Origin of the sequence: Shewanella sp. SM20, assembly GCF_025654545.1 — a bacterium.
Taxonomy (GTDB): domain Bacteria; phylum Pseudomonadota; class Gammaproteobacteria; order Enterobacterales; family Shewanellaceae; genus Shewanella; species Shewanella oncorhynchi.
On the sequence record NZ_JAKKRK010000001.1, the window covers coordinates 1 to 57,671 of the forward strand.

The 57,671-nt window shown below is 45.9% G+C and carries 53 protein-coding genes and 7 tRNA genes (1 of these 60 running past the window's edge); 34 read left to right on the top strand and 26 right to left on the bottom strand.

Annotated elements, in window-relative coordinates; genetic code table 11:
* The first annotated feature begins 237 nt into the window (after positions 1 to 237).
* The 3 genes from L5M18_RS00005 (at position 238) to L5M18_RS00015 (ending at position 4,766) form a co-directional block, all read left to right on the top strand.
* The gene (locus L5M18_RS00005) at positions 238 to 822 is read left to right on the top strand and encodes a hypothetical protein (protein ID WP_263195647.1); all 585 of its coding nucleotides are present in this window, start codon (positions 238 to 240) and stop codon (positions 820 to 822) included.
* A 1,339-nt stretch (positions 823 to 2,161) separates the two neighbouring features.
* Positions 2,162 to 3,373, top strand: coding sequence for an NnrS family protein (locus L5M18_RS00010; RefSeq protein WP_263195648.1), 1,212 nt, complete (start codon positions 2,162 to 2,164; stop codon positions 3,371 to 3,373).
* Entirely contained in the window at positions 3,357 to 4,766 is a 1,410-nt protein-coding gene (locus L5M18_RS00015) for an ammonia-forming cytochrome c nitrite reductase subunit c552 (RefSeq protein ID WP_263195726.1), read from the top strand. The genes L5M18_RS00010 and L5M18_RS00015 overlap by 17 nt, the downstream gene beginning before the upstream one ends.
* A 284-nt stretch (positions 4,767 to 5,050) precedes the next feature.
* On the opposite strand, the gene L5M18_RS00020 is transcribed toward L5M18_RS00015, so the two are convergent.
* Both L5M18_RS00020 and L5M18_RS00025 read right to left on the bottom strand, forming a co-directional pair.
* Positions 5,051 to 6,628 carry an ATP-binding cassette domain-containing protein gene (locus L5M18_RS00020; protein WP_263195649.1) on the bottom strand — a complete coding sequence of 526 codons (1,578 nt, stop codon included), beginning with the start codon at positions 6,626 to 6,628 and terminating at the stop codon, positions 5,051 to 5,053.
* Positions 6,625 to 8,226, bottom strand: a complete 1,602-nt coding sequence (locus L5M18_RS00025; protein ID WP_263195650.1) for an ATP-binding cassette domain-containing protein — start codon at positions 8,224 to 8,226, stop codon at positions 6,625 to 6,627. Before L5M18_RS00025 ends, L5M18_RS00020 begins: the two co-directional genes overlap by 4 nt.
* 319 nt (positions 8,227 to 8,545) lie before the next feature.
* Between L5M18_RS00025 and L5M18_RS00030 the strand changes: the two genes are divergently transcribed.
* The 9 genes from L5M18_RS00030 (at position 8,546) to L5M18_RS00070 (ending at position 19,152) form a co-directional block, all read left to right on the top strand.
* Positions 8,546 to 10,663, top strand: coding sequence for a TonB-dependent receptor (locus L5M18_RS00030; RefSeq protein ID WP_263195651.1), 2,118 nt, complete (start codon positions 8,546 to 8,548; stop codon positions 10,661 to 10,663).
* Between the two features lie 92 nt (positions 10,664 to 10,755).
* Positions 10,756 to 11,466, top strand: coding sequence for a TetR/AcrR family transcriptional regulator (locus L5M18_RS00035; protein ID WP_263195652.1), 711 nt, complete (start codon positions 10,756 to 10,758; stop codon positions 11,464 to 11,466).
* Positions 11,467 to 11,538: 72 nt separating this feature from the next.
* The gene (locus L5M18_RS00040) at positions 11,539 to 12,480 is read left to right on the top strand and encodes an ABC transporter permease (protein ID WP_286992131.1); all 942 of its coding nucleotides are present in this window, start codon (positions 11,539 to 11,541) and stop codon (positions 12,478 to 12,480) included.
* A complete protein-coding gene (locus L5M18_RS00045) occupies positions 12,477 to 13,427 on the top strand; it encodes an iron chelate uptake ABC transporter family permease subunit (protein WP_263195653.1) in 951 nt (316 codons plus the stop codon). The genes L5M18_RS00040 and L5M18_RS00045 overlap by 4 nt, the downstream gene beginning before the upstream one ends.
* A complete protein-coding gene (locus L5M18_RS00050; RefSeq protein ID WP_263195654.1) occupies positions 13,424 to 14,206 on the top strand; it encodes an ABC transporter ATP-binding protein in 783 nt (260 codons plus the stop codon). Before L5M18_RS00045 ends, L5M18_RS00050 begins: the two co-directional genes overlap by 4 nt.
* Positions 14,203 to 15,204, top strand: coding sequence for a siderophore ABC transporter substrate-binding protein (locus L5M18_RS00055; RefSeq protein WP_317629888.1), 1,002 nt, complete (start codon positions 14,203 to 14,205; stop codon positions 15,202 to 15,204). Before L5M18_RS00050 ends, L5M18_RS00055 begins: the two co-directional genes overlap by 4 nt.
* 154 nt (positions 15,205 to 15,358) lie before the next feature.
* Positions 15,359 to 15,649 carry a DUF2607 family protein gene (locus tag L5M18_RS00060; protein WP_028761491.1) on the top strand — a complete coding sequence of 97 codons (291 nt, stop codon included), beginning with the start codon at positions 15,359 to 15,361 and terminating at the stop codon, positions 15,647 to 15,649.
* 85 nt (positions 15,650 to 15,734) lie between these two features.
* Positions 15,735 to 17,906 carry a TonB-dependent siderophore receptor gene (locus L5M18_RS00065; protein WP_263195655.1) on the top strand — a complete coding sequence of 724 codons (2,172 nt, stop codon included), beginning with the start codon at positions 15,735 to 15,737 and terminating at the stop codon, positions 17,904 to 17,906.
* Positions 17,896 to 19,152 (top strand): DUF1624 domain-containing protein, encoded by a 1,257-nt coding sequence (locus L5M18_RS00070; protein ID WP_263195656.1) that lies wholly within the window; start codon positions 17,896 to 17,898, stop codon positions 19,150 to 19,152. The genes L5M18_RS00065 and L5M18_RS00070 overlap by 11 nt, the downstream gene beginning before the upstream one ends.
* Positions 19,153 to 19,245: 93 nt before the next feature.
* Here the strand turns inward: L5M18_RS00070 and dpsA are convergent, their stop codons facing one another.
* A complete protein-coding gene (gene dpsA / locus L5M18_RS00075; protein WP_028761488.1) occupies positions 19,246 to 19,713 on the bottom strand; it encodes a DNA starvation/stationary phase protection protein DpsA in 468 nt (155 codons plus the stop codon).
* Between the two features lie 243 nt (positions 19,714 to 19,956).
* Between dpsA and L5M18_RS00080 the strand changes: the two genes are divergently transcribed.
* Positions 19,957 to 20,322 (top strand): hypothetical protein, encoded by a 366-nt coding sequence (locus L5M18_RS00080; protein WP_263161870.1) that lies wholly within the window; start codon positions 19,957 to 19,959, stop codon positions 20,320 to 20,322.
* Positions 20,323 to 20,369: 47 nt separating this feature from the next.
* Complete coding sequence (gene rimI, locus L5M18_RS00085) at positions 20,370 to 20,957, top strand: ribosomal protein S18-alanine N-acetyltransferase (RefSeq protein WP_411569261.1); 588 nt, start codon at positions 20,370 to 20,372, stop codon at positions 20,955 to 20,957.
* 164 nt (positions 20,958 to 21,121) lie between these two features.
* On the opposite strand, the gene lipA is transcribed toward rimI, so the two are convergent.
* From lipA to leuS, 14 genes are all read right to left on the bottom strand, one after another.
* A complete protein-coding gene (lipA, locus tag L5M18_RS00090) occupies positions 21,122 to 22,087 on the bottom strand; it encodes a lipoyl synthase (RefSeq protein WP_263195657.1) in 966 nt (321 codons plus the stop codon).
* Positions 22,084 to 22,737 carry a lipoyl(octanoyl) transferase LipB gene (gene lipB / locus L5M18_RS00095; protein ID WP_028761484.1) on the bottom strand — a complete coding sequence of 218 codons (654 nt, stop codon included), beginning with the start codon at positions 22,735 to 22,737 and terminating at the stop codon, positions 22,084 to 22,086. Before lipB ends, lipA begins: the two co-directional genes overlap by 4 nt.
* 93 nt (positions 22,738 to 22,830) lie before the next feature.
* Positions 22,831 to 23,097, bottom strand: coding sequence for a DUF493 family protein YbeD (gene ybeD, locus L5M18_RS00100; protein WP_006082758.1), 267 nt, complete (start codon positions 23,095 to 23,097; stop codon positions 22,831 to 22,833).
* A 121-nt stretch (positions 23,098 to 23,218) separates the two neighbouring features.
* A complete protein-coding gene (locus tag L5M18_RS00105; protein ID WP_028761483.1) occupies positions 23,219 to 24,394 on the bottom strand; it encodes a serine hydrolase in 1,176 nt (391 codons plus the stop codon).
* 141 nt (positions 24,395 to 24,535) lie between these two features.
* Positions 24,536 to 25,381: a septal ring lytic transglycosylase RlpA family protein gene (locus tag L5M18_RS00110; RefSeq protein WP_028761482.1), complete on the bottom strand. Its 846-nt coding sequence runs from the start codon at positions 25,379 to 25,381 to the stop codon at positions 24,536 to 24,538.
* A complete protein-coding gene (gene mltB / locus L5M18_RS00115; protein ID WP_263195658.1) occupies positions 25,365 to 26,441 on the bottom strand; it encodes a lytic murein transglycosylase B in 1,077 nt (358 codons plus the stop codon). Before mltB ends, L5M18_RS00110 begins: the two co-directional genes overlap by 17 nt.
* 16 nt (positions 26,442 to 26,457) lie before the next feature.
* Complete coding sequence (rodA, locus tag L5M18_RS00120; RefSeq protein WP_028761480.1) at positions 26,458 to 27,564, bottom strand: rod shape-determining protein RodA; 1,107 nt, start codon at positions 27,562 to 27,564, stop codon at positions 26,458 to 26,460.
* Positions 27,561 to 29,417, bottom strand: coding sequence for a penicillin-binding protein 2 (gene mrdA / locus L5M18_RS00125; RefSeq protein ID WP_131523225.1), 1,857 nt, complete (start codon positions 29,415 to 29,417; stop codon positions 27,561 to 27,563). The genes rodA and mrdA overlap by 4 nt, the downstream gene beginning before the upstream one ends.
* A gap of 61 nt (positions 29,418 to 29,478) precedes the next feature.
* Positions 29,479 to 29,949: a 23S rRNA (pseudouridine(1915)-N(3))-methyltransferase RlmH gene (gene rlmH / locus L5M18_RS00130; protein WP_006082752.1), complete on the bottom strand. Its 471-nt coding sequence runs from the start codon at positions 29,947 to 29,949 to the stop codon at positions 29,479 to 29,481.
* Complete coding sequence (gene rsfS / locus L5M18_RS00135; RefSeq protein ID WP_006082751.1) at positions 29,949 to 30,278, bottom strand: ribosome silencing factor; 330 nt, start codon at positions 30,276 to 30,278, stop codon at positions 29,949 to 29,951. The genes rlmH and rsfS overlap by 1 nt, the downstream gene beginning before the upstream one ends.
* Positions 30,279 to 30,385: 107 nt before the next feature.
* Positions 30,386 to 31,036, bottom strand: a complete 651-nt coding sequence (gene nadD / locus L5M18_RS00140) for a nicotinate-nucleotide adenylyltransferase (RefSeq protein ID WP_263195659.1) — start codon at positions 31,034 to 31,036, stop codon at positions 30,386 to 30,388.
* Positions 31,037 to 31,060: 24 nt separating this feature from the next.
* A complete protein-coding gene (gene holA, locus L5M18_RS00145) occupies positions 31,061 to 32,092 on the bottom strand; it encodes a DNA polymerase III subunit delta (RefSeq protein ID WP_028761477.1) in 1,032 nt (343 codons plus the stop codon).
* A 17-nt stretch (positions 32,093 to 32,109) separates the two neighbouring features.
* On the bottom strand, positions 32,110 to 32,604 hold the full coding sequence (gene lptE / locus L5M18_RS00150) for an LPS assembly lipoprotein LptE (RefSeq protein WP_012089938.1): 495 nt from the start codon (positions 32,602 to 32,604) through the stop codon (positions 32,110 to 32,112).
* A 100-nt stretch (positions 32,605 to 32,704) separates the two neighbouring features.
* On the bottom strand, positions 32,705 to 35,284 hold the full coding sequence (gene leuS, locus L5M18_RS00155) for a leucine--tRNA ligase (protein ID WP_263195660.1): 2,580 nt from the start codon (positions 35,282 to 35,284) through the stop codon (positions 32,705 to 32,707).
* A 121-nt stretch (positions 35,285 to 35,405) separates the two neighbouring features.
* Here leuS and L5M18_RS00160 point away from each other — a divergent pair, with 121 nt between their 5' ends.
* The gene (locus L5M18_RS00160; protein ID WP_219251193.1) at positions 35,406 to 35,906 is read left to right on the top strand and encodes a zinc ribbon-containing protein; all 501 of its coding nucleotides are present in this window, start codon (positions 35,406 to 35,408) and stop codon (positions 35,904 to 35,906) included.
* 100 nt (positions 35,907 to 36,006) lie between these two features.
* Here L5M18_RS00160 and L5M18_RS00165 read toward each other — a convergent pair whose 3' ends face one another.
* The 7 genes from L5M18_RS00165 to miaB all read right to left on the bottom strand — a co-directional run bounded on the left by L5M18_RS00165 (position 36,007) and on the right by miaB (position 43,005).
* Positions 36,007 to 36,666: a class I SAM-dependent methyltransferase gene (locus L5M18_RS00165; RefSeq protein ID WP_263195661.1), complete on the bottom strand. Its 660-nt coding sequence runs from the start codon at positions 36,664 to 36,666 to the stop codon at positions 36,007 to 36,009.
* 188 nt (positions 36,667 to 36,854) lie between these two features.
* The gene (locus tag L5M18_RS00170) at positions 36,855 to 37,358 is read right to left on the bottom strand and encodes a Tfp pilus assembly protein FimT/FimU (protein WP_263195662.1); all 504 of its coding nucleotides are present in this window, start codon (positions 37,356 to 37,358) and stop codon (positions 36,855 to 36,857) included.
* Between the two features lie 10 nt (positions 37,359 to 37,368).
* Positions 37,369 to 38,943: an apolipoprotein N-acyltransferase gene (gene lnt / locus L5M18_RS00175; protein ID WP_263195663.1), complete on the bottom strand. Its 1,575-nt coding sequence runs from the start codon at positions 38,941 to 38,943 to the stop codon at positions 37,369 to 37,371.
* Positions 38,944 to 38,949: 6 nt separating this feature from the next.
* Positions 38,950 to 39,825, bottom strand: coding sequence for a CNNM family magnesium/cobalt transport protein CorC (gene corC / locus L5M18_RS00180; protein WP_006082742.1), 876 nt, complete (start codon positions 39,823 to 39,825; stop codon positions 38,950 to 38,952).
* Positions 39,826 to 39,865: 40 nt separating this feature from the next.
* Entirely contained in the window at positions 39,866 to 40,327 is a 462-nt protein-coding gene (gene ybeY, locus L5M18_RS00185) for an rRNA maturation RNase YbeY (RefSeq protein WP_105251690.1), read from the bottom strand.
* The gene (locus L5M18_RS00190) at positions 40,317 to 41,366 is read right to left on the bottom strand and encodes a PhoH family protein (RefSeq protein ID WP_028761469.1); all 1,050 of its coding nucleotides are present in this window, start codon (positions 41,364 to 41,366) and stop codon (positions 40,317 to 40,319) included. The genes ybeY and L5M18_RS00190 overlap by 11 nt, the downstream gene beginning before the upstream one ends.
* Positions 41,367 to 41,580: 214 nt before the next feature.
* A complete protein-coding gene (gene miaB / locus L5M18_RS00195; protein ID WP_173243250.1) occupies positions 41,581 to 43,005 on the bottom strand; it encodes a tRNA (N6-isopentenyl adenosine(37)-C2)-methylthiotransferase MiaB in 1,425 nt (474 codons plus the stop codon).
* A 377-nt stretch (positions 43,006 to 43,382) separates the two neighbouring features.
* On the opposite strand from miaB, the gene L5M18_RS00200 reads away from it, so the two are divergent.
* The 10 genes from L5M18_RS00200 (at position 43,383) to L5M18_RS00245 (ending at position 47,681) form a co-directional block, all read left to right on the top strand.
* Positions 43,383 to 44,645, top strand: coding sequence for an FAD-dependent monooxygenase (locus L5M18_RS00200; protein WP_263195664.1), 1,263 nt, complete (start codon positions 43,383 to 43,385; stop codon positions 44,643 to 44,645).
* Positions 44,646 to 44,810: 165 nt separating this feature from the next.
* Positions 44,811 to 45,398 (top strand): aminoacyl-tRNA hydrolase, encoded by a 588-nt coding sequence (gene pth, locus L5M18_RS00205; RefSeq protein ID WP_028761467.1) that lies wholly within the window; start codon positions 44,811 to 44,813, stop codon positions 45,396 to 45,398.
* Between the two features lie 139 nt (positions 45,399 to 45,537).
* Positions 45,538 to 46,629 carry a redox-regulated ATPase YchF gene (gene ychF / locus L5M18_RS00210; protein WP_028761466.1) on the top strand — a complete coding sequence of 364 codons (1,092 nt, stop codon included), beginning with the start codon at positions 45,538 to 45,540 and terminating at the stop codon, positions 46,627 to 46,629.
* 208 nt (positions 46,630 to 46,837) lie between these two features.
* A tRNA-Met gene (locus L5M18_RS00215) sits at positions 46,838 to 46,914 on the top strand.
* A 94-nt stretch (positions 46,915 to 47,008) separates the two neighbouring features.
* Positions 47,009 to 47,093, top strand: a tRNA-Leu gene (locus L5M18_RS00220).
* Between the two features lie 60 nt (positions 47,094 to 47,153).
* Positions 47,154 to 47,228: transfer RNA gene (locus L5M18_RS00225), tRNA-Gln, on the top strand.
* 24 nt (positions 47,229 to 47,252) lie between these two features.
* Positions 47,253 to 47,327, top strand: a tRNA-Gln gene (locus L5M18_RS00230).
* A gap of 2 nt (positions 47,328 to 47,329) precedes the next feature.
* Positions 47,330 to 47,406 (top strand) — tRNA-Met (locus L5M18_RS00235).
* A 75-nt stretch (positions 47,407 to 47,481) separates the two neighbouring features.
* Positions 47,482 to 47,566 (top strand) — tRNA-Leu (locus tag L5M18_RS00240).
* Between the two features lie 40 nt (positions 47,567 to 47,606).
* Positions 47,607 to 47,681 (top strand) — tRNA-Gln (locus L5M18_RS00245).
* A gap of 201 nt (positions 47,682 to 47,882) precedes the next feature.
* Here the strand turns inward: L5M18_RS00245 and L5M18_RS00250 are convergent.
* Complete coding sequence (locus L5M18_RS00250; RefSeq protein ID WP_263195730.1) at positions 47,883 to 48,599, bottom strand: hypothetical protein; 717 nt, start codon at positions 48,597 to 48,599, stop codon at positions 47,883 to 47,885.
* Positions 48,600 to 49,069: 470 nt separating this feature from the next.
* Here L5M18_RS00250 and L5M18_RS00255 point away from each other — a divergent pair, with 470 nt between their 5' ends.
* From L5M18_RS00255 to secF, 7 genes are all read left to right on the top strand, one after another.
* Positions 49,070 to 49,666 (top strand): PepSY-associated TM helix domain-containing protein, encoded by a 597-nt coding sequence (locus L5M18_RS00255; RefSeq protein ID WP_212599331.1) that lies wholly within the window; start codon positions 49,070 to 49,072, stop codon positions 49,664 to 49,666.
* A 16-nt stretch (positions 49,667 to 49,682) separates the two neighbouring features.
* Positions 49,683 to 50,195: a DUF2271 domain-containing protein gene (locus tag L5M18_RS00260; RefSeq protein WP_263195665.1), complete on the top strand. Its 513-nt coding sequence runs from the start codon at positions 49,683 to 49,685 to the stop codon at positions 50,193 to 50,195.
* A gap of 55 nt (positions 50,196 to 50,250) precedes the next feature.
* A complete protein-coding gene (locus L5M18_RS00265) occupies positions 50,251 to 51,069 on the top strand; it encodes a DUF4198 domain-containing protein (RefSeq protein ID WP_263195666.1) in 819 nt (272 codons plus the stop codon).
* Positions 51,070 to 51,368: 299 nt separating this feature from the next.
* Positions 51,369 to 51,845, top strand: a complete 477-nt coding sequence (gene greA, locus L5M18_RS00270; protein WP_028761461.1) for a transcription elongation factor GreA — start codon at positions 51,369 to 51,371, stop codon at positions 51,843 to 51,845.
* 385 nt (positions 51,846 to 52,230) lie between these two features.
* Positions 52,231 to 52,845 carry a hypothetical protein gene (locus L5M18_RS00275; RefSeq protein WP_263195667.1) on the top strand — a complete coding sequence of 205 codons (615 nt, stop codon included), beginning with the start codon at positions 52,231 to 52,233 and terminating at the stop codon, positions 52,843 to 52,845.
* A 226-nt stretch (positions 52,846 to 53,071) separates the two neighbouring features.
* The gene (gene secD, locus L5M18_RS00280) at positions 53,072 to 54,886 is read left to right on the top strand and encodes a protein translocase subunit SecD (protein WP_105251696.1); all 1,815 of its coding nucleotides are present in this window, start codon (positions 53,072 to 53,074) and stop codon (positions 54,884 to 54,886) included.
* A gap of 2 nt (positions 54,887 to 54,888) precedes the next feature.
* On the top strand, positions 54,889 to 55,791 hold the full coding sequence (secF, locus tag L5M18_RS00285) for a protein translocase subunit SecF (RefSeq protein WP_028761458.1): 903 nt from the start codon (positions 54,889 to 54,891) through the stop codon (positions 55,789 to 55,791).
* A gap of 89 nt (positions 55,792 to 55,880) precedes the next feature.
* Here the strand turns inward: secF and yhbY are convergent, their stop codons facing one another.
* Positions 55,881 to 56,180: a ribosome assembly RNA-binding protein YhbY gene (yhbY, locus tag L5M18_RS00290; protein ID WP_006082725.1), complete on the bottom strand. Its 300-nt coding sequence runs from the start codon at positions 56,178 to 56,180 to the stop codon at positions 55,881 to 55,883.
* A gap of 90 nt (positions 56,181 to 56,270) precedes the next feature.
* Between yhbY and rlmE the strand changes: the two genes are divergently transcribed.
* Both rlmE and ftsH read left to right on the top strand, forming a co-directional pair.
* On the top strand, positions 56,271 to 56,900 hold the full coding sequence (rlmE, locus tag L5M18_RS00295; protein ID WP_006082724.1) for a 23S rRNA (uridine(2552)-2'-O)-methyltransferase RlmE: 630 nt from the start codon (positions 56,271 to 56,273) through the stop codon (positions 56,898 to 56,900).
* A gap of 29 nt (positions 56,901 to 56,929) precedes the next feature.
* A protein-coding gene (gene ftsH / locus L5M18_RS00300) for an ATP-dependent zinc metalloprotease FtsH (protein WP_168822810.1) crosses the window boundary here: on the top strand, positions 56,930 to 57,671 show its 5' end (the start). It continues 1,229 nt past the right edge of the window; 742 of the gene's 1,971 nt are visible here — the first part of the coding sequence; it begins with the start codon at positions 56,930 to 56,932; the stop codon falls past the right edge of the window.

Genomic DNA, 57,671 nt, shown 5'->3' on the forward strand with positions numbered 1-57,671 from the left:
CAGAATTTCTTTCAGTTTTCTCACAGTACAGTAATAGGCCTCGCAGACATGCACTTTCCTCAGATTAAATGAGCAGAAAGTGCGGGTTTAACGAAGCGAGGAGAAAAAGTCACGCAATAACATGCATGTCGATCAGGGTTTACCATAAAGAAGCAAAAGTGATCGGTTTGCGATGTTATTGAGCGATCGACATGAATGTTATTGGATGATCGGCATGAATGTTATTAGGCGATCGCCATGCATGGTAATACGCACCACAGGACGTCGATAAAGGACGGTTTGGGGCGTCATATCGGGAGCTGCGGACCACTTAATCGCAGCTTCCCTAACATCCAAACCGTCTTTGACGCGATAGAAAAAGAGTTGATTGCTACCGCAGAGCAGAAGCGCGACCTCAAATTCATCGAAAAGACCTTTAAAGATGACTACACCAGACTCAGTTTCAAAGGCCAAGCCTGTATTGCTCAGGCGCAAATAATGGGTTACACCCCGAAGGAAACCTGTAACTTCATCCATTATTACAGTCCGAAACTGTTGCGTTATTCCGATGTCACCCCCAATGGCGACAAAGGACATTTTGCAGTTATAAGCTATGAACGATTCTTCACCGGCGGCGCTTTGTCTCTCGATTTAGATGAAAAATACTATGTTTTTACGCCAGTATTACGCAAACGAACAAAATTCCCTTTTGTCTCAAATGCCCAAAAAATTTATCCTTTCGTTAAGCCGAATGAATCAGGCGAAAATACCTCTTTATCTATTGAGCAGTTGATTGATATCGACCCTTGGATGAGCCGCTTTTACAACGGTGACAATAAATAAGCTTTTCCCTAAAGGGGACGTGACTTTAGTCCCCTTACCCCCCGTTCAGTTCGCAAATCATTGGCCTTGGATATACAGAGCAATCAATTTGGTCTGGCTCACCCATCACCGAGCTAGCAAAGTCTACTACTGCCGCTGCTCCTGCATTCCACTCATTAACTAACATGGTGGTAAAGTCACTATACAACCCCGTAACTTGGTCAGTTACTCCACCTGAAAGAGTTGAACAGTTAATCAATATAGATCCTTGGGTAAAAACATTACTACACAGTTCAATAATCATTCTCTATTGGAGGTTTGCTTAAGGGCAAATCTCAAGTTCGACAATGCTCAGTTCTATAGGTGTTTAGCAAAGGCATGATTTTTCGTGCCCCCCAACTCTAGAATATGGTCTAACAAAGCTCCTTTTTCGGTATCTCTTTGTGAAAATAAATAGAATTTTTACACCAAAATTGGTGACCAAAATAATCGCAGCGGGCACAAAATCGCTGAAAAATGACTTAAATCTGTTGAAAATGAGTTTTTAAAGGTAATGATTTAACTGTCTGTAATTAATATGATTATTTAATGAAATCCTCTGATTTCAACTAGCGTAGAATAGCATCATTTGGTCTTGTGGCGGTCTCCAAAACCGATGGTTGCGGGTTCGAGTCCTGCCACCCCTGCCAAATAAAACAACGGCTTGCATAGAAATATGCGAGCCGTTTTATTTTGTGTTGAATAAAACGAAAAAAATGATTTTGCTTGGATTGAATAACTCGCCATTTTTTAACGCTACCCATTGCCGGTACTATTTCCATTTTTTTGTCGTAACCCTCCACATAACTGCGACTTGTAGGTTATTTCCTGTCAATGCTTGTTCATCAAATAGGTTGTTGGCGAAGTCACTAATCCGCCAGTTTCTAGCCTGATAATCGATGCTAAAGCGAGTTACCACATAATCATCTGCAACTGTTATCGCCGTTATAAATTGAGCTGCCTGTGCTATCAAAGTCTTGGCTGTGTTCGAAATAAGATAGGCCAATCAAAGCCACGGTTATTTAAATCAAAACGGTATTTCTCCCATCTAAAATTTACCAACGTGTGACTGTTTGTGCCGTTACCTGTGTAAAAGTCTGCATTGAACCTTTGTCCGTCATGAGCCCGTAGTACATTGATCAAGCCTATTAGCCGTCAGAAATGAGTATTCCACGACACTTTATTTTTTGTTCATCTTTGGGATCTTAGTTCCAAAATCTAAGATTTAGTTTGAATTGAAGGTCATAACAGTACAATATAAGGTCCATATTGAATGCATCTTAAGTGTGTTCATCATCGTTCTGCTACTCGGCTAACAACTATGCTAAATATTGATGATCCTACACAAACCGAACGTACTCACGCGTTATGGCGCTTAGGCTTTAGACCTTTTTTCCTTGGGGGAGCAATATTAGCTGCGCTATATATCCCTTTGTGGCTATTAACTTGGTTTACTCCCCAATATAGCTTTTTCCCTACATCCTTTTGGAGTCAAATATTGCCGCTATGGTGGCATCCACATGAAATGTTGTTCGGTTTCGCTATGGCAATTGTGTGTGGATTTTTGCTGACAGCCGTTCAAAATTGGACGAACCAACCTACATTAAAGGGATGGCCACTCGCATTGACCTTTAGCTGTTGGTTACTGGCACGATTATTACTCTTACTCCCAATGCAAGTTCCGCTCATTTTGCCCGCCTTGTTTGATTCATTGTTCCTTGGTATGGCAAGCCTTACCCTATGGCGCTGCATTTATAAGGTGAAGCAATGGCGCAATATTGGTTTTCCGATCATGTTGTTTGCCGCACTCGTGATTAACAATGTCAGCTATTACGCTTTATTTGAACGCGATTTTATCCTTGCCAACCAGATCTGGCAGGCGATGTTATGGTGGTTAGCCTTACTTATCACCATAGTCGGTGGGCGTGTGATTCCATTCTTTACCGCGATGCGCATTAAGGCCACTAAAGCAGATCCCTTAACTTGGATTGAATACCCGCTGATCCTGACGATGAGCTTGCTCGTCATTCAATCACTCATCCACCTTATACCTCTGGAAGTCGAGCGAGGCTTACTGCTCATTGCGGGGCTCTTGCAGCTGGTCCGATTTGCACGCTGGTTACCCCATAAAACACTGAAGGAACCTATGTTGTGGTCCTTGCATCTTGCCTATTTAATGTTGCCTCTTTGCCTGTTAGCCATGACTTGGTATCTCGATAATGAATATGCCTATCGCAGTTTGCTTCACCTATTTGCTATTGGTTGTATGGCTACCCTTTGTCTTTCGATGATCTCCAGAGTGTCACTCGGGCACACAAGTCGAAATATTTATGAGGGCCCGAAAATGATCTTGGCATTTATCTGCCTACCATTAGCGGCACTGCTCAGGGCATTAATGCCCATCTGGTTTCCGGCCCACACCCAAGTCTGGTTATGGTTGGCTGGCAGTTGCTGGTTTATCGCATTTGCACTGTTTGTATGGCATTACTTGCCGATACTTTCTCGCCCCCGTATTGATGGGCGCCCAGGTTAATATTGATGTTAGGACAAAAGGATACAAAGTGAAAATTTATTTAAAAACAGTTACATTGCTAAAAATGATTTGCTTGCTCGTCATAACTACATGTACATCTGTAGCGGCTTCCGATACTAGCAATCAACAAAAATATCCTAACCAATATCAATCTTGGCAAGCCACCTCTGAACAAGTTGAACGCGAGGATATGCTCGCCAATTATCCCGCCAGCATTATACTCTGGGCAGGATCTTCCTATGCCAAAGAGTACCATAGCCCACGTGGGCACCATTTTGCCGTTGCTGATGTGACGCATACTTTACGTACAGGTGTCCCCCCTAAAGCAGGAGAGAAAGGATTATCCGCCAGTTGTTGGACCTGCAAGACACCGGATGCCCCTAGATTGATTGAACAACTGGGATTTGAAGGATACTCCGCTAAAAACTTTACCGATCTGGGCAAAGAGATCCAAAGCGTAGTGTATTGCAGTGATTGCCATGAATCTGGCACTAATAAGTTAACTTTACCTCGCCCCCATGCCCAAGAGGCTATGGCTAAAATTCACCTGCCATTCGATAAACAAGATACCGATATGCAAGGTGCGCAGGTATGTGGTCAGTGTCATGTCACTTACTATTTCCGTCCGGAAAAAAGTAATGTTGTTAATATTCCCTGGATTTTTGGCAGCACAGCCGACGATATTGAAAAATATTATGACACTCGCCGCTTCTTCGAATGGATCCATCCTCTTTCGAAAACGCCCATACTCAAAGCACGTCATCCTGAGTTTGAACACTGGAGTCGCAGTAAACATGCCGAAGTCGGTGTCACTTGCATTACCTGCCATATGCCAACACAGCAGGATGCAAAAGGTGTTGAATTTACTAGCCATAAAGTTGATAAAGCCTTACCGCATTTTGATAACAGTTGCAGTGGCTGCCATAGCAGTAAAACCAAAATTGAAACCAAGCTCGCGGCCAATAAATTAACGATTGAGATCAAAGCCCGCGAAGTTGAAGCTCTGCTCGTCAAGGCCCACTATGAAGCCAAAGCGGCATGGGATGCAGGTGCTAAATGGGAGAATATGAATGAGCCCATTATGGCGATACGACACAGTCAGTGGCGCTGGGACTTTGCCATGTCTTCACATGGTTTATATGCACATAATCCACAAGAAGGTAAGCAGCTTTTAGATAAAGCCATCGAACAAGCGAACGAAGCACGTCATCTGCTCGCTGGAATATTGAAGCAACTTAACGTGACTCAAGTTAGTTATCCAGATATCAGTACTAAGGAAAAGGCCCATCAAGCGATAGGGTTAGTTGAATCAGATTTAATCAAAGAAAAACAAAAGTTTATTGAAGAGGATGTTAATAAAAACTGGCACCCTGTCGCAAAATATGGTTACTAGTTTATTAACGGGTAGCTGATAATTTGAGGGATTTTATAGCTCAAAAGCGAGAGGAAGCTCGAGTATTTATGCTTTGATTCAGTGAGCGTTATGCCAACAAGGCTTGGTCGGTTCTACAGTAATGCTCATCTTCTTTGCACGAGCAATAACTGCAGTCGAAATGATTCATGTCATTTCGGCTGCAGTACATAACTCATTGAGATGTGGTCAATAACGACAAATTAATCACTGTAATCTGTGTCTGACATCTGTAATTCAGTTTTCTAATGTGTAGAAAGCCGATCCTACTTTGAGGCAACTGATTGATGAAATTCTATTATCTTGGTTGGCTGCCAAAGTGATTGGTTTCGGTGCGAAACTAAAACCAATGTACAACTCTGTTCGCAAATAGCCTTGGCTACACGCTTTTCTGTCTCTTCATCCAATGCCGAGGTGGCCTCATCCATTATCAGAATCGGTGCATTTTTGATAAGCGCGCGTGCTAAGGCAAGCCTTTGGCGTTCCCCTCCCGATAACCCTGCGCCTTGCAAGCCGACTTCTTGATAAATGCCCAGTTTTGATCTGTCTAATACTTCATCCAGCGCCACTTGGCGTGCCGCTTTATCTACGGCTTGATCGTCGGCATCAGGGTTACCAATACGAATGTTACTGGCAATGGTGCCTGTAAAGATGAGTGGATCCTGCGGCACATAGGCGAAAAAGCGGGCAAGTTCAGTTGCGGGAACTGACGTGAGCGGCACCTTGCCCAAAGTGATCAGGCCTAGGGTGGGATCATCAAAGCGCATCAATAGCTTAAGTAAGCTGGTTTTACCTGAACCGCTCGGGCCACAAATCAGTACGCGTTCACCTGATTCGATAGTGGCATTGATATTTTGCACCGCAGGGGGAAATGTTACGTTATTCAATTCTATTGTATGATTGTTCGGTGTCTTTTGTAGCGCTTGGCTTGGCTCTTTGAGCATTGGCGCATGAGTCGCTTGTCGATAGTGTTTAATAGCCGCTAGCTGATCATTAATGCTTATTGCCGCCACGGCGAGAGTCTTAAGTGGCGCCGCCGCGCGCATGGTCAACATCAAAACAGCGAGCTGCATTGTCGTATTGTTTATACCGGATAGCACCAGATAGAGTGCCATACCTGCAATAGGTAAAAAGCTGGCGATAGCCGACAGTAATGTTGCTATAGCAGCGGCGCGATTAGTTCGTTCCAGTGCGATTTCTTGTGTTTGCCAGTTTTGCTCCAATCGTGTTGTTGCGCCGCTATATCCTGCTGCTGTGCGCAGTAACTCAGAGTGGTCGATCAGTTCAAGGGTTGACTGATCTGCTGCCAATTCAGTGTTGTTTCTGTCCATATCTGCGCGGGCAAGGGCTCGTTGCGCCATACTCTGAATCACAAATGACACGAGCAACAAGCTAGCCAACATCAGTACCAGTGGCATGCCACCGATCAATCCTATGCCAAAGGTAATGCAGAGTGGAATAAGCGGTGCATGAATAAATACCTGAAATTGATGTGCCGGAATACTCATAAAGCCAGGAATACTCCGAGAGACAGTTTCTATGAGTAGTGTCCTGACACTCGGTGTAAACCAAGATAGTTTAGCTTGTTGCATGGTCGTGCCCAATGCACTGTAGAGCGCATTGGCCAGCCTTGCGCCAGCCCAAAAACCTGAACGCGAAGCCAGTATTGTGGTGAGTATGGTTATTGTGGCAATCGATAGTAGTTTTTGCGGTGATTGCTGCTCAATAATGGCTAAAGCCAGTTGAATGTAGCATGCCGCTTCCAATATGGCCGCCACAGCCCAACCGCAGGCAACAGGTATTAAGTGCTTTATGGCTGCGTAATCTTGGGGACGATTTATCATTGGCCTTCTCCTTCCCTGTGATGATGCTTGAGTGCGAGCTTGTCATCCGCCAGCTCGGCAAGCGTTAAGTCATGGGTGACCATCACAATGGTTTTGTGGTTTGTTTTTGCGTGATGGCGTAGTGCTGTGAACACGTTAAACGCCGTTTCGCTGTCTAGGGCCGATGTGGGTTCATCAAGCAATATCACCCTAGCGGGTGAAAGAAACACACGGGCAAGATTAACGCGTTGTATTTCACCGCCAGACAGTGTGCTTGCATGAGTATTTAAGGGTTTATCCAATTGCGCGCAGTGTAATGCTGCTAAGTAATCGTCATCCGTGGCACAAGGTGCGGTGAGCGCGAGATTGTCGGCGATGGAGGTTGCCAACACCCCCGCACTTTGCGGTAATAGCATGATCGCGCGATTAATCGAGGCTTCATCCATCTCATTGAGTGCAATACCAGCGAGTCGAATATCTCCGGCATGTAGCAGCTCCATGCCAGCTAATAAGCGCAGTAATGTGGATTTGCCAACACCACTGATCCCTGTAACTGCCGTCACTCTGCCAGATCTAAATTGATAGTTAATGGGCACAGATTGATTGCTTGTAGACAGTGAAGGCACAACATTCGTGAGGGTGAGCGCCATATTTTCTTTAAGCTCAATATTGCCGTTACCAACAGGAACTCTCGATTGCTCAAGAAAATCCGTTAGCCGCTGAGCGGCGGCGCGGCCCGTTGCGAGATAATCAAGCCCATGCCCGAGCTTTAGGGCTGGCGTGACTATGGCCAGACTGAAGAACAAGGCTGCAGCAAGGTTTTCTGGCGGCCATTCATACCCGATGGCATAGACAATGGCAAAAGTACAGACAGCCTGCAGTAGTGATGTGGCCACGGCGACTGAAGTGGATACCTTGCTTACCCGCTCAATGATCTCCTCAATAAAATGCTTAGTTGCCTTTTGGTAATCGGCCATAGCACCCGTTTGTGCGCCATAAATGCGAAATACAGGCGCACCACGGGCGTAGTCATCTACTGCTGCAGTGATATTTCCCATCACATTGACTCGTGTTTCCCCCTGTTTTACAGCAAGCTTTGGGATCACAACCAAATAGAAAAGTGCGGCGACTAGGCCTGGGATAAGGGCAAGTAATGCCACTAAGCCCGCACTTAAGATCAGCAAACCGATAGTAATGGCAGGGACAATGATAAAGGTCGCTAATTCTGAGGGTAAATGCGCGATCATATGATGCAATGACGCTATGTCATCGACCATTAATCGCTTTAACTTTTCGCCCTTATATTTTGCCAAGGTGCTTGGTGGCAACCTGACAAGATGCGCTGCAACATGACGCCTTAATCTTCCAGAAAATTGCGCCTCAGCATTGTGGTTAACCCAAGATGCGCCAGCTGATAGTAGCGCTGACACGACCCCAAATATGAGCGCCCCCGCTAACCATAGCGAGTGATGACCAGCAATAAGTTGAATCAAGCACCAGAGTGCACCTAGTGTCGTCACGCCAGCACCTGCCGCTAGCAGCATTCCGAAAGTGAGTGCGGGAATCGCCGGACGTAGGGCGAAGGCTAATGTTGAAGTGGGACTGAAAAGTCGCTGCATTTTAATGTTCACCTAAAAAATCGAAGTGGAACAGGCTGGGCTTCGGTCTGGAAAGTGTGATTAACACAAGGCCAATGAAGCGATGAAGTCTTGATATTGCAGAGTAAAAAATAGTCTGAGTGCCAGAGTCTATGGGCAAATGAACATCCACGAGCCAAATTCCTTGTTTCATAAAAATTGAACCGCCATGAGATGGCGACCATATTAAGCGGTCATTTTTATTTATCAACACGGTGTTGATAAATTTTTTGAACGGCGATAATATAATTGATAACTATTCTCATTGGCAACAAATCTTTCGTATAAGGAGTTATTAAACATGCCCCGATTTGGTAAGTTTTACCCACAATCAAAGTGGGTTATCGGTTCTCTTGCGCTGGGGCTTAGCGCTATTTCAGGCTCAACTATTGCTGACAGTGGAACTGCTCCAGATAAGCAATCCAAGCAACAAGATGCAGCGGGAAATATTGAAGTCATCACAGTTTACGGTCAGAAAATCGAGCGCACGCTGAAGGAAACGGCGAGTTCAGTGACGGTCATCACTGAAGAACAGTTGAGGAAAAATGCCGACCAATCAACGATTTCTGAAATTCTCGGCGGTACGCCAAACTTAATTTATGCCGGAAATACCGATGCGCCCATTATCCGCGGTACGGATACTAAAGGGCCTGTTGCAGCGGGTAATGCCTACTTATCTAAGCCTGTGCCGGGTGCAACTATCAGTGTGGATGGTAAATATCTGAGCCCCGCAGAACTGGATTTAGGCGCCGCAGGCGTGTGGGATGTGTCGTCTATTGAAGTCTACCGTGGTCCGCAAACGACCAGTCAAGGAGCCAACAGTATTGCTGGCGCTGTAGTTATCCATACCCATAACCCCACTTATACGCCAGAATTTGCAGCGCAAGCACTTTATGGCAGTCGGAATAAGCAGCGCTTTTCGGTCATGGCGTCCGGTGCGCTAAGTAATGACTTTGCCGCAAGAATTAGCGCAGATTACAGCGCTAGAGATACCTTTGTTGATTACGTTAACCCCGATTTTACTGCCCATGATTTAGATTTTGAGTTTAAAAACCAAAATCTACGGGCGAAGTTGCTATGGGAACCCGAAAAATACAGCAACTTTTCCGCCATGCTGACTTATTCCTCCACTGAGGCTAAACGTCCCAGAAACGAGGTGGTATCAGAACCCTATGATGACTTAGAAAATCGTTCAATTTTTCAGGATAATCAAGAAGTCAGTAATCATGTCGGGATTTTTGATCTTGAATATGTGTTCGACAATGGGATGAAGTTGCATAACCAACTGCAGTATTCAGAAGGGCAGTTTGATTATCGCTTCGCAGCACCTTATCAAGGGATCGCAAAACGAGATAATGAAAACTTTTCGAATGATATAAGGCTGAACTTTGGTGACAAAAGTTCAGAGTTTAGTGGGGTTGCCGGTGTCTTCTACTGGGATGATAAAACCAACAACAAGCTGAACAACGTATTTGGTAATGCCGACGCCGACTTGAGACATACCAGTTTTGCCCCCTACGGTGAAGTCATATGGCGCTTCTCACCTAAGTGGGCATTCACCAGCGCACTCCGTTATCAGTCTGATGAAATTAGCCACGATGGTATTGCCAGCTACATCCCAGGTGTGCGCCATCAATATGAAGAAACGTTTACGGCGTTATTACCTAAGGTTGCCCTGTCCTATGATCTGACAGATAACGTCTTAGTCGGCGCTATGATCAGTGAAGGTAACATTCCTGGGGGCACAGGCATTAACTTCCGCGGCGGCGAATATTATACATTCGATGCCGAATCGGCATGGAACTATGAACTTTTTACCCGTATCGATCTGCTTGAACAGCGCTTAATCATAAATAGCAATCTCTTTTACACCCGCTTTAAGGATTCACAACGTTCTGTTACTGATTACCTCGATGGACGTCCCTTTGGTTCTGTCATTATTAATGCCGATGAAGCGCAAAGCTATGGGATTGAATTAGATTGGAACTTTAAAGTGGTCGATAGTTTTAGCCTATATGGTGGGCTGGGTTTACTTGAAACTGAGATAAGTGAATTTAATGACTACCGTGGCGAGGAGTTTGTCGGCAACGAGTTTAGTAAAGCGCCGGGATATATGTTCAATATAGGGTTTGACTATTCAATCACAGACACTATCAAACTGAGCGGTGATGTGCGCCATACGGATGGATACTTTTCAACGGATACCAATGAGCCAGAGTTAAGAGTGGGATCTTACACTACGGTAAACCTGAATTCTTCCTATCAAATCAACCAATATTTTGAAGCCTTTGTTTATGCACGTAATTTGCTGGATGAACGTGCACCTGTGGCAAAAATGGCTGACAGAAGTACCGGAGGCGTGGATGCATATTTACTTGAACCTCGAGAAATAGGTGTAGGCGTCAGGGCGAAGTTTTAGCGGCTAGCTTCTACCCGCGGTATTGGCTATTGCCATGCAGCGGGTAGCAAGAGCGGTTAGAATGGCTTTTTTGCCTTGGAAACCTTATCGATATGACACAAGTACCGGATCAACCCACTCAAAAACGCCAGCGTGGTAGACCAAGCCGTATTTCCCGTGAGGCTATCGCCAGAGCTGCGTTGGAGATTGGGGTTGATCAAGCGACCATCCCTGCTATAGCCGCGCATTTAAAGGTCGATCATTCTTCCCTCTACCATCACGTAGCAGGTCGGAATGATGTTATCTCCATTGCTGCTGAGCTTGCAATTAATGAGCTGGACTGGCGAGCGCCAGCAGCCACCGATTGGCGGAGCGAATTGATCATATTGACCGATGCCATTTGGGCACTGTATGAGCGTCATCCTGGCCTCGCTGAGTCTATCCATCAGGCCTGTGTTACGCCGTCATCGGGTATACGTTCTTTTGCTGAGTCGGTCGAAAAGCTGCAACAAAAAGGCTTCTCCCTTGATGAAGCAGTGCTTGCCGTTGATATCTTAGTTGACATGGTGGGGGAGTGCTTTTTGGGATGGTGGTCAACCACTAAACCAGAAGCCGATGGTCGGACACGTAAAGAGCGAATTATCGCAATTTGGGAAGATGAAGCCACCAAGCTCCCTGATAAAGCTGAGCAGATAAATGCGATGGTAGACATCATGAAGGTGGGCGCCCGCAAATGGTGGGAGCGAAAACGTGACTTAGTGTTAGCGGGGATTGCCGTTACCCATGCCCAAAAGGCTGGGGGATCCGATAAGGCTCAAACATAGCGCGTCGATATGAAAACCTCATAGCGGCTACAGATTAGTACAAGATTTATTGCGTATAGGAAGTAACAGCTTGTGAAGGTGGTTTATGCACTGACGTGCTTTTTTGTGCTTTGTTTTGCCTCATTGCTGCTAGGTGCAAAGTATGCCTCTGTGACGCAGATGCTGACGTTATCGGATGATGTCTGGTTGGTGTTATCTGCGAGTCGCTTGCCGCGGCTCTTTGCCTTGATTTGCTCAGGTGTCGGGCTCGCAGTCTGTGGCGTGATATTGCAGCAGATTGTGCAAAACAAGTTTGTTGAACCTGCTACTTGTGGCGGGCTTGATGCCGCCAAACTAGGCATATTAATTTCAATCATTCATGCTCCAAGTATGGGTGTCACCGCCAGAATGTTGGGGGCTTTGGTTTTTTGCCTGCTTGCGAGCTTAGCTTTTATTCTGATTATTCGTGGTATTCGGTATAAGAGTCCAGTACTCATTCCAATTATTGGGATTATGTTTGGCAGTGTACTCAGTGCGATAGCGGAACTTTATGCTTATCAAAACAATATGATGCAAAGTATGCAGGGATGGATGCTGGGTGATTTTTCAAAAATCGTGCAGGGTAACTACGAAATCATCTATCTGATCCTTCCCGTAGTCATACTGACCTACCTTTATGCACAGCGCTTTACCATTGTAGGAATGGGCGAAGGCTTAGCTACCACACTAGGCCTGAGTTATTTCAACCTAGTTATCTTAGGGTTAGTGCTGGTTTCCCTGACCATAGCGACCACAGTTATCACAGTCGGGAGCATTCCATTTATTGGTTTGATTATTCCTAATCTTGTCGCTATGCGTTACGGCGATAATTTAAAACGTACCTTGCCTATTATCGCCTTTGCTGGCGCAACACTACTGATTATCTGTGACTTGCTTGGTCGGCTTGTTTTGTATCCCTTTGAAATTCCTATAGGTCTAACGGCAAGCTGTTTAGGTGGACTCATATTTTTAGTTATCGTTTGGAAAATCAAATGAAAGACAGTGCATGGCGTTTTTTGAGCTGGGGGCTGCCTATTATGTTGGCAGTCACATTTTTATTGATGGGCTCAGGCTTTGATTTTGACTATGTCATACCGAATCGATTGGTGCGTTTGGGCACTATTTGCCTTGGTGGTGTCTGTATTGCGTTTTCTTCGATACTGTTTCAGACCTTAGCCGGAAATCGCATTTTAACGCCATCTATCATGGGGTATGAAGGGGTTTACTTGATTTTGCAGGCACTGTTGATCCTTATCTTAGGGACGGGCAGCAGTATTCTGATCACCGCTAACAGCAATTTCTTTGTCTCAGTCGTGGTGATGTTGCTTTACTCTATGGCGATTCACCGCTGGCTATTTAGTGGAGATCGACATGATGTGTTCTTCCTACTGCTTGTTGGCTTAGTGCTTACGGTGGTGTTAGGCAGTTTTACTCAGTTAATCCAATATTCTATCAGTCCCGGTGAATTTTCTATTTTCCAGAGCTATAGCTTAGCGTCGTTCAACCGCGCTCAACCAGAGCAATTGTTTATCTCTCTAGTACTTGTCAGTGCCGTGTGTATTGCCGCTTGGAGAGTGCGTGCTGTACTTGATGTATTACTGATGGGGCGGGAGCAAGCTATCTCTCTTGGTATTGATTATCAAAAAGTGGTGCGCCTGCTATTGGGTCTTATCGCGGTATTGGTCGCAATATCAACCAGTTTAGTGGGGCCGACTGCTTTTATGGGGATATTTGTCGCGAACATGGCCTATGCACTGGCAAGGCATCCGTCGCACTCATTTACTTTGATAACAGGATGCGCCGTTGCTATCTCGGTTTTTCTGATCGCGCAAATGCTCGTTGAGCATCTGTTTAATTATCAAACCAGTGTTGGGCTGTTAATTAATCTATTTTGTGGCGCCTATTTCTTTGTCTTAATTCTTAAACCTCGGAGCGCAGTGTGATAACCGTCAATAACTTATATCAGTCTTATGGCGCGAAACCTGTGCTAAAAAATGTCACTGCACAATTTCCCGAACATCAAATGACTTCTCTCATCGGCCCCAACGGTGCCGGCAAAAGTACCTTACTGATGTCGATTGGTCGGTTACTGAATATCCAGCAGGGCGAGGTATTACTCAAAGGTACTGCTATCCACAATATTCCCTTGAAGGATTATGCCAAGCAAGTGGCAACCATGCGTCAGTTTAACAGCCTCAATTTACGCCTGACGGTCAGGGAGTTAGTGGCATTTGGTCGTTTTCCCTATAGCCAAGGGGCACTCACAAAGGAAGATCATCGCGCCATTGATGAAGCGCTGTCGTTTTTAGCTTTACAGTCATTAGCCAATGTATTTATTGATGAACTTAGCGGCGGACAACGCCAAATGGCTTTTCTGGCAATGGCGATTGCGCAGCAAACGGATTATTTATTGTTAGATGAACCGCTCAACAATCTGGATATGAAACATGCCGTTAGCATCATGCGGGCACTTCGCCATCTGTGTGACGATTACAAACGAACGGTAGTGTTAGTGGTTCACGATATCAATTTTTCGGCTAACTACTCCGACTATATTGTCGGTATGAAGCAAGGCGTTGTGCACTGCGCTGGACCCGTTGAAGAGGTCGTCACAGCACAAAGGTTAAAAGCACTGTACGAACTGGATCTTGAAGTGCTGAAAACGAGCCAAGGAACAGTTTGTAACTATTTCAACTTCAACTTACAAGGAGAATACAAGTGACGTCGAAATGTAAAAGCGGTACTAAAGTGATGGCGATTCTGTTATTTAGCTCGGCTTTTTTGCTGGCCTGCGACAATAAAACCGAATCAGTACAACTTGCATCATTGGATACGAGTGCTTCAACGGCTGAGTTGGATTTTGCCCCGATAGAGGTAGAGCATAAGCTGGGCACTACTGTTATTACAAAACGGCCAGTACGCGTTGCCGCCTTAGATATGAATGAAGTCGACTATCTCGAACAGTTGGGTGTTCCGATTGTCGGCATGCCAAAGGATTTTGTTCCTTACTACCTGAAAGACTACAGCAACAATAGTGATATCGTTGATTTAGGTGCTATCGTTCAACCCAATATGGAACGTATTTATGCACTTAAACCCGATTTAGTGCTGATGTCATCCGTTCAAGCTAGTCATTATCAAGCGCTTTTCAATTTGGCACCAACCATTCATTTGGATATTGATTACCAAGACAGCAACAGCGATTACTTTGATATAGTCACAAAACACTTATTGATGCTGGGTAAATTATTCGATAAGCAAACATTGGCAAAACATAAAGTGGATGAACTGGAAACTAAGATCCAAGCCGCCAGAATGGTCATTAAGGACAGGCCAGAAAAAGCCTTGGTGGTGCTACATAATAATGGCGCTTTTCGATTTTTAGGTATTCGTTCTCGCTATGGTTTCATTTACAGTGCACTAGGGGTTAAACCCGCTAGCTTATCAGAGCAGATGGGATTGCACGGTCAACCTGTATCAAGCGAGTTTATTCTTGAAAACAATCCCGACATTATTTATGTCGTCGACAGAACCGCAGTGATGGAGCGAAGCCCTGTATTGGATAAACAGTCTATAGATAACCCTATATTGCGCGAGACTAATGCTTGGAAGACGGGGAATGTCATCTTTGTAGATCCAGAGGCTTGGTATATAACAGGGGCCGGAATAACATCCCTTAATATCATGATTGATGATGTGTTAAAGGGTTATGTAAAGTAGCAGGTTGCAAATCGTCTATGGACGGCATAGCTAATGACTCATGAGATAAGTTACCTCTTGTAACATTTAAGCCCTACGGCTTAGGTAAATCGGTTTGCAACTTTAGTAGTGCTTAACATACAATCGCCTGCCAAATTATCTGAGGAAGTAGGGTTTGAATAGTGTGATACAAACAAGACGCACCCTAGCAATATGGCTTGCTGCCATATTGGTGCTATTGTCTGTTGCCATTGCTGTTCACAGTGTTTCCCATGCTAGTGAAGACTCCAAGGCCAATTGTTCGCTGTGCTTACATCAGCACCAGTTGCAACATGCGCTAACCAGTACACCCTTTCATTTCCAACTCGCTCAACAGGGTTATATTTCGGTTGAGTTTCAGGCCGTTTCCTTTAAGCGACCTTTTAGTCGTTTCTTCAATAGTCGTGCTCCGCCCATAACAGCATAAGTTACTGTTTATTTAATTTATCTTAATTAACTTTGAGCGCCTTGGCTTAGCTAAGGCGCCGATGCTGTTTATTTTCGGAGTGAAAATGACTTCTTTTTATGTCCCTAAGCGCACTGCGCTGTTGCTGGGCGCCTTGTTTGTGCTCAATCCTATTTCAATGCTGTTGGCCGCAGAAAGCAGTCAATCGAGTTCACAAGCTATTGATACTGTAAGTGACGCAGTGCTTGACACTGACATTGAACGTTTAAGTATCCACTATCGCCAAGCCTATCGTGGCAATGTGTCCTCAACTGAACTTCCCCAAGCGATCAGTGTGTTAGACGAGCAATTGATAAAAGATGCGGGGCTGACGCGGTTTCAAGATGTACTGGACTATTCCGCGAGTGTGGCGCGGCAAAATAATGGCGGCGGCTTATGGGATAGTTTTTCCCTACGCGGCTTTCCGGGCAACGAAAACATGCCATCGGGGTATTTAATTAATGGATTTAATGGTGGCCGAGGTTTTAGTGGTCATAGAGATTTATCAAACGTTGCCTATGTCGAGATTTTAAAAGGCCCAGGTTCGGCACTTTATGGCCGCTCGGAGCCCGGTGGCACAGTTAATATCGTCACTAAGAAACCCCAATATGAAACCAGTGGTTACTTAAAGGCGTCGGCAGGAAGTTTCGATCAATATCGATTAGAAGGAGATGTAACCTCAGGTTTAACCGACAACTTGGCATTTCGGATTAATGGCGCGTGGCAGGAATACGATAGTTTTCGTGATTATGTGTTCAGCGATAAAAAAATCGTCACGCCGTCAGTGCGTTGGCAGATTTCCGATAAAGCCTCGTTACTTTATGAAATGGAATACCTCAAGCAAGAACAGTTATTCGATCGCGGCATTATTGTGCTCAACAACGATATAAATACTGTGCCACGCTCGCGTTATTTAGGTGAGCCTAATGATGGCGCAACTGTGGTCAATGCCACTGGACACCAGCTGACCTATGACTATGAATTAAATGATGATTGGTCATTAACCGCGGGCTATAACTATCGCGATTCTAGCTTGAAGGGCTATTCGTCCGATGCCGAGTTGGCAAAGGGTCGGCAATCGCTATTTAATGATGGTCGCACGCTTACCCGGCAGCACAGATACCGAGATTATGCCTCCGAGGATAATTCACTGCGTCTAGAGTTAAGTGGTCATGTGGATACGGGTTTTATCCGTCATAATTTGCTGCTTGGTGCCGATGCCTATCACTACAATTTGAAGACGGGACTGTATCGTTATCGGGGCAAAAAAGGTGAATACGCCATCGATATCTATACCCCTCAATACGGTGGGCCTCAGCCAGAGGTGAGTTTGTTGTATGAGAATAACGAGACTCAAAAAGCGTGGGGGACCTATCTGCAAGATCAAATGGATTTAACAGAAAAGTGGAAGTTGCACCTTGGGCTAAGGTTCGATAGTTATCAGCAAGATATCAGTGAAGTCGCGAAAGATACTCTGTCAGAACAAACCGATAGTCGAGTCAGCCCCAAGGTGGGTCTGGTGTATTTATGGTCCGATGCCTTAAGTTTCTATAGCTCTTATTCTGAAGGCTTTTTACCGCTTTCTGGAACTGACTTTGCGGGTCAGCCCTTCGAAGCGGAAGAGAGTCAGTCGGTTGAACTGGGGATGAAGTTTAATGGTACTTGGTTAAACGATCTTCCTATAAACGGTAGTTTAGCCGTGTTCGATGCCCAAAAGAGCAATATCTTGACCTCAGATCCTATCAATGTTGGTTTTTCTGCCACCTTAGGTAAAGCTAAAAGTAGCGGGGTTGAACTCGATTTAGCCGCTGAACTGACAGAGGATTTACAAGCAAAATTATCCTATGCCTATCTTAATACCCGTACCGCCAATGACAGCTTGAATCCTGATTGGGGCGTGCTCATTCCTGCAGGCAGTCCACTGGTGAATGTGCCAAAGCATACCGCGAGTGTGATTCTGAAACAGGATTTGAATAGGCTTTCTATTGATGGTCATCTAGGGCTTAGCTGGCGTTATGTGGATTCGCGCCTCGGCGATTCTGCCGATCCTAGCTTTCAATTGCCTTCTTATCAGTTAGTTGGGTTGTTTATGAACACCCACTTAAGCGATAACTTAAGCCTTGGAGTGAATCTGGATAACTTACTGGATGAGCATTACATCGCGAGTAGCTATTCCGCTCTTTGGGCCGTGCCGGGTGAGCCACGTAGCATTAAAGTGAGTGTCAGCTATGAATTCTAATATCAGTGCTAATCCAGCGTTATCTTCAGGTTTTGCCGAGCAAGAATTGGGTCGTTCTATTGGCCGCACCCGGATTAATAGTATCGATATGATGCGCGGCGCCGTGATGCTTATCATGTTACTCGACCATGTGCGGGAGCGGTTTTTCTTTCACATGCAGGTGAGCGATCCTATGGATTTGAGTTCGACCTCTTGGGGGCTTTTTGTTAGTCGCTTTGCCGCCCATTTTTGTGCGCCGGTCTTTGTGTTCTTAACCGGGGTTTCTGCATGGCTTTATGCCAATCGTAGCCATGGCGAGCCACGTTCAGCACGTATGTTTTTGATTAAACGCGGGCTGTTTTTAATCGCACTGGAAATTTTAGTGATTAACTTCTCTAACCTCTCTTGGATGGTCAGCTATTACACCCTTTGGTTACAGGTGATTTGGGTGATTGGTCTGAGTATGTTAGCGCTCGCTGCGCTGATAAACCTGCCTAGACCTTGGATGGCCCTTTTAGGATTTGCGATTGTTTTTGGCCATAATCTGTTGACGCCAATTGGTTTTCAGCCCAATGAGGGGGCTTACGGTCTGTGGACTATATTGCACGACCGCGGTTATCTCGTCAGCGAAGGTGCGCTTAGGGTTAAGGTGAGTTATCCCGTGCTGCCTTGGATTGGGGTGATTTTACTGGGTTATGTTGCAGGGCCACTTTTTAGTAATAAACCGAACGGAAGCCATCTTGATGCATCGGCTCGCCAGCAAAAGCTGCTGTTTTTAGGGATCAGCTGTTGGGTACTTTTTGCGGTGCTACGTGGGTTTAACCTTTATGGCGAAACCTTGCCTTGGCAGTCGGGAGCACATTTAGGTGAAACCTTGATGTCGGTATTCAATTTAACGAAATACCCGCCATCATTAAGCTTTTTACTGGTGACCTTAGGCGGCATGTTCTTTTGCTTAGTGGCCTTTGAGCGGTATTTTGCATCAAGTGGGAAAGTGGGAGGGGGATTAGCGCGAGTGGGCCATGGGTTGTCTGTGTTTGGATCAGTCCCTATGTTCTTCTATATCTTACATTTGTATGTGCTGTTACTGCTTTATACTTTAGCGAAATTCATCTTTGGCGCAAACCATGGTGAGTACTTTGGCGTGAGCAATATAGGATGGGTTTGGTTTATCGCGGGCGTGTTAGCCATCGCATTATATTATCCCGTTAAGCGATTTAGCGAGTATAAAAAGCACAGCACTCAGGCTTGGATTAAGTACCTCTAATCTGTTTTGCGTGATCAAGCTTTAAAGGCAAAAGTCGCCAAGTGTTTACTTGGCGACTTTTTGCTTTGGTCAGAGCAATAATCTATTTAGCGATTATTCTGCGAGTAAGCTGCGTAACATCCAAGCGTTTTTCTCATGCAGTTGGATGCGTTGGGTGAGCAAGTCCGCAGTCGCCTCATCATTCGCTTGATTCACCAGCGGATACAAGGCTCTGGCATTGCGGATCACTAGCTCCTGATCGCTTAATAGTTCGCGGATCATGGTTTCGGCTTGAGTGACACCTTGATCTTCTTTTATCTCGGTCAGCGCGGCATAGGCTGAATATGAGCCGAGTGCTCTGGCGCCTAATGCACGTACACGCTCTGCGATAAGGTCGACCGCAAGGGCAAGTTCGGTATACTGCTGTTCAAATAGCAAGTGTAAGCTAGTGAACATTGGGCCAGTAACGTTCCAGTGAAAGCTATGGGTCTTAAGGTAAAGACTGTAGCTGTCAGCCAATAGTTGGTTTAGCCCTGCGGCGATTTCTTCTCTGTGAGCTTGATTGATACCTATGTTAATCATGGCGTTTTCCTTCTATTGTCTTACTGAGTGTGTTTAGTCTAATCTTCTGATATTAAATGTAAAATGAGTAAATTAGATTTTGTAAATCTATAAATTCGATTGAACTTCCGAGTGTTAAATCTCGTAAGCGATAAAGCCAGATATCATCTCCTTTCGCCGTGCTGCAGTAACAATGCCATGGCAGAACTGCTATCCTAGCGGCATATTGTGAGTCGATACTTTAATTGAATAAAACTGACCCTAATGAATAAATCAGCCTATTTAACCGCCATGAATGTGACAACTTGGCGAGTGCGCGACACTAAGGTGAAACCTTATTTAGTGATTTGGGATGAAAACGGTGAGTTACCAGAAGCAGAGCCGCTTATTGACGCAGTGCTAACGCTTATCGACATAAAGCGTGACGAATGTGATTTTGACTGTGAGCCCCATACGGGTAAACAGATCGTTTGGGATCTGCGACGTCAAAAAGTTAGGCCACGTACCGCATGGTTAGTGTCTGAGCCGTTGGCCGATTTATTGGTGGGTTGGCAGGCTAAAAGCGCGCTCTGGCAGCAGATTTACCAATGGCGAGATCAAGTTAGCGGCCAAGCGCCAAGCAAGTCTTAAGCTCTACTCGTAAATACATTAATAACCAATACATTGGAATACCAGCGTTGAACATCCCACCAGTAGATAGTCTATTCACAACACAATTTGTAGCACAATTGACCGCAGGTTTGCCTGTTGAGCTTGTGGCTCTCACGCTTGAAGATGTTCCCCAAATGGCGCAGCTTGAATCCTTGGCCCATAGCCATCCCATGAGTGAGGGGAATCTTGCCGATTGTTTTGGTCACTTGTACCGTGTCCTAGGTTTAAAGTTGAGTGCTCACTTAGAGGTAGATGCAAATACTGAGGCAAATATTGACGTCGCTTCGGATTCAGATACTTATCACGTCGAAGGACTCTTAGGGTTTGCGATAGTGCAGCAAATTATCGATGAAGTGACTTTATTGGATATTTGCCTATTACCGAGTCAGCAGGGCAAAGGTTATGGTAAGTTATTACTCAAGGCTGTGATGGCATCGGCCAAGGTATCGGGCGCTGTGGTGCTTATGTTAGAAGTGCGAGAGTCTAATCTTGCCGCCCGTGCTTTATATCAACAGGCTGGCTTTATTGAGTCGGGACGACGTAAAGGTTACTACCCGATAGACGGCGGTAAAGAAGATGCTATCTTGATGGATTTAGCGATAACCCAAGAATAAGCTGAGCATTAGCATTCATGTCGTAAAACGACAGCTATACGAACCACTCTTCATAAACAACAGTCATAAAAAACAGCCAATAAAAAACAGCGCCTAAGGCGCTGTTTTTCTATTTTAATAACCCTGAACTCTACATCACCTAAGCTCTGCATCTAAGCAAGAGGTTATTTCACTTCTTTACCTTGGGCTTGCAGGTCCGCATGGTAGCTTGAGCGCACTAATGGGCCACAGGCTGCATGGGTAAAACCTAACTCATCGGCTAAGGTTTTAAGCTCATCAAACTCGGCTGGTGGCACATAACGTTCAACCGGCAAATGGAACTTAGACGGCTGTAGGTATTGGCCTAAGGTCAGCATTTCAACTTTATGTTCACGCAGATCACGCAGTACTTGAGCGATCTCTTCGTTGGTTTCACCCAGTCCCATCATCAGGCCTGATTTAGTGGGCACATTTGGATGACGTTCTTTAAAGCGTTTTAGCAGATCGAGCGACCATTGGTAATTCGCACCTGGGCGCGCTTTACGATAATGCATGGGCGCCGTTTCTAAGTTGTGGTTAAACACATCAGGCGGCTCAGTCGATAAAATATCTAAGGCAGCATCGATACGACCACGGAAATCAGGCACTAAGGTTTCGATCTTGATGTCCGGATTAAGTTTGCGGATCTCACGGATACAATCAGCAAAATGCTGGGCGCCACCATCACGTAAATCGTCACGATCTACAGAGGTAATCACCACATATTTTAGCTTCATATCGCGGATAGTTTGCGCCAATTTAACTGGCTCTTCAGCATCAGGCTTAAGCGGACGACCATGGGCCACGTCGCAGAATGGGCAACGACGAGTACAAATCGCACCCAAAATCATAAAGGTTGCTGTACCGTGGTTGAAGCATTCCGCGAGGTTAGGGCAAGAGGCTTCTTCACAGACAGAGTGCAGGCCATTTTTACGCAGCGCTTGCTTGATGTCTAAAATGCGTTGATTCGATGCCGGCAGTTTAACCCGTAACCAATCGGGTTTACGCAACATAGTGTCGCGCTCTGATGGGACGATTTTGACCGGAATACGAGACACTTTATCGGCATCTCTTAGTTTTACTCCGGGTTGTAAACGTTCAGGCCTATTCATGACGCTGCTAATCCTTGATGATGAACTAGGTGTTGATAGCCCAGTAATTGGCTAAAAGTAATAGTAAGTTGCTCGCCCGCTTCAATCACGGTTTGTGGTCCGCCAAGTGCTTTGCATTGCACCATTTCAAGACCGGCATAACCACAAGGGTTGATGCGGCGAAATGGTGCTAAATCCATATCGACATTAAGGGCTAATCCATGGAATGAACAGCCTTTACGAATGCGTAATCCGAGGGAGGCAATTTTACGTTCATCCACATATACGCCCGGCGCATCGGCCTTGGCATAAGCGTTAATGTCGTACTTGGCGAGCATATCGACAATGCTTTGCTCTATATGAGTAACGAGTTGACGCACGCCGACTTTACTACGTTTTATGTCGAGAAGAGGATATACCACTAGTTGTCCAGGGCCGTGGTAAGTGACTTGGCCACCACGGTCCACTTGGATCACAGGAATATCGCCAGCATTCAAAATATGCTCGCTTTTACCAGCTTGGCCTTGGGTAAACACGGGGGGGTGTTCTACTATCCACAGCTCATCTGGGCTCTCACTATTACGCGTGTCAGTGTAGTGCTGCATGGCATGCCACACTGATTCGTAATCTTGTTTTCCAAGATGCCGAATGTGCAAAGTCGTGTCTTGCAAGGGCAACCTCTCCCCTTAGAATTGAGTGGCGCTATTATACGCCTCTTGACCATAAATGTAAGACAGATCACATTTCATGGCCTTGAGGAATATTTATAGTACGCGGCGTACGCCTTCGATGGCGGCAAGTTCAGTGTACAAAATTTCGATATGGTCTTTGCTGGTCACTGTCACGCGGATAGTAATGGAGTGATAGCTACCTTTGCTCGACGTTTTTGTCGAAGGTGAATAATCACCCGGTGCATGTTTTTGTACCACAGCCACGACTTTGTCAGTTAGCGTTTCGTGGGCTTCACCGACGACCTTAAAAGGAAATGCGCAAGGGAAATCCATCAGTTCATCAAATTTAGTGTCTAACATACTCAGTACTCTTAGCGGCTATATTGGGATATATATGGTGGCGATTATACCCGATTCAAGGGCGATGCACTCCCCAAAAAAATAAAGCCACCCTAAGGTGGCTTTATTTATGGGACTTAGCTTAGCTAAACCATCCAGAAAACATCTGCTTAAAGTAATCGACTAATTTACTAAACCAGCTACCTTCGTTGACTTCTTGCAACGTCACCAGTGGGAACTGGGCAATGTCTTTACCATCTAGTTGGAAGAATAGACGGCCTACAGTTTCACCTTTTTTCAACGGTGCATCTAATGGCTTAGTCAATTCGAAGTTTGCTTTCAAGTCTTTACCGCGGCCACGGCTGATCGTAATAGGTGTATCAGTTGCGACGCCTAAATCAACAGTGCTCTTGTCACCGTACCATATTTGTTGGGTTGTGAAGCTATCACCCGCTTTGTAAGGCGTGACAGTTTCAAAGAAACGGAAGCCATAGGTCAGTAACTTTTTACTTTCAGCTTTACGGGCTGATTCACTTTGAGTACCCAGAACCACAGAAATCAAACGCATGCCGTCTTTGGTTGCAGATGCGACTAAGTTGTAACCTGCACCAGAGGTGTGGCCTGTCTTGATACCGTCCACGCTCATGCTGTTATCCCACAACAAACCATTACGGTTATATTGTTTGATACCGTTGAAGGTATAAAATTTTTCGCTATAGATGCGGTATTCTTCTGGAACGTCGCGGATTAAGGCTGCACCTAACAATGCCATATCATAGGCAGTTGTTTTGTGGTTTTCTGAGTCTAATCCATGGGAGTTTTCGAAGTAGCTATCACGCATACCCAGCTGTTTTGTCCATGAGTTCATCATGTCAACGAAGGCGCCTTCGGTGCCAGCGATATGCTCTGCCATAGCTACACACGCATCGTTACCCGATTGGATGATGATACCGCGGTTTAAATCCCCGACTTTAACGGTAGTTCCAACTTCAATGAACATCTTCGATGAGTCAGAGAAGTTTTTAGACCAGGCATTTTTACTGATAGTCACATCATCATCGACCGAGACATTGCCCGCTTTGATTTCTTGACCTATGACATAGCTGGTCATCATTTTAGTTAGGCTGGCTGGGTTAAGGCTTTCATAAGCGTTACTCTCAGCGATAATCTGGCCCGAATTATAATCCATCAAGACGAAAGCCTTGGCGGCCACTGCTGGTGCATCAGGTGTAATAATAGGCTGCGCAGCATAAACGGGGAGAGACACACTGGAAATTAGCAGCAATGTTTTAATGGGACTTTTTACAAAATTCATCATTAACTTGGCACGTCTTTTGGTTGTATTAAATGGAAAGGATTCGAGAAGATCTCCAACAGTGTACCACTTTCTGACTGTGGGTTTTAGTGAAGGTTCCTTCATCTCTATTTTTAAATCAATTCTGGTCCGAGCAAACAGTCATTACTCATGGACTATATAGCCCTCAGGAAACCCATTTTGCTGGACGTTATTGAGCAGTTTTTCTGCTAACTCAGGTTGGCCTATGGGGCCGAGCTGTAGTCTAAACATATTGTTTGCGGCTTGTACACGGGTCTTTACCTGATATTTTCGCTCCAGATTTTTCGCCATGGTATTGAGTTTGGCTTTATCTTTCGATGCGACTAACTGAATGTAATGATTACCTGTATCTTGCGCGCTGGCAATAGCCGAATTAGTGGCCGCGACACTGCCGACATACACCACATCGAGTTTGATCCGCGCGGTTCCTTTGCCGAGCATGCCGAGTTTATAGGCGGCGGCGTAGGAGACGTCGAGAATACGGTCTGAGTGGAATGGCCCGCGATCGTTGATGCGAATGATCACTTGCTTATTGTTATCTAAGTTAGTGATCCGAGCATAACTTGGCAGTGGCAGCGTTTTATGGGCACCTGACATGGAATACATGTCATAGGGTTCGCCATTGGATGTCTCATAGCCATGAAATTTTTCACCGTACCATGAGGCACGGCCCGTTTCACTAAAACCTTGGCCTGTGTTCATCACAGTGTAAGACTCGCCGTAAACCGTATAGGGCTTGTTACCGCGGCGACTATAGGGTTCGTATTTAGGCGTGGCATTTGGCACATGGTCCACATTGGGTGGATTGAGTGGCAACTTGTCATTCTTTAGCGAATAGCGCCCCTTGTTGGGGTCCATATTTTTTTTGTTTGTGCTGGAGCTAGCTTGGTTTGGACTCGAAGAACACGCAACAAGTGTGAAGCACGCAACCAAAGCGACAAGCTGTAAAAGATTATTTTTTAGCGGCATGCTGTTCCTTTAATTGTTGGCTAAATTGATAAACGGCCATTGAATACAAAGGACTGCGATTATAGCGAGTGATTACATAAAAATTGCTTAAGCCAAGCCAATAATCATCGTGATCGGCTTGTTCCAGTTTAATGAGTAAGGCTTTTTGCGAGACATCCAAGTCCCTCGCATCAGCCAAGGACAAGGTTGGCGTTAGAATATTGGCGACTTTATAATTGAGCTTTTCGCCTGCCCATACTTTCGCTTTTGGCGCTGTTTGGCTGCTATTGACTAGCGGCAAAGCAACGGGTGCATTGGCTTGCCAACCGTGTTCATGGAAATAATTGGCGACACTGCCAATCGCATCCTCTGGGCTTTGCAATAAATCGCGGTTACCACTGTTATCGAAATCGACGGCGTAATGGCGGTAACTTGAGGGAATAAACTGTCCATAACCCATGGCACCCGCATAGGAGCCTTTGAGGGTATTGATATCTAAGTGTTCTTCTTTGACTAATTTCATCAACTCACCAAATTCCTTGCGGAAAAAGGTGGCGCGAGGCGGATAGTGAAAACCTAAGGTATAGAGGGAATCAATCACAGGGTAATTACCAGTGAACTGCCCGTAGAAGGTTTCAATCCCAATAATGGCGACGATAATCTGTGGGTCGACTTGGTACTTAGCCGCCGCTTTAGCAATGGTTTTCTCGTGTTTTTTCCAAAAAGCGAGCCCAGCATCAAGACGTTTTTCTGTTAAAAAAATCGGGTAATACACATGCCAAGGTTTTGCTTCCCATGGACGGGTCATCGCATCGATAACCCCTTGGTTGTATTTTGCTTTGTCTAGAAAAGCGAGCACTTCTGTCCGAGTAACACCTTGTTTTACTTGAGCTTGGATAAACTCTTCTTTGAGCTCAGCGGGAGTTGCGGGTACTAGTACTTTATCCACTGCGGGAGCCACTGGGGTGCTTGAAGCGGGTGCCTGCGCGGGTGTCGGTTCATTTGCCGTAGTGCATGCGACTAAGCATGAACTTAAACACAGTAAACCGAGTGGAGCCAAATAAGCTCGGAGAGTAGGCATAAAAAAGTCCCTAAAATTATCTATCTACGAAACGTCTATGGGTATGAATGCTCATAAGAATGCCAAACCCTGTCATCAATGTCAGCATGGAGGTTCCACCATAACTGACAAGGGGCAGTGGTACACCTACCACGGGCAGGATACCTGAAACCATGCCAATATTCACAAAAACATAAACGAAAAACGTCAGCGTGATACTGCCAGCCAGTAGACGAGCGAAACTGGTTTGTGCGCGGGAGGCGATGACTAACCCACGGCCTATGATGTAAAGGTACATAATTAACAGTAAGATACTGCCAATTAAACCAAATTCTTCACCGATCACCGCAAAGATAAAATCGGTATGGCGCTCGGGAATAAACTCAAGCTGTGATTGAGTGCCTTCGAGCCAACCTTTGCCCCAAAGCCCACCTGAGCCGATGGCGATTTTCGACTGGATAATGTGATAACCCGCGCCGAGGGGATCTTGCTCTGGATCGAGCAAGGTTAATACCCGCGTTCTTTGGTAATCGTGCATCAAGAAATACCAAAGGATAGGCAGGAAGGCGAGTACTGCTGCGATAAAGCTGCCAACAATAATCCAGCTCATGCCCGATAAAAACAGCACGAAAATCCCCGATGCAGCCACCAAAATTGAGGTGCCTAAGTCGGGTTGTTTAGCGATCAATAGGGTTGGTACGAGTAAAATCACTCCTGCGCCAGCGAGGTAACGTTTCTTGGGGGGAAGAGGGAACTTACTGATATACCAAGCCATAGTGATGGGGAAGGCGAGTTTAATAAGCTCTGAGGGTTGGAACTCCATAAAGCCTAAGTTCAACCAGCGCTGCGCGCCTTTATTGATTTCACCGAAAAAGTGTACCCCAAGCAGCAAGACAACCCCCGCAAGATAAATGGGTAATGCCCAACGTTTAAGCGCTTCAGGATTGATTTGTGCCATGGTAAACATGATGCCTAGCGACAACACCATACGGAATAGTTGTCGTTCCATCATCTCTAAATCTGCACCGCTGGCAGAATAGATGACAAACAGGCCAAAGCCCATCACAGCTAATAGTCCGAGCAATAATGGCAAGTCTATGTGCAAGCGTTGCCAGATGTTTTGATATTGGCTATGGGTACTCATGGTATGGGTTTCCAAGTATCTCTAAGCATATATTCATCGAGCATAGCTCGAGCGACTGGGCCAGCATTTGCGCCGCCCCAACCTGCGTTTTCCATCACGACGGCGAGGACGATTTTAGGATCCTCGAAGGGCGCATAGGCCACAACTAAAGCATTATCGCGGAAATGTTCGGCAATTTTACTGGCATCGTATTTCGTATTTTCCGCCACGCCGATGACCTGTGCAGTACCGGTTTTCATTGCGGCAGTGTAGGTGGCATCGGTAAAGCGTGACTTATTTGCGGTTTGGCGCATAGCTTCGTTGATGATGTTCCAGTTACGGGGATTTTTAAGTTCAATTGGTGGTAACTCATTAATCGGTGAGTCAATTTTGGCGGTATTGTCTTTAATGGATCTCAGCAGATGTGGCGGGAGACGGCGGCCTTTGTTGGCCATAATCCCAACGGCATTAGCGAGTTGTAATGGCGTTGCCGTCCAATAACCTTGTCCAATACCGACGGAAATGGTGTCGCCTATATACCAAGCTTGATTGTACTTTAAGCGTTTCCATTCCTTGGATGGCATGTTGCCAGCCGATTCTTCAAAGATATCAATCCCTGTATTTTGACCAAAGCCAAATTGCTCCATAAAGCGGGCGATATGATCGACACCGACCTTATAGGCTAACTCATAGAAAAAGGTATCGCAGGATTCTACAATCGCGCTATAAACGTTGACCCAGCCATGCCCCCAGCGTTTCCAGTCGCGGTATTTACGTTCAACACCGGGAATTTGCCAAAAACCGGGATCCCACACTCGGGTACTCTCGCTAATGGCTTTCTCATCAAGGCCTAACAGTGCGAGGTGAGGCTTGATGGTAGACGCAGGTGCATATTGACCTTGAGTCGCGCGGTTGATCAAGGGGCGGGATTTATCATTGAGTAACGCACTGTAATCTTTACTATTAATGCCTTGTACAAACTGGTTTGGATCATAGCTTGGGCTCGATACCATAGCTAATACTCCACCGTCACGGGGATCGATGGCAACAATAGAACCACGCAGACCTGTGAGTAGTTCCACCGCTTTTTGTTGCAGCTTGAGATCTAAGGTGAGGTAAATATCTTGCCCCGGCTCTGGCGGCACAATTTTTAAGGTGCGAATGGCGCGGCCGCGGTTGTTCACTTCTTCTTCTAAGTGTCCGGGTTTACCATGCAGCAAAGATTCATAAAATTTTTCAATGCCTTGCTTACCAATGTCTTTGGTTGCCGCATAGTTTTTCCACAGATCGCTGCGTTCAAGTTGGGCGCGATCTCGGGTGTTAATTTTACCTACATAGCCCAGCACATGGGTGATTTGCGCGCCGTAGGGATAGTTACGTTTAAGACCCGCTTCGACCGAAATCCCCGGAAATCTGTGTTGGTTAACACTGAAAATGGCCACTTGCTCTTCGGTGAGCTGGTTTTTGAGTGTTAGCGGTTTGAAACGGCGATGAAATTTCAGGGCGTCAGTAAAGGTTTCGCGCTCGTCATCGCTGATCTCAATTAACTTGCCGAGTTCATCTAAGGTCTCTGACATGTTACTGATTTTTTCGGGCACGAGATCGAGGGAATAAAAGGGTAAATTTTCAGCTAAAAGTATACCGTTGCGATCGTAAATGAGACCACGACTAGGGGCAATTGGAACAACACGGATGCGATTATCATTTGAGCGAGTTGCATAATCTTTATAGGATTCAACCTGTAAATGATAAAGGTTGGTGACTAATACGCAAAATAGAGCGAAAACGCAAAAAAAAGTGAAAAGCGCCCTGCGCTTAAAAAGAGACGCCTCGGCGGCGTGATCATGCATTGTTATCCGCTTTTTTGGCGACACTTATGCTATCTCCGGCTGATCCCATGACGGGTGGTTGACACTCGTTAACATCAAGATCCCGCTATTCTCTATGGTAGGGGTGATTCGTGTTCACGCTCCACGCGCGGTACAAACTTTCGGCAACCACCACCCGTACGAGTGGGTGAGGTAAGGTTAATGCCGAAAGACACCAACTTTGGTTTGCCGCTTCTTTGCAAGCTGGCGCTAATCCTTCAGGTCCACCAATCAGTAAACTGACGTCGCGACCATCGAGTTGCCATTTAGTCAGCGCGGTTGCTAGCTCGGGGGTCGTCCAGTTTTTGCCGGGGAGATCTAAGCTAACAATATGATTGCCTTTGGGAATGGCCGCCAACATTTGTTCGCCTTCTTTTTGAAGTATCCGGACAATGTCGGCATTTTTCCCCCGCTTTCCAGCGGGTATTTCGATAAGCTCCAGCGCCATATCACGGGGAAAACGGCGCTGGTATTCTTCGAAACCACGGGTAACCCAATCGGGCATCCGTGTTCCTACTGCGATGAGCTGTAACTTCATCAGTCTTGCTTTTCTGACCAGAGCTTTTCAAGCTGGTAGAAATCACGGGTTTGATCTTGCATAACGTGCAGGATCACATCGCCCATGTCCACAAGAACCCATTCGCTGCTTTCGCGGCCTTCAACACCTAAAGGTGGAATACCGGCTTTTTTCGCTTCAACCACAAGGTTTTCGGCGATAGCTTTAACGTGAGTCTTTGATGTACCTGAACATATGACCATGTAGTCAGTGATGTTAGATTGCTTGCTGACATCCAGAACAACAACGTCTCTGGCTTTCAAGTCGTCGATCTTGTCGACAACAAACTGTTTTAATTCCGCGCTCTGCACGCTGGCGTACCTCATTAATTTTAAATAGCGCGGTAGTATACCAGTGTTGCTGCTGGGAATACATTGTCATTGGCAGTTGAGTTGGCGATATCTGCTTACGGTTCGAGCTAAGGTAAGTAAAGTCGTTGATTTTTGATGTAATCTAGCGTGACGGGCATAAGTAAATCGGTGGGCATTTCGCCTTTTGCCAGTTGTTCGCGGATTTGAGTTGAGGAAATATCCTGTGGCGTAATTGTCACAGGGAAAATCTGCCCATAGTTTTTATGGAGACTGCTAGTACGACCTTCCACTGTCCCTTGTGGCGCTTGACTGCGGGCCGTCAATATCTGCTGCATAGGATGCTCTGTATCGAGCTGCCAACCCGGGCGCTGACAGACAACGAGATGGGCAAAGTCGAATAGGCGTTGCCACTCATACCAGCTTTTTAATTGGAGGAAAGAGTCCATCCCCATGATAAAAAACAGCTCGTCTTCAGGATGTAAGGCTTTCAGTTGCTCAAGGGTGACCACTGTGTAGGAAGGCGTGTCGCGTTTGGCTTCGATGTCGCACAGTGCAAAGCCGTCAAGCTGCGAGCAGACATCGGCAACCATGTTAAGCCGCTGCGCCGTGGTTAAGTTGGGCTGCTGTTTATGGGGCGGAATATGGTTCGGCATTAGCAGGATTTTATCCAAGGCTAATGCGTGTTTCACTTCAATCGCCGGACGGATATGACCATAGTGTATCGGGTCGAAGGTGCCGCCTAAAATACCAATACGCATATCAAGCCTTTGGTTAACCTATGATTAGTCTATGGCTATATGTGCCAGATGCCGATGGGCTCTAGGATCAAATAACAGACACAGGTGGCTCAGACCAGTCCAATCCTCTTTCCCCTGTTGCTTTAAGTTGAGCTCAAGTTTCGAGGCGAGGGCGAGCATATGTTCGAGTTGTTCAAGGCTGAGTCGTTGCAGCGCCGCTTGATACAGTGGTTTACGTTTATCCCAAATTCGATGTTTACCCCAGAGTGCACTGAGCGCAACGCCTTGGGCTTGCTCGCATTTCAAATTGAATAACAAACCGAGTTCTTTAAACAAGGCCCACAGCAGGATAGGTAAGGCAGTGCCTTCGCCATTGAGTTGGGCCAGCATGTGCTGCGCGCTATCCTGTTTATTATTCAATAATGCATCCGTGAGTTGGAATACGGTGAAGCGCGACTGATCTTCAAAATAGTGGCCCAGTTCGTCGGCACTGACGGGTTTTGCTGGGCTCAGGAGTTGCAGCAACTGCATGGCTTGATCGGCAGCCAGTAAATTCCCTTCATACAGAGAATGCAACATAGCACGGGCATCAGGCTGTAGATTGAGCTTAAAGTGCTTGATGCGGCCATCGAGCCAGCGCATAAACTGCTCGCCCTCTGGCGTGGCGCAGGGCAGATACATGCCATGGGCATCTAAGGTCTTAAACCATTTACTGTTGGTTTGCTCTGTGGCGAGCTTTGGCCCTTCGATAATTAACAGCATATCGGGATTGGGCGTCTGCAATAGGGCTTGCAGTGTGCTTGAGCCTTCGGCACCGGGCTTAGCTTGGGGAAGGGTTAGCTCAATCAAGCGTTTACTGGAAAACAGGCTCATGGCCTGCCATTCCTGAGTCAGATCGTTCCAATTAAAGCCCGTCTCTTGAATGAGTTGGACTTTTTCATCGAATCCCTGACGCTTGGCGAATTGGCGGATCTGATCTTTGGTGGTTTCAATCAACCAAGGATCATCCCCAAAAATCAGATAACAAGGAAATAACTGGTTAAGGTGGCGGGAGAGTTGGTCTGGATAGACTCTCATTTAATGATAGCCCCGCATTAATTCACCTCAGTACTGGCCATTGCCTGCAGAATACGATCGGCAGCTTGGATACGCATTTCCTTCGTCAGCAATTCCATTTCACGGCTCTTTGCCAATGCGGTACGTGGATCGTCTAAGTAGTCGCGGCGAATTTCAACCTTGAAAGGCTGCGCTTCTTTGCCCGGCAATGCCACAGCAAATTCAACTAAATAAATTAGCTCATACTCGGCGACGTTACCTGTGGGGTACAAAGATAAGGTCGAGCGTTCAAGGGAGTCGGTGATTAATCTTAATACTGGAACATTATCTGCGGCGTCGACAACTTGGATATTGTTCAAGCGCAGGCGTTCACGCACCAAACGAGTGAGTTCACTGTATTCATCCACACTGCTCAAACTCAAATGATTGAGGGCATCAGGGATCTGATAACTGCGTTGAAGCTTAAAACCGCAACCAGCGCTGGTCATAATGACCAGTGCCATGATTGCGAAGCATATGCGTTTGATTAGCATAGATTTCGCGGTTTCCTATTCGTGGTATACCCTGCTGACTTGAAGTTGCAGCTATGCTGCAACTTCATTGGCTTTGAGTATAGCGAGTTATTAGCAGCCGTTAATTGGCCACTATGCTGAGCAGTTTGCCCGGCACATAGATCACTTTACGTACTGTCAGGCCGTCTAGGTATTTGATCACGTGTTCATCACTCATGCCTAAGGCTTCTACTGATTCTTTATCAGCGTCGGCTGCTACTGTGATTTTTGCGCGAACTTTACCGTTAACTTGCACAACGATGAGCTTGCTGTCTTCAACTAGCGCAGCTTCATCAACGACTGGCCATTGGCTGTCTTCGATGTTGCTCGCATTACCTAGCTCGTTCCACAGGTTAAAGCTCACATGTGGAATGATAGGGTACAGCAAACGCACTATGGCGGATAAGGCTTCGCCGATAATGGCGTTGTCTTGGCCTGTCATTTGTGGCGCTTTTTGCAGATGGTTCATCAGTTCCATCACGGCGGCAACCGCAGTGTTGAACATCTGACGGCGGCCGATATCGTCGGTCACTTTCGCGATCGTCTTGTGGACCTCACGGCGCAGCGCTTTTTGCTCGCTTGTTAACTTGCTGACATCTAAGGCTTCGCTGTTGTCTTGGGCGATATACTCGCTTGCAAGCTTCCACAGACGTTTAATGAAGCGGTGTGCGCCTTCAACGCCAGACTCTTGCCATTCCAGAGTTAATTCTGGTGGTGAGGCGAACATCATAAATAGGCGAACCGTATCGGCGCCGTATTTTTCGACCATGACTTGAGGATCGATACCATTGTTTTTCGACTTAGACATCTTGCACATGCCGGTATAAACCAGCTCGTTGCCGTCTTTGTCGATAGCCTTAGTAATACGGCCCTTGTCGTCTTTTTCTGTAGTCGCTACATCTAAAGGCGAAACCCATACACGGGCGCCTTTTTCGTTGATGTAGTAGAAAGCATCGGCCAACACCATGCCTTGGGTCAGCAATTGTTTGGCTGGCTCGTTAGAGTTAACCAGACCTGCATCACGCAGCAACTTGTGGAAGAAGCGGAAATATAACAAATGCATACAAGCGTGTTCGATACCGCCAATGTATTGATCCACAGGTAGCCAGTAGTTGGCTTTAGCGGGATCTAACATTTCGTCTGCATGCGGGCTGCAGTAACGGGCGTAATACCAAGAGGATTCCATAAAGGTATCGAAGGTATCGGTTTCGCGCAGCGCATCTTGGCCATTAACTTGGGTTTTCGCCCATTCTTTATCGGCCTTGATTGGGCTTTGAATACCGTCCATCACGACATCTTCTGGCAGCAATACTGGCAGTTGATCTGCTGGCGTTGGGATCACAGTGCCGTCGGCTAAGGTCACCATAGGAATTGGCGCGCCCCAGTAACGCTGACGTGAAACACCCCAATCGCGCAGACGATAGTTGACTTGGCGCTTGCCTTTACCTTCGGCGACTAACTTATTAGCGATGGCATTAAAGCCCGCTTCAAAGTCTAAACCGTCAAACTCACCCGAGTTAAACAGTACGCCTTTTTCGGTATAAGCGGCTTCGCTAATGTCGACGTCGCCATCAACTGGCTTGATCACAGCCTCAATTGCTAGACCATATTTTTTTGCAAATTCAAAGTCACGTTGGTCGTGGCCTGGAACTGACATCACAGCGCCTGTGCCATAGTTCATCAACACAAAGTTAGCTGCCCAAATCGGGACTTGCTTACCAGTGATAGGATGAATGGCGAAAAGCCCTGTAGCGACACCGCGTTTTTCCATTGTCGCGAGTTCGGCTTCTGATGTTGTGCTGTTTTTGCACTCATCGATAAAGGCGGCAAGCTCAGGATTCGTTTGCGCGGCGATTTCAGCTAATGGATGACCTGCGGCAATCGCCACATAGGTCACGCCCATTAAGGTATCTGGACGCGTGGTATAGATATCGAAGGTTTTATCGTGACCTGCGACGCCGAAGGTCATTTCCACACCTTCGCTGCGACCAATCCAGTTGCGCTGCATGGTCTTAACCTGTTCAGGCCAGCCATCTAAGGTATCGATATCGTTTAACAATTCTTCTGCATAGGCAGTGATCTTAATAAACCACTGTGGAATTTCTTTTTGTTCTACAGGGGTATCACAGCGCCAGCAGCAACCGTCTTGAACTTGCTCGTTCGCCAGTACGGTTTCATCGTTTGGACACCAGTTGACTGAAGCTGTCTTTTTATAGACTAGGCCCTTCTCGTACAACTTAGTGAAGAACCATTGTTCCCAGCGATAATATTCAGGGGTACAAGTGGCGATTTCACGGCTCCAATCGTAACCAAAACCCAGCAATTTCAGCTGGTTCTTCATGTATTCTATGTTTTCATAGGTCCATGGTGCAGGCGCAGTCTTGTTGTTAATTGCGGCATTTTCTGCGGGCAGGCCAAATGAGTCCCAACCAATAGGCTGGAGCACGTTTTTGCCTTGAAGACGTTGAAAGCGTGCAACTACGTCACCTATGGTATAGTTGCGTACGTGTCCCATGTGGAGTCTGCCAGAAGGATACGGAAACATCGAAAGGCAATAAAACTTTTCTTTGTTTGCGTCTTCAGTGACTTCGAAGGTTTTGTTGTCATGCCAGTGCTTTTGCACTAAGGCTTCAATTTCTGAGGGATTATATTGCTCTTGCATCACTCTATTTCCGGCAGTGCCGCCTATTATTGGATCTAACGCCATATCAGCGCGAGTAAGATCTGCATAGAATAAACTAGAAGCGATGCATTAAAAAGGTTCGTATGAAGGAGTATTGGTTATGAATGATAGAAGTAACGCGTTACTAGGACTGTATCAAGCCTTAATTACCGAAGTGAAATCTCAATTTGAAGAAGATAACACTATGACTGTAAAGAACTTATTCAATTCTGTCACTCAAGGTAAGGAGTATTTACGTCTTAAAGAACAGGCTGGGGAAGATGAACTCGCTTTAGTCGAACAATTCTTAAAGCGTGATATTACGAGTTTTCTCCGTGAGCAGAACGCGGATAGTTTGAGTCATAGCCCAACCGTGATTACTTTAGAGAATACGCTTTGGCATTGGCTCAGTGAAATTACCGACCGCAGCCAAGTCGAATGGCATGAGTTAACGCAAGATTTTAAGCACCAAGGCTACTACAAGAGTGGTGACATAGTGAATCAGGGCATCATGGTGTGCACTAACTGTGGTAATGAAATGAGTATTGAATTTCCAAGTCCCATCCCAGATTGTCCAGAGTGTGATCATGAAGAATTTACCCGCGAGCCGCTAACGCCTTAATCAAGGTGATGATGTTATGCAGCTAAAACGACGCCTCAGCGTCGTTTTTTTAGAGTTCTATTAGACCTAAATGGCTCATATTTGCATTAATTAGGCTGTATCAACTGTTGGTACGAGAGTAGTTGAGGATTTGACCGCCAAAGGGCGCCAATAAAAATTCAGTGTGAATGGGTTTATGTTGCGTGTGTTCGTAACCTAAGGTGACCATACGTTTACTGAATTTTGCATGATTACCACGGCCTGGATCGACTAAGACTACATCACAAATTGGTTTAGCATGCTGCTCAATAAATTGTGATAAGAGATCGGCATGTTCTTGTTCGTACAAGAGATCGCTGCCGATAATGAGATCAAATAAACCTAAATTAGTTTGTGCATCTGCCCATCCTGTTCGAACAAACGGAATCGCACGACCATGATTTAAATCGACATTCTGCTTAAGGAAATTTTCCGACTCGGGGTGATAGTCGGTTGCTGTGATGTCGGCATGTCTGTGGTTTAGCACTAGACTTGCCAGCCCTATACCGCAGCCAACTTCAAGAATGCGTTTATTGCCAATCTTGTAGTCTGCCATGTGGTGCGAGAGCACTTGGCTAGACGGCCAAACTATGCCAAATAATGGCCAAGTTGCGGAGGAAATACCGAGCTTTTCAGCTTTGCCATCTAGGTCTTCAAATTCTTGGTTATTTCTTAGGGTTCTGACATGAATGTCGAGATCCCCAAATTCGTGGGTTTGGTAGCGCACGCGAAGCTGTGCCATAGAGTTGCCTTGACTGTGTACCTTGGTTAAGGAACGAGGTGATGGTACCAATCATATTGGCTATGCAGACACAGTTACTGTGATTGGTATAAGGCCACGTCTAATCGTTCACCTTAACGTGGAACGCGCAATCAGCCTAATGTATTCGCAGACAATTGCGTGATAACACAGGTTAACTGAGTGTCAGCCTAACAACCTTGGGTGTTGATATCATATTGCGGCGCAGTGCTGGCATCGCTGGCTTGGGTGTAGCGGAAATAGCATTGGTCATCATTCACTAAGGAATTGTTGTTAAGATCGTAGCCTATATAAGTGATATCAATGCCTTGATATTGGATGATAAGTTTATCATCTGATGTGATCCATTTTTCCACATCAGTATTATCGAGGTAACCCCATTTTAATCGCGTATCTGGAGTGCCATCACCATTGAGGTCGATATCAATAATATCATCGCGCCCAGCTACCGCTTGGCTCAGTAGGCTAGGCATTTGGGTTTTTGAGTAAGCTAGCATATTGGCTGTTTTAACGCTGGCCTGTACTTGGTTTAAGGTTTGTACCCGCGCTTCATTACTTAAACCGATAAATCTAGGCGCGGCGATCACAGCCAAGATCCCAAGCACAATAATCACCACGACAAGTTCAATTAAGGTAAAACCTGCCACATCTTGTTTATTGACTTGGTAATGCATGGCCTCAATCCTATTGCGCTTTAAAACGTCGGGCAAGACCGAATAGAACGATTAAACCACAGAGTATCAGTAGGGGCATTTGGCCTAATTTTGCAAACCAAGTTTGTCCTGTGACTAATGGAATAGTTGCACTTAGCACGCCTATTTCAAACTGTGGTAATGACGCTGTGATATTGCCATGCTCATCGACTATGGCTGTCACGCCATTGTTGGTTGAGCGTAATAGAGGCCGACCCAATTCAACCGCGCGCATTTGAGCGATTTCCATATGCTGTAATGGCCCATTTGAGCTACCAAACCATGCATCGTTAGAGACAGTTAATAGTATATCTGTCCCTTGATTAACGTTGTCGCGCAACTGTTCCGGAAAGGCTATTTCATAACAAATCGCGGGCGCGATTTTATGGCCTAGGGCGCTGAGGTTCGGCTGTTGATATTCGCCTCGTGTAAAGGACGACATGGGCAAATTAAAGAAAGGTGCTATCGGGCGCAGCAGCGTTTCAAAGGGGACAAACTCGCCAATTGGCAACAGATGGTGTTTCTTAAATTGATTGCTACCATCGCCCTCATAGTCAGGGCCTGCTTGTTGTTTCTGATTATGATTACCGAGCACAATCAATGAATTATAGAACTCATTGTTTTGATGGCTGATAATACCAGTGATAATTGAGGTATGGTTTAGATTGGCGACTTTATTGGCGTTATCTAAAAAGTCCTGCACCATAGATTCTGGCGCTGGAATTGCCGCTTCTGGCCAAATAATGATATCGGCATCCAGATGTTCGCGGGATAAATCCATGTATTTTAACAGTGTCGGCCACAGGGCATCGGGTTCCCACTTCATGCTTTGGGGAATATTGCCTTGCACCAGTGCCACTTTAACATTTTCACCCGTAGGATGAATCTCCCAAAGTTTAGGCGCAGTCCACACGGCCAGAATACTGAGCGGCAGTAAAAGCAGTAAGCTCTTATAACGCTTAGTAAAACAAAGTGCTAATGCACCAGCGAGCATGGCCAATACAAAACTTATTCCCAGTGTGCCTATGATGCTGGCAAGGGGTTTTAGCGGCCCTTGAGTTTGCGAGTAACCCGCCCATAACCAAGGGAAGCCTGTCATTACCCAGCCACGAGCCCATTCGGTCAAGGTCCATAATGCGGGGAATAAGGCGATATTACGCCAAAGACCAAATCGAGTTTCACCATCATGGCTCAGCGTTTTAGTTAACCAAACCAGCGCCAAACCAGTTAGCGCGGGATACAAGGCTAAATACAAGGCTAACAAGGCCATTAACCCAACGGAGGCAATGAGCGGCATACCACCAAAGGTATCCATGCTCACGTGAACCCAGCTGATCCCTACGGCAAAACAGCCAAATCCAAAGCTTAACCAATAGTAAAAGCTTGCCTTAGCGCTCAGCGTTCGGCTGTGCCAGAGGGCAATAGCCATGGCAAACGGATAGATTATCCAAATGGAATAGGGCGCAAATGAAAGCGCCGTACTGGCGCCAAGGGCAAATGCCAGTACGAGTCTCACAGCACTAGGTTGGGACTGTTGTTGGGCAAAAGCCCGGATTTTTTTTAGCACGAGTGATTATTCTACGTCTTCGCCAGTATTAGGATCGGGGAGTTTAACTCTGAGTTGGATTAAACGCCTAGTGTCAGCATTGATAACTTTAAATTCTATGCCTTCAATGATGATGCTCTCGTTACGTTCTGGCAGGTGGCCAAAGGCGTGTGAGACTAAGCCACCGACGGTATCAAACTCTTCATCGCTGAATTCAGTGTTGAATTCTTCGTTGAAATCTTCGATTGGCGTCAAAGCTTTAACCATATAAACCGTGTTACCGACTTTGCGGATCTCGGTTTCTTCAGTGCTATCGTGGTCGAATTCGTCTTCAATCTCGCCGACAATTTCTTCAAGAATATCTTCGATAGTCACGAGTCCCGATACGCCGCCGTACTCGTCAACCACAATCGCCATATGGTAGCGTTGAGAGCGGAATTCTTTTAGCAGAACATCGACGCGTTTGCTTTCGGGCACAACCACGGCGGGACGGATCACGCGATCCAGTGAGAAGGGCTCATCACTGTTGGAGAAACCGTAAGGGATCAAATCTTTGGCAAGCAATATGCCTTCGATATGGTCTTTATCTTCGTTAACAACGGGGAAGCGCGAGTGACCTGAACCAATCACAGTCGCAAGTAACTCTTCGACCGAGTTATCTATCTGGAGGGCGACAATTTGAGCTCTTGGGATCATGATATCCCGAACACGCATATCAGAAACGTCTAATACACCTTTTATCATCTCGCGGGTGTCTTGGGTGATCAAATCGCGCTGCTCGGCACCATCAATCACATCGACTAGATCTTCACGATTTTGAGGTTCGCCCTGAAATAGCTGACTTACTCTATCAAACCAACCTTTCTTGTGGGCGTTCGTACTCGGGGGGATATCGTCACTCATAGTTTTCTCATTAGCTTTTGATAGGGATTATCTTAGCTAATTATTGTTCCTTATATGGGTCAGTAAAACCTAAGCTTTCAATGAGTTGAGTCTCTAATGACTCCATCTCTTCGGCTTCTTCATCGTCGATGTGATCATACCCTAGCAGATGCAAGCAACCATGTACAACCATGTGTGCCCAGTGCGCTTCTAGTGGTTTTTGTTGTTCACGGGCTTCATTTTCAACGACTGCCGCGCAAATGACAAGATCTCCGAGTAAAGGAAGTTCAATTTCTGGTGGTGCTTCAAAGGGAAATGACAGTACATTGGTCGGTTTGTCTTTACCGCGATAGGTATTGTTGAGCATTTGGCTCTCGCGGCTATCGACGATACGTATGGTTAATTCAGCTTCATCCATGCTATTGCCAATTGCGGTAGTGACCCAAAGGGCGAATTGTTCGTCCGTTGGTAGCCACTCACTGGTGCTGGCATGTTGAATATCTAAGGCTAACTCAAGACTCATGTGTTGCGGCTTCCTGCTGTTGCTTTTGGTACTGGCTTTCTTTTTTGGCTTTTAAGGTTTGCTCTTTTAACTCGAAGGCTTCATAGGCTTCAACGATACGGGCAACCACAGGATGGCGCACTACATCTTGGGAGACAAAAAAGTTAAAGCTGATTTCTTCGACTTGGCTTAACACTTCAATCGCGTGACGTAGCCCTGACTTTTGATGTTTAGGTAAGTCGGTTTGAGTGATATCGCCTGTGATCACCGCACGGGAATTGAAACCTATACGGGTAAGGAACATCTTCATCTGCTCGATTGTGGTGTTTTGGCTTTCATCGAGAATAATAAAGGCATCGTTCAAGGTACGACCGCGCATATAGGCAAGCGGTGCCACTTCTATTACATTTTTCTCGATGAGGCGTTCCACTTTTTCAAAGCCAAGCATTTCGAACAACGCATCGTAGAGCGGACGCAAATAGGGGTCGACCTTTTGGCTGAGATCGCCAGGTAAGAAACCGAGTTTTTCACCCGCTTCCACCGCAGGGCGAGTCAGCAGAATGCGGCGCACTTCTTGGCGCTCTAACGCATCTACTGCCGCTGCTACGGCAAGGTAGGTTTTGCCAGTTCCCGCAGGGCCGATACCGAAGGTAATATCGTGACGCGTAATATTGGCTACATACAAGCTTTGATTCGGATTGCGTGGCTTAATGACACCGCGGCGGGTTTTGATATTAATACCGCTGTCGTCGTTAGCGTCTGCTTGCTCTAGGGCAATGGCCGCTTGAATAGCGATATGGACTTGCTCAGGCTCAAGATCGGGCGTGCTGCCTTTCACCGTTTGGGTCTCGATGTAGAGTTCTTTGAGTAAGTTGTTGGCGCTTAAACAATTGCGTGGCAGTCCGGTGATCTGGAAATGATTGTTCTTACGGACGATTTCAACGCCAACGCGACGTTCTATCTGCTTGATATTGTCATCGAATGGACCGCACAGTGAAGCCAAACGGCGTGTTTCTGCGGGTTCGAGATACAGATTCATGGTAGTTAATTTACTGGACAAATAGCACTCCCAATAGCGAATAAGAAAGCAAGGTACGAGGTTGGTTAACCATCGCAAGATAATTTTAGTTTACGAGCCATAGCCGATAATTGCTAACGGAAAATAGCAATTGCCTCGGTAGACTTAAATAAAAGTGCGTTAAAGCAAAAGGGCGACTAAGTCGCCCTTCTTTATATAGGTACTGATATCGGTACTGTTTAAGCCGATTTAACGCTTATGGCTTAAATTGAGTCACACCCAGTTCATCATCTTGCTTGCGCTTGGCCAGAATTTCAGCAGGGCGCAGGCTACGACGTAGATCCATTTCATCTTCGCCGCGAATAAAAGTACCGCGCAGTGAGTTAGTGTAAACGTCGACGATTTCGACATCAACGAAAGTACCAATGTGTTTTGGTTGACCTTCGAAGTTCACCACTCGGTTGTTCTCAGTACGGCCGCGCAGTTCCATAGGATTTTTCACCGATGGTCCTTCAACCAGAATACGTTGCACTGTGCCCATCATGTGGCGGCTATAGCGCATGGCTTGCTGGGTGATGCGGTCTTGCAGAATCGCCAGACGTTGTTTTTTCTCTTCCATATCGACGTTATCGGGTAAATCCGCCGCTGGCGTGCCCGGACGTGCGCTATAGATAAAGCTGAAGCTGTGGTCGAAACCTATGTCTTCAATCAACTTCATGGTATCGGCGAAGTCTTCTTTGGTTTCGCCAGGGAAGCCAATGATAAAGTCCGAGCTGATTTGAATCCCTTCACGGGCTTTACGCAGGCGGCGGATGATTGACTTATATTCAATCGCCATATGGCCGCGTTTCATCGCCGTGAGAATACGGTCAGAACCCGATTGCACTGGCAAGTGCAAGAAGCTCACAAGCTCAGGGGTATCTTCGTAAACGTCGATGATATCTTGTGTAAACTCAATCGGATGACTGGTCGTGAAGCGGATACGGTCGATACCGTCGATGGCTGCCACGAAGCGCAGTAATTCCGCAAAAGTACAAATTGCGCCATCGTGAGTTGCGCCGCGATAGGCATTCACATTTTGGCCGAGCAAGTTTACTTCGCGCACACCTTGCTCCGCCAATTGGGCGATTTCAAGGATTATATCGTCCGATGGACGGCTGACTTCCTCGCCGCGAGTATAAGGCACAACACAGAACGAGCAGTATTTGCTGCAACCTTCCATGATAGACACAAACGCGGTTGGGCCTTCGGCGCGTGGCTCTGGCAGACGGTCGAATTTTTCGATTTCAGGGAAGCTGATATCGATAACCGCTTTGTCGCCACGGCGCACTTGCTCGATCATCTCGGGCAGACGGTGCAAGGTTTGTGGTCCGAAAATAATGTCGACACATTGGGCTCTGTCTTTAATGGCTTTGCCTTCTTGTGAGGCAACGCAGCCGCCCACGCCAATAATCAAATTGGGATTTTTATCTTTAAGCGTCTTCCAGCGTCCTAGCTGATGGAACACTTTTTCTTGCGCTTTTTCACGGATAGAACAAGTGTTGAGCAGGAGAATGTCTGCCTCAGACGCTTCTTCAGTCAAGGTATAACCTTGGTATTCGCCTAACAGATCAGCCATCTTGGATGAGTCATACTCATTCATTTGACAGCCCCAAGTCTTGATATGGAGTTTCTTACTCATCAGTTGTGTCGCCCTAAGATGACCAATAAAAATAGCGCGACATTTTACCTGCTGTTACGGCTGCTGACCAGCTTTGTCCACACTTTTAGCTGTTGGCTTTTGCCAAGTACGATACCCTCACAAATGGTAAGTTTTTATTGTTCGGCTGCATTTGAGCAAGATTAATATTGTTAACAGGTTGAGCTTTCGTTATTTCCAGCAAACTATTCGGGCTTGAATGCCTATGTCTTCACGGATTTCGAATCGAAATGCGCTCAACATTTCCGTGGTATCTTGATATAAGGCATAATCGAGCGGGTTTGTGAAAAGTCGCTTGGGCAGAAATACAGAAGGGCTTAAAGGTGGTAACTAAGGTCGTAACTAAGGTGGTAAGTAGGATGAGCCAGATTGAAGAGACACATGCACAGATGATATCCGACACCACAGATTCTAACGTGACTCATTCTGACGTCACTCATGCTGAAGGCACTGAGTTCGATGTCATTCTTGTCGGCGGCGGCATGGTTGGTGCGGCGACGGCAATTGGATTAGCCCAACAGGGTTTGCAAGTGGCGGTGATTGAATCCTTTGCGCCAGAGGCTTATCAAGCCGAACAGCCATTAGATGTGCGAGTCTCGGCCATCAGTGTTGCTTCTGAAACGCTGCTTGAACGTCTTGGCGCCTTGGACTCATTGCTCAAGATGCGTAATGTGCCTTATTTGGGCTTAGAAACTTGGGAGCTCGATGGCTGCATCACCCAATTCCACAGTTCGCAAATTGGTGCCAGCCATTTAGGTCATATAGTCGAAAACCGTTTAATCCAACTTGCCCTGTGGCAACAGATGACACAATTGGCTGGCATCACCTTATATTGTCCCGATAAAGTGGTGGCATTTGCCCGCGATAGCGACGGTGTGAGCGTGCACTTACAGTCAAATAGTAAACTGACCGCTAAGTTGTTGGTTGGCGCCGATGGTGCTCACTCGCAGGTACGTCAATGGGCGGGAATTGGCATTTCGGGTTGGGATTACGCTCAATCGGCCATGTTGATTAATATCAACACCGCACAGGGGCAACAGGATGTGACTTGGCAGCAGTTTACGCCCAAAGGACCGCGTTCATTATTACCTTTACCAGGCAATAACGCTTCGCTGGTGTGGTACGACGATGCCAATCGAATTAAGCAGTTAATGCAGCTTAATAATAAACAGCTTGCAGATCAGATAAGAGTGCATTTTCCAGCGCGCTTGGACGCTGATTTTACCGTTGAGAATAAAGGCAGTTTTGGCCTCACTCGCCGCCATGCCCAGCGTTACTATCGCCATAATGTGGTGATTTTAGGCGATGCCGCTCACACCATTAATCCCCTCGCAGGCCAAGGGGTGAATCTTGGGTTTAAGGATGTCGAAGCATTTTTGGCGGTAATAAAGGAGGCATTAACTCAAAATAACCTCTGGTGGTCGAATGAAGTGCTTGCCCAATATCAGCGCAAACGTTATCGCGATAATCAATTGATGATGACGGCGATGGATTTGTTTTACGCCGGTTTTAGCAACGATATTCTGCCGCTAAAGCTGCTGCGTAATGGCGCGTTAAAGTTGGCAAACATCAATTCCCCGCTCAAAAAGACTGTCCTTAAATATGCTATGGGACTTAATTAACGCTGAGTTGTTCTGTGTTCTGACCTTGTGTTCTGCTCCTGTGCGATGACGTGGCATTTGTTGACTTGGGGTTTGAGTGCTAAAATGCCGCGTTTTTAGCAGGTATGGTCAGTTCAGTCGGCGCTTTGCGCGGCTGTCATCGACGAAATAACGATATTGAGTGTCATGAGCGAAATAAAATTAATAGTTGGTCTGGCTAATCCAGGTGCTGAATATGCACACACTCGCCATAATGCGGGGGCTTGGTACGTACTTGAGTTAGCGAGAATTTGCGGCGTGACTTTAGTGGCCGATAGTAAGTATTTTGGTTTGACCGCCAGAGCCGTATTGCACGGTAAAGATGTCCGCTTATTGATCCCGACGACTTATATGAATTTAAGCGGTAAAGCGGTTGGCGCTTTGGCGAATTTTTTTCGTATCACGCCGGAAGAGATTCTGGTCGCTCACGATGAACTCGATCTGCCGCCCGGTGTGGCTAAGTTTAAGCTCGGTGGCGGTCATGGCGGCCACAATGGTCTGAAAGATATTATTGCTAAACTGGCTAACGATAAAAACTTCTACCGTTTACGCTTAGGTATCGGTCATCCCGGTGATAAAAATCAAGTGAGTGGTTACGTACTGGGAAAAGCACCTGCTAAAGAGCAAGAACTTATCGAGGCGGCGATAGATGAAGCCGTGCGTTCTACCGAAATTTTGTTTAAACAAGACATGGTGAAAGCCATGAACAGATTACACTCCTTTAAAGCGGAGTAGGTTTTGCCTTTGGCGAGACTCAAGTGTTAAGTGATTCAAGTGATTTAATTATTCAGTAATGTGCTGCCATAGGGCAGGACGACTAAACCTCGCTGATGAGTGTGACTTGTCAGCCAATAATCGAGAGAAAGGTAAGCATATGGGTTTTAAATGCGGCATTGTTGGTCTTCCTAACGTAGGTAAATCAACGCTTTTTAATGCGTTAACTAAGGCTGGCATCGAAGCGGCTAACTTCCCGTTTTGTACCATTGAACCTAACACTGGTGTTGTACCTGTGCCGGATCCACGTCTGGATGCGTTAGCTGCGATTGTGAATCCACAACGTGTGTTACCTACCACCATGGAATTCGTGGATATTGCGGGTCTTGTGGCTGGCGCATCTAAAGGTGAAGGCTTAGGTAACAAGTTCCTCGCTAACATCCGTGAAACTGATGCTATTGGTCATGTAGTACGTTGTTTTGATGATGACAACATTGTTCACGTTGCTAACAAGGTTGACCCTGCTGGCGATATCGAAGTCATCAACACTGAATTAGCCTTAGCTGACTTAGACAGTTTAGAGCGTGCGGTTCAGCGTCAGCAGAAACGTGCTAAAGGTGGCGATAAAGACGCTAAGTTTGAAGTGGAAGTATTAGAAAAAATGCGCCCCATTTTAGACGAAGCTAAAATGTTGCGTTCAATGGATTTATCGAAAGAAGAGCTGGAAGCGGTGGCTTACCTGAACTTCTTAACCTTAAAACCGACCATGTATATTGCTAACGTTGCGGAAGATGGTTTTGAAAATAACCCGCACTTAGATGCCGTTCGCGCCATTGCTGCCACTGAAAACGCTATCGTTGTTGCCGTATGTGCGGCGATTGAATCTGAACTGGCCGAGATGGAAATCGAGGAGCGCGATGAATTTATGGCGGATCTGGGTATCGAAGAACCAGGTTTAGATCGTGTGATCCGCGCAGGTTATGAATTACTGAATCTGCAAACCTATTTCACCGCAGGCGTGAAAGAAGTGCGTGCTTGGACTGTGCCAGTGGGGGCGAGTGCTCCGCAAGCGGCGGGCGTTATCCATACCGATTTTGAACGCGGTTTTATCCGTGCCCAAGTGATGGCATTTGACGACTTCATTGCCCACAAAGGTGAAGCTGGCGCGAAAGAAGCCGGTAAGTTACGCGTGGAAGGTAAAACCTATATCGTTAAAGATGGCGATGTGATGCATTTCCTGTTTAACGTATAACAAAGCTTATTCACGCTGTAAGTCTCGATAAATTAAGCTAAGTATGAGCAACAAGGTGTTATTTAGCACATCTGTTGCTCAGTTTGGTGAAGTAATAGCCGAACAGCTTAACCTAAGGGAAATAGCGAAAAAAAGCTGTTGACCTAGATACCTCGAATAAGCATAATACGCCCCGTTCCTCGCTGAGAGGGGCGCGTAATATCGATGTGGCAATGTAGCTCAGCTGGTTAGAGCACAGCACTCATAATGCTGGGGTCGCAGGTTCAAGTCCCGCCATTGCTACCATTTTATTTAAGATAAATTTCTTATATAAAATGAATCACGATTTTACTCTAGCATTGATTGCTAGCATCTCTTCACGATGTAAACATGAAGCTGTGCGGGAATGGTGAAATTGGTAGACACGCCAGATTTAGGTTCTGGTGCCGCAAGGTGTGAGAGTTCAAGTCTCTCTTCCCGTACCATTTTTTAGATATATGAATTTAGAAACATCGGCGATAGCGGATGTTTGAAACAGAGTTAGTTGGGGTATCGCCAAGTGGTAAGGCACCGGGTTTTGATCTCGGCATTCCAAGGTTCGAATCCTTGTACCCCAGCCATTTTTTCTCAGTTTCCAAGTTGATTGGGGTATCGCCAAGTGGTAAGGCACCGGGTTTTGATCTCGGCATTCCAAGGTTCGAATCCTTGTACCCCAGCCATTGGCAATGTAGCTCAGCTGGTTAGAGCACAGCACTCATAATGCTGGGGTCGCAGGTTCAAGTCCCGCCATTGCTACCATATTTAACTCTGTTAAAGTGATTTATCAGAGAAAAATCCAAAAATGTTGAATAGACAATTTTGGTACATTTTGATGCGGGAATGGTGAAATTGGTAGACACGCCAGATTTAGGTTCTGGTGCCGCGAGGTGTGAGAGTTCAAGTCTCTCTTCCCGTACCATCAAAATGCAATCTTCGATAGAAGATTAAACACAGTTTATTGGGGTATCGCCAAGTGGTAAGGCACCGGGTTTTGATCTCGGCATCCCAAGGTTCGAATCCTTGTACCCCAGCCAAAAAGTTAAAAAGCCTGTCTTCGGACAGGCTTTTTTCTTTTTAACTTTTTTCAACTTAGCGTTATTTTGCTTTCAGTTTCCCTTCAATATTAGCCCTTCCAGCCTTTCCCTTGTCTCTATAATTCCCGTTGGTTGTGGCAATTCAGCTATTTTCAAAGTTAATCCACAGTGCCATTTGAGCTGGCACTGTGGTGATCCGTTTTATTGCTTTTTGACTTCAGGAGTAACAGGTGGCGATTTTATTTCTGCTGGAGCCGCTGGAACGGCGACTTTTGCAGCCGCTTCAGTGATATTGATTGGCATTGCAGCATTCTTAATGACGGCATTCTCTGTGACCGCACTATCAATAACGGCACCTTGGGCCGCTTTAACATCACTTGTTGCAACGGCTTTGACAGCATCAGGTATTGCTAATTGTTGCTGTACTTGATTTGCGCCCGCTTCTAAGGCTTTTTGTTGTAACTTCTGTGGATCGGTATAGTCGGCTAATTCCTTCGGCCAACTTGGGACCCGTTTTTCTACCTGATTACTGAATTGCTCAGAGAACACTGAGGGCGCGCCGCCTTTCATTAGCATGACTGCCATTTGGTTGGTGTCTGAGTTCCAAACTAGACCCGCTTTTTCAGCCATTTCGGGGACAGGGGTGTAAGTCGACACTAAGTAGATGAGTGGACCTTCCTGTTGGATCTTGTCGGCCGTTTTGAGCAGGGACAGGGTGGTATCGTAATTTTTACCCAGCAATTCCTGCATACGGTTTTTGATGAGCGGTTGTTCGAATAATCCGACATCGTTCGGGTCTAAACCGACAAGGGGTTTAAGCAGGGCCCACATGAGCTGGCCTTGAGGTGACATTAATAATAGTGGTGCAACGCAGGCGTTGAGCATTAATGCGAGCCACATAATATGCAGGCAGCGCATTTTTTTGAGCAGAGATGTACTCAAGATGATATTTCCTTGGAAGTACCAGCAAGTCGCCGGCGGCGGATTGTAGCTGATTGGCATAAGGTAAACGAGAGGGTGGCAAAGTAAATTTTAAGCAAAAAAATTAGCCCAAATGTTGGATTTTATCCTCCTGAATTTGAAAGGTATTTACAGGTGATACAATAAATCATTTGCTGCTAATTTAATCGAAGGTAATGGTTTTTGAGTGCTAAAAACAGATTTACCCCTAAGTGCTTTATTTTTAGCACTTATTTTTCTTCTTACTTTTTAACTTCTTTTTCAGTATTGAATATGTAAAGTTTGTAAACTTTGTTCTGTTTGATAATCGATCTCATTTAATCTCGGCGCATTAAATTAGTTGAATGCAGCTCATTTCTATCTTTAGCTGCATAGGGAAAGCAGACTCTGGAGGTATTTCTCTTCGGTTTGTTTTTGAGAGTGCATCATTGAAATTAAGAGTCAGTAAGTCGTCTTTGTCCTTTGCCCGCATTATTCATGTTTATGTGTCTATGGCTTTATTGTTGCTGATGCTGTTTTTTGCGGTGACAGGTATAACGTTAAATCATCCTAATTGGTTTTCTCAAGCTGATCAGGAACCTAAGCGGGAACAAGTGCCAATCCCTGCCTATTTGTTACCCGTTAATGCCCAAGACTCACAATGGCGTCTGGCTGCGGGTCATTGGTTGAAAAGTGAATGGGCTATGGATATGGCGAGTGCCGATATCGATGAAGATGAAATTAGTTTAGTCAGCAAAGGGCCCGGCACTTACCGCAGCCTGACATTGGACTTGCTCGACGGGCAAGCCTATGTCGAAACCTTAGATTACGGTGTCGTTGCCGTAGTGAATGATTTGCATAAGGGCCGTAACACAGGCACAGCTTGGGCTTGGATACTCGATCTCAGCGCTGTGCTTATCATTTTATTTTCGCTCACTGGGGCTTATTTGTTGCTGCCTCAAACCAAGCGCCTCAAAAAGTCATTGTTATACATGGTACTCGTCAGCAGTAGTTGCGGGCTTGTGTATGTTTATTTTGTTCCATAAGGAGTGTAGACCGAGTATGCGTCATCTTATTCGTACCATTGCGGTGAGTGCTTTGTTTGTGAGTTCAGCTGCGTTTGCTGCGCCACAAATGACAGTCGATTTAACCTTGCCGGAAATTACCGAAGGCCAATACCATAGACCTTATGTGGCTGTATGGGTTGAGGATGCCCAAGGACAACCGGTAAAAACCTTAAGCCTTTGGGTTTGGGATGAAGGTCATAAATGGCTTAAAGACATCCGTCGTTGGTGGCGTAAAGCCGGACGCGAAGATATGAGCTTTGTTGACGGTATTGCATCTGCGACACGTCCCGCGGGTCATTACAAAATCGATTGGGATTTAAAAGATGAGGCGGGAAAAGTGCTTGAACCTGCCACTTACACTGTATTTATTGAAGTGGTGCGTGAACACGGTGGTCGCGATCTTGTACGACAAAATATCGATTTAGCTGCGGGAGATTTCTCTGTGCAGTTGCCCGCCACGACAGAAACTGGCGTTATCGACATACGCTTAAGCGGCATGGCTCGTTGAGTCAATCCATTAAATATTTAGCCCGTATATTAATCGTTAAACTTAAGGAAAAGGCATGAAATTACGTCTTATTACATTACTTGGCACACTTTGTATTAGCCCATTGGCAAGTAGCCACGACAGATGGATTTTACCTAGCCACTTCAACGTTTCGGCTGAAAGTGAAGAAATTGTGTGGATTACTTCAGATGTGTCTGCCAGCAATCAAGTGTTTATGATGGATAAACCTTTTAGTGCCAGTGATGTGCGTGTGTTACAGCCAAATGGAAAACCAACGTCTCCAAGCTCAAGTTACACGGGCGGACGTAAGTCGGTGTTTGATGTGCAACTGATGCAAGATGGCACTTATAAGTTTGAAAAAGAAGTTTCACCTCGTTATTTTTCTCAATATAAAGTTAAAGGAAAAGAAGGGGTTGTACGCAGCCGTATGGATAAAAAAGCCACAACTGCTGCTATGCCAAAGGGAGCCTATGATCTTGAAAGTTCTTTAAATGTGTCGCGGGTTGAAACCTATGTCACACGTAATAAGCCAACTGAGGAAGTGTTAAAGCCTAAGGGGGAATATTTAGAACTAGTGCCTGTGACTCATCCTGCAGATATTGTTGAGAACGAAGCTGCTACCCTGCAATTTGTTTTTGATGGTAAGCCCGTTGAAGGCGTTAAAGTCGCCATTATGAAAGACGGTAGCTTATATCGTAACAAACCAGAGGAAATCGAATTTACCTCAGATAAAGACGGTAAAGTTTCAATGATCTTACCTTCAGCAGGACGTTATCTCTTACATGCGGCAATTGAGCGCCCTAATTCAGATAAATCCCTTGCTGATAAAACGGTTAGCGAAATCTTTTTGACCTTTGAGGCTGGGCTTGAATAAGTGAGTTAACCTCTAATTTGAGGTTTTTGCTTTGAGTCCTAATGCCCACGGTCTAAATGGCGAGTGGGCATTTTTGTATTCATTTCGAGCTAAAACTTGTGCGAAATTTCCTTAGGTATACAGATTTGAATTTGATTACTGGTAACTCTGCTTAAGGTTGGGTAAGCTGCGTCAATGCATTGTTCTTGGTGCATCAAAAGCGCATAACGATTAGAATAGCGCAATTCCACCCTCATTTGACTGTGTTGACCTTAGCGTTGGCACGGGTTGCTTTTGTTTTAAAGGAGACGAAAGAAGTTATGACTAAGGTTCCTATGACAGTTGTCGGTGCAGAGCAGCTGCGTAAAGAGTTAGATATTCTCAAGTTTGACCGTCGCCCTAAAATCACTGAAGCAATTGCTTCAGCGAGAGAGTTAGGCGACTTGAAAGAAAACGCGGAATACCATGCGGCTCGTGAGGAACAAGGTATTTGTGAAGCACGTATCCGTGATATTGAGGGTAAGTTATCTAACGCGCAAATTATCGACGTCACTAAGATGGTGAATAACGGTCGTATCATTTTTGGCGCCACTGTGACTATTTTAAATCTCGATACCGATGTTGAAGTGACTTATCGCATAGTCGGCGATGACGAAGCGAATATTAAAGAAAACCTGATTTCAGTGAATTCACCAATAGCCCGCGGTTTAGTCGGCAAAAATGAAGGTGATGAAGTGTCTATTACTACACCAGGTGGTATGACAGATTACGAAATCATCTCAGTACAGTATTTATAATCTGCTTATATTACTTTGCTTATAGTGTTGTGAGCGTGACTCATGCGATATCGCTAAAACCGTCCTAGGGCGGTTTTTTGTTATCCGCGAATTAAGTTTGTTTACGGCTTGAGTTTACGGCTTTAGCCAAGGATATCGATCGCGCTTCAGCGTTGAATTCGGGGTAAGATGGACAAAGTTTAATTTGTCTCTTTGTAGGTTTTTACCTAAGCTGCCATCCTAGCAAAATCAACATTGGCGAAATGTGTATGTTGTTTTTTTGCGCGAGTTTCACATTATGGACCCACAGTTAAGCATCAAAAGCGAACAGTGAATAGGTTCATCTTTAGTTTGATAATGTTTTATAAGAGGGCACGCTTTGGTCAAACATTGGCGTACAGGATTGATGTTAGTTTGCGTGGCGATCATGTTGATTGCGCACTCGGCTAGCTATGCGCCAAAACCCTCAGTACAGCGCAGTGATGCAACTCGACATTATGTTCAGATGCATATGGGTCAGAAACACACTGCTCTGAAACAAACGGCTCAGATGCATACTGTGAGTCTTGATAGCTCGACTCCCCATACAAAACTAAGCGCTGAGCCTCAAAGCTTGCCCGATGCCGATGTTATCGCCCAATCTAATGCACAGTCTGATGCGCAAACCGTTGAAAGCTGCGGCTCACCGAATAGTCATGATACCGATCTAGTCAGTTCAGACTCAGAATCACAGCCAGCACCTTGTCCGAGCTCTGACTATGTAAGTCATTCTGATGACTTAGATTTTGCCCCGATAAATTCGCCGCGATTTATCAGTCTTGCCCAGCACGATGTGCGTGAGGTCAAGCCAGTATATGTACTCGCTGTAGACTTTACTGCCGAACCGACATCCAATGTCGTTGAACCCACCGATCTTGATATCACATCAGATTGGACGCTTTCTGCTGTTTCTTCCCCCGCCCGAATTTCGGGTTGGAAAGTCTCAAATCTTCAATATCGATTTAGCCAACAAGCCGCTTAACTCGCCTATTTAGGCATGACGTTGATAGGAGCCTACTCTTATCGATTTTTCATGCTGTTGTCTTTTTGTACTCACCGAAACTTTTTATATCTGCTTAAGTAAGCAGTGATGATTTGAGCCTTACGAGCTTAGCCGCTGGTACTCAATTATGTGTTTCGGACTGATATCAATATGTTCGCTTAGCGATTTGATTCAAATGCTGAGTGTTAAATAGCGAGTTAATCCCATGGAAAGAAAACCCAATCAACGGCTGCTAAATCACTATTCAGCTTGGAAATACTTAGTGCTTATTGTCACTATTATCGTGATGCTATTCAGTGCTTTGCCGACATTTTACGGTGAGGATGCTGCGGTGCAGGTGGGCGCGAAGGCGGGGTTAACGCTCACACCTATTGCCCTTCGAGATAAGCTACAAGCTGAAGGCGTGACGGTAAAACGTATCGACCAAAAAAATGGTGAAACCTTAATTGTCCTCGATGCGGATAACCAACAAACCTTAGTCAAAACTTTAGTCTCTTCTATGGTCGCAGAGCCAAAAGAGTTGACTTTATCCCTTGCCAGTGCGGCGCCAAGTTGGTTACAAAACTTAGGCTTTCAGCCGATTAAACTCGGGCTCGACTTGCGCGGTGGCGTACAGTTCTTACTCGATGTTGATATTGATCCTGTTTATCAAACTCAGGCCGAGACGCTTGTTGATTCGCTACGTCAATTCATCCGTGAGCAGAAAATTCGTGGTGCCAGCGTGCATTTGGACCAAAGTCATCAGTTAAACATGACGTTGCCCGATAATGATGCCCGTGCTGCCGTGCGTCAAATGATGAAAGAGTCCTATCCTAATTGGCAGCTATCCAATGCAGATGGCGCGGGTTTACTGATTAAGTTGAGCCAAGAAGAGCAAACGAAACTGCGTAACTTGACAGTGCAGCAAAACTTACAAGTGATGCGCAGCCGTATTGAAGAACTCGGTATCACTGAAGCTTTAGTGCAGCGTCAAGGGGAGCATCGAATTCGGATTGAATTGCCTGGAGTACAAGATCCTGCCGCCGCCAAAAATGTTATCGGTGCTACGGCGAGTTTGGCCTTCTTCGAGGTTAAAGAGTCTGGCTCCGTTAATGCTATGGTACTCAATGACAAGTCTGGTAAGCCTATTTATGTGAGCCGCACACCAGTGCTGGGTGGCGATCATATTGTCGATGCGAGGGCGAGTTTAGGCGAGATGGGCATGGCGGAGGTGAACATTAACCTTGACCGTGTGGGTGGGCAGAAAATGTCTGAGTTTTCCCGTACCAATATCGGCAAACCTATGGCGACGTCTTACAGCGAATACAGCCGTGATGAGCAAGGCAAGGCAAAGCAAACACAAGAGATTATCAGTGTTGCGACGATTCAATCCCAACTTGGAGATCGTTTTCGTATTACGGGTGCAGGCTCCTATCAAGAAGCACAACAATTAGCCCTGTTACTGCGAGCGGGCTCTATGACGGCGCCAGTGACTATTGTTGAAGAGCGCACTATTGGCCCGACGCTGGGTGCTGAAAACATTGAAAACGGTTTTGCGGCCCTTGGTTTAGGGATGGGGATTACCTTGCTGTTTATGGCGCTTTGGTATCGCCGTCTCGGCTGGGTGGCGAATATAGCGCTGATCTCCAATATGGTGATCCTGTTTGGTTTACTGGCGCTTATCCCTGGCGCTGTGTTGACCTTACCTGGTATTGCGGGTTTGGTGTTAACAGTCGGTATGGCGGTTGATACCAACGTACTGATTTTCGAGCGAATAAAAGATAAGTTAAAGGAAGGTCGCAGTTTTGCGCTGGCAATTGATACGGGGTTTGATAGCGCGTTTTCTACCATTTTCGACGCCAACTTCACCACTATGATCACTGCTGTGGTGCTTTACTCCATAGGTAATGGTCCAATCCAAGGTTTTGCCTTGACCTTAGGTCTAGGTCTATTGACCAGCATGTTTACCGGTATCTTTGCTTCAAGGGCCTTGATCAACTTAGTTTATGGACGTGATGCTAGCCGTCATGTGAAGGTATAATCATGAAAAATATTAATCTAACTAAATGGCGTTATGTTTCGAGTGCTATCTCTATTTTGTTGATGCTAGTGTCGTTAACCATCATCGGCGTGAAAGGTTTTAACTGGGGCTTAGATTTTACTGGCGGTGTCGTCACCGAAGTGCAGATCGATAGAAAAATTACCAGCAGTGAATTGCAACCTTTACTCAACGCCGCTTATCAGCAAGAAGTGAGTGTAGTCTCCGCCAGTGAGCCGGGACGTTGGGTGTTGCGCTATTCCGATATAAAGAGTGCCGATACAGAGCAAGGTAATATCGATATTCAGCAGGTATTAGCGCCGCTTAACTCTGAAGTGCAAGTGCTTAACAGCAGTGTTGTCGGGCCGCAGATTGGTCAAGAATTGGCAGAGCAGGGCGGTTTGGCGTTGTTAGTCGCTATGCTGGCGATATTAGGTTATTTAAGTTATCGCTTCGAATGGCGACTCGCATCGGGTGCCCTATTCGCTTTAGTGCATGACGTAGTGTTCGTGCTGGCATTTTTCGCCTTGACTCAGATGGAGTTTAATTTAACGATACTTGCGGCTGTGCTGGCGATTTTAGGTTATTCCTTAAACGATTCGATCATTATCGCTGACCGTATTCGTGAATTATTGATTGCTAAGCCAAAGCTTGCTATTCAAGACATTAACAACCAAGCAATTGTGGCGACGTTTTCTCGCACTATGGTGACCTCAGGAACAACCTTAATGACGGTCGGTGCGCTGTGGATCATGGGCGGTGGGCCGCTGGAAGGATTTTCGATTGCAATGTTTATCGGTATATTAACCGGCACATTCTCTTCGATTTCAGTTGGTACCTCATTGCCTGAGTTATTAGGCTTAACGCCTGAGCATTATAAGGAACAAGTGATTTCTGAAACACCTTAGGGCTATGCCAATCGCTTAAATTAACAGCGAAAACAAAAAGGCCACTCGATTGAATGGCCTTTTTGTTAACACGATAAAATCAAGAAAAATTACTTTGCCTTTGGCAAAGCAATTTTCATTTCTGGTGATTGACGATAAATCACCAGAATATGACCAATAAGTTGCACTTTTGCGGATTGAGTTTCACGTACTATGGCATCAACGATGGCATTTTTTAGCTCTCTGTCGGCAGAGGCTACTTTCACTTTAATCAGTTCATGATAAGCGAGTGCGCTTTCAATTTCAGCGAGTACACCTTCAGTCAATCCATTGGCACCAAGCAGCACCACTGGCTTTAGCGGATGCGCTAGACCTTTTAAATGCTGTTTTTGTTTGGTTGTTAAGTTCATTTCTACCAACTTTTGCTGAGTTACTGTTGAAAAACGGCTATTCTACCCTTATATAGCCTTTGTGTAACTCTCAATTGTTGCGGATTTTAAATGTCAGGTATAAAACGTACGGCCAGTTCTAATCGCTGGATGCTAGAACACTTTGATGATCACTATGTCAAACTCGCCCAAAAAATGGGCTTGCGATCTCGCGCTGCGTTTAAGCTTGAGGAGATCCAGCAAAAGGATCAACTAATTCGCCCAGGCATGACTGTGGTTGATCTCGGTGCTGCTCCGGGAGGTTGGTCTCAAGTAGCAGTTAAATTAGCGGGAGATAGAGGTAAAGTCATCGCCTGTGACATTTTGCCTATGGATCCCATCGTCGGCGTCGATTTTTTGCAAGGGGATTTTCGTGAAGATAAAGTCCTTCAAGCATTACTTACTCGCGTCGGTGATGCTAAAGTTGACGTTGTGTTGTCTGATATGGCACCCAACATGAGTGGTTCAGATAGTGTTGATCAGCCCCGTGCCATGTATTTAGTGGAATTGGCGTTAGATATGTGCCATCAAGTATTGGCTCCTAATGGCTGTTTTGCGGTAAAAGTCTTTCAGGGGGAGGGCTTTGACGAATACATGAAAGCGGTAAAAGCAGTGTTTAAAGTCGTTAAAACACGTAAACCAGACTCTTCACGGGCTCGTTCCCGCGAAGTCTATCTTGTGGCGACTGGGTACAAGTTGTAGTAACCTAGCGTTAATAATCGCAAGACTTAATGAGGTCTAGTAATTTGAGTGACATGGCAAAAAATCTAATACTCTGGGTTGTCATCGCCGTTGTGCTGATGTCAGTGTTTCAGGGTTACTCCCCCTCTTCTTCGTCATCGCAGAAGATGGATTATTCTACCTTCTTAGATAATGTCCGTGATGGACAGGTCGCAACTGTTGAAGTTAAGAGCGACCAACGTACTATTGAAGGTGCTAAACGAACTGGTGAAAAATTCACTACTATCATGCCGTTATATGACCAAGATTTAATTAATGATCTTGATCGTAAAGGCATCACTATGAAGGGCCAAGAAGCCGAAGAGTCAGGGTTCCTTACCCAAATCTTCATCTCTTGGTTCCCAATGTTATTGCTTATCGGGGTATGGATTTTCTTCATGCGCCAGATGCAAGGCGGCGGTGGCAAAGGCGCTATGTCCTTTGGTAAGAGCAAAGCCAAGCTGATGAGCGAAGATCAGATTAAAACTACTTTTGCCGATGTTGCTGGTTGTGACGAAGCAAAAGAAGAAGTGAAAGAGCTGGTTGATTACCTGCGTGACCCAACTAAATTCCAAAAATTGGGCGGCCGAATTCCAACGGGCGTACTGATGGTGGGTCCTCCAGGTACAGGTAAAACCTTGCTGGCGAAAGCCATTGCGGGTGAATCTAAAGTCCCTTTCTTCACTATTTCAGGTTCTGATTTCGTGGAAATGTTTGTTGGTGTCGGTGCATCCCGTGTGCGTGACATGTTTG

Excerpts from the sequence above, each read along its gene's own strand:
- L5M18_RS00005 (WP_263195647.1), top strand. The coding sequence starts at position 238 with ATGCATGGTAATACGCACCACAGGACGTCGATAAAGGACGGTTTGGGG.
- L5M18_RS00010 (WP_263195648.1), top strand. The coding sequence starts at position 2,162 with ATGCTAAATATTGATGATCCTACACAAACCGAACGTACTCACGCGTTA.
- L5M18_RS00015 (WP_263195726.1), top strand. The coding sequence starts at position 3,357 with ATGGGCGCCCAGGTTAATATTGATGTTAGGACAAAAGGATACAAAGTG.
- L5M18_RS00020 (WP_263195649.1), bottom strand. The coding sequence starts at position 6,628 with ATGATAAATCGTCCCCAAGATTACGCAGCCATAAAGCACTTAATACCT.
- L5M18_RS00025 (WP_263195650.1), bottom strand. The coding sequence starts at position 8,226 with ATGCAGCGACTTTTCAGTCCCACTTCAACATTAGCCTTCGCCCTACGT.
- L5M18_RS00030 (WP_263195651.1), top strand. The coding sequence starts at position 8,546 with ATGCCCCGATTTGGTAAGTTTTACCCACAATCAAAGTGGGTTATCGGT.
- L5M18_RS00035 (WP_263195652.1), top strand. The coding sequence starts at position 10,756 with ATGACACAAGTACCGGATCAACCCACTCAAAAACGCCAGCGTGGTAGA.
- L5M18_RS00045 (WP_263195653.1), top strand. The coding sequence starts at position 12,477 with ATGAAAGACAGTGCATGGCGTTTTTTGAGCTGGGGGCTGCCTATTATG.
- L5M18_RS00065 (WP_263195655.1), top strand. The coding sequence starts at position 15,735 with ATGACTTCTTTTTATGTCCCTAAGCGCACTGCGCTGTTGCTGGGCGCC.
- L5M18_RS00070 (WP_263195656.1), top strand. The coding sequence starts at position 17,896 with ATGAATTCTAATATCAGTGCTAATCCAGCGTTATCTTCAGGTTTTGCC.
- dpsA (WP_028761488.1), bottom strand. The coding sequence starts at position 19,713 with ATGATTAACATAGGTATCAATCAAGCTCACAGAGAAGAAATCGCCGCA.
- L5M18_RS00080 (WP_263161870.1), top strand. The coding sequence starts at position 19,957 with ATGAATAAATCAGCCTATTTAACCGCCATGAATGTGACAACTTGGCGA.
- lipA (WP_263195657.1), bottom strand. The coding sequence starts at position 22,087 with ATGAATAGGCCTGAACGTTTACAACCCGGAGTAAAACTAAGAGATGCC.
- ybeD (WP_006082758.1), bottom strand. The coding sequence starts at position 23,097 with ATGTTAGACACTAAATTTGATGAACTGATGGATTTCCCTTGCGCATTT.
- L5M18_RS00105 (WP_028761483.1), bottom strand. The coding sequence starts at position 24,394 with ATGATGAATTTTGTAAAAAGTCCCATTAAAACATTGCTGCTAATTTCC.
- L5M18_RS00110 (WP_028761482.1), bottom strand. The coding sequence starts at position 25,381 with ATGCCGCTAAAAAATAATCTTTTACAGCTTGTCGCTTTGGTTGCGTGC.
- mltB (WP_263195658.1), bottom strand. The coding sequence starts at position 26,441 with ATGCCTACTCTCCGAGCTTATTTGGCTCCACTCGGTTTACTGTGTTTA.
- rodA (WP_028761480.1), bottom strand. The coding sequence starts at position 27,564 with ATGAGTACCCATAGCCAATATCAAAACATCTGGCAACGCTTGCACATA.
- rlmH (WP_006082752.1), bottom strand. The coding sequence starts at position 29,949 with ATGAAGTTACAGCTCATCGCAGTAGGAACACGGATGCCCGATTGGGTT.
- nadD (WP_263195659.1), bottom strand. The coding sequence starts at position 31,036 with ATGCGTATTGGTATTTTAGGCGGCACCTTCGACCCGATACACTATGGT.
- holA (WP_028761477.1), bottom strand. The coding sequence starts at position 32,092 with ATGAGAGTCTATCCAGACCAACTCTCCCGCCACCTTAACCAGTTATTT.
- lptE (WP_012089938.1), bottom strand. The coding sequence starts at position 32,604 with ATGCTAATCAAACGCATATGCTTCGCAATCATGGCACTGGTCATTATG.
- leuS (WP_263195660.1), bottom strand. The coding sequence starts at position 35,284 with ATGCAAGAGCAATATAATCCCTCAGAAATTGAAGCCTTAGTGCAAAAG.
- L5M18_RS00160 (WP_219251193.1), top strand. The coding sequence starts at position 35,406 with ATGAATGATAGAAGTAACGCGTTACTAGGACTGTATCAAGCCTTAATT.
- L5M18_RS00165 (WP_263195661.1), bottom strand. The coding sequence starts at position 36,666 with ATGGCACAGCTTCGCGTGCGCTACCAAACCCACGAATTTGGGGATCTC.
- L5M18_RS00170 (WP_263195662.1), bottom strand. The coding sequence starts at position 37,358 with ATGCATTACCAAGTCAATAAACAAGATGTGGCAGGTTTTACCTTAATT.
- corC (WP_006082742.1), bottom strand. The coding sequence starts at position 39,825 with ATGAGTGACGATATCCCCCCGAGTACGAACGCCCACAAGAAAGGTTGG.
- ybeY (WP_105251690.1), bottom strand. The coding sequence starts at position 40,327 with ATGAGTCTTGAGTTAGCCTTAGATATTCAACATGCCAGCACCAGTGAG.
- miaB (WP_173243250.1), bottom strand. The coding sequence starts at position 43,005 with ATGAGTAAGAAACTCCATATCAAGACTTGGGGCTGTCAAATGAATGAG.
- L5M18_RS00200 (WP_263195664.1), top strand. The coding sequence starts at position 43,383 with ATGAGCCAGATTGAAGAGACACATGCACAGATGATATCCGACACCACA.
- pth (WP_028761467.1), top strand. The coding sequence starts at position 44,811 with ATGAGCGAAATAAAATTAATAGTTGGTCTGGCTAATCCAGGTGCTGAA.
- ychF (WP_028761466.1), top strand. The coding sequence starts at position 45,538 with ATGGGTTTTAAATGCGGCATTGTTGGTCTTCCTAACGTAGGTAAATCA.
- L5M18_RS00250 (WP_263195730.1), bottom strand. The coding sequence starts at position 48,599 with ATGCGCTGCCTGCATATTATGTGGCTCGCATTAATGCTCAACGCCTGC.
- L5M18_RS00260 (WP_263195665.1), top strand. The coding sequence starts at position 49,683 with ATGCGTCATCTTATTCGTACCATTGCGGTGAGTGCTTTGTTTGTGAGT.
- L5M18_RS00265 (WP_263195666.1), top strand. The coding sequence starts at position 50,251 with ATGAAATTACGTCTTATTACATTACTTGGCACACTTTGTATTAGCCCA.
- greA (WP_028761461.1), top strand. The coding sequence starts at position 51,369 with ATGACTAAGGTTCCTATGACAGTTGTCGGTGCAGAGCAGCTGCGTAAA.
- L5M18_RS00275 (WP_263195667.1), top strand. The coding sequence starts at position 52,231 with ATGTTAGTTTGCGTGGCGATCATGTTGATTGCGCACTCGGCTAGCTAT.
- secD (WP_105251696.1), top strand. The coding sequence starts at position 53,072 with ATGGAAAGAAAACCCAATCAACGGCTGCTAAATCACTATTCAGCTTGG.
- secF (WP_028761458.1), top strand. The coding sequence starts at position 54,889 with ATGAAAAATATTAATCTAACTAAATGGCGTTATGTTTCGAGTGCTATC.
- yhbY (WP_006082725.1), bottom strand. The coding sequence starts at position 56,180 with ATGAACTTAACAACCAAACAAAAACAGCATTTAAAAGGTCTAGCGCAT.
- rlmE (WP_006082724.1), top strand. The coding sequence starts at position 56,271 with ATGTCAGGTATAAAACGTACGGCCAGTTCTAATCGCTGGATGCTAGAA.